The sequence below is a fragment of the Nonomuraea sp. NPDC050680 genome, assembly GCF_040654555.1.
Lineage (GTDB): Bacteria > Actinomycetota > Actinomycetes > Streptosporangiales > Streptosporangiaceae > Nonomuraea.
The window spans coordinates 283,500-337,539 of record NZ_JBFAIF010000003.1; the positions used below are offsets into that span (position 1 = coordinate 283,500).

General features: G+C 68.6%; 54 protein-coding genes (2 of these 54 only partly in view). 28 read left to right on the forward strand and 26 right to left on the reverse strand.

All coding sequences use genetic code 11. The features are described 5' to 3' along the window. The 4 genes from ilvN to AB0H88_RS12465 form a co-directional block, all read left to right on the forward strand. On the forward strand, nucleotides 1–203 hold the final stretch of the coding sequence (gene ilvN, locus AB0H88_RS12450; protein WP_357643596.1) for an acetolactate synthase small subunit. 322 nt of this gene lie to the left of the window's left edge; only the last 203 of its 525 coding nucleotides appear in the window; its start codon lies off the left edge, out of view; the stop codon is at nucleotides 201–203. 22 nt (nucleotides 204–225) lie between these two features. Next, nucleotides 226–1,209 carry a ketol-acid reductoisomerase gene (gene ilvC, locus AB0H88_RS12455; protein ID WP_225292253.1) on the forward strand — a complete coding sequence of 328 codons (984 nt, stop codon included), beginning with the start codon at nucleotides 226–228 and terminating at the stop codon, nucleotides 1,207–1,209. A gap of 146 nt (nucleotides 1,210–1,355) precedes the next feature. Next, complete coding sequence (locus AB0H88_RS12460; protein WP_357643598.1) at nucleotides 1,356–1,577, forward strand: hypothetical protein; 222 nt, start codon at nucleotides 1,356–1,358, stop codon at nucleotides 1,575–1,577. Nucleotides 1,578–1,758: 181 nt separating this feature from the next. Continuing rightward, nucleotides 1,759–1,971 (forward strand): hypothetical protein, encoded by a 213-nt coding sequence (locus tag AB0H88_RS12465; protein ID WP_357643600.1) that lies wholly within the window; start codon nucleotides 1,759–1,761, stop codon nucleotides 1,969–1,971. A gap of 159 nt (nucleotides 1,972–2,130) precedes the next feature. Here AB0H88_RS12465 and rbsD read toward each other — a convergent pair whose 3' ends face one another. Next, nucleotides 2,131–2,535 carry a D-ribose pyranase gene (rbsD, locus tag AB0H88_RS12470; protein WP_357643602.1) on the reverse strand — a complete coding sequence of 135 codons (405 nt, stop codon included), beginning with the start codon at nucleotides 2,533–2,535 and terminating at the stop codon, nucleotides 2,131–2,133. 129 nt (nucleotides 2,536–2,664) lie between these two features. Between rbsD and AB0H88_RS12475 the strand changes: the two genes are divergently transcribed. Continuing rightward, complete coding sequence (locus AB0H88_RS12475; RefSeq protein WP_357643604.1) at nucleotides 2,665–3,852, forward strand: low temperature requirement protein A; 1,188 nt, start codon at nucleotides 2,665–2,667, stop codon at nucleotides 3,850–3,852. Nucleotides 3,853–3,920: 68 nt separating this feature from the next. On the opposite strand, the gene AB0H88_RS12480 is transcribed toward AB0H88_RS12475, so the two are convergent. After that, complete coding sequence (locus tag AB0H88_RS12480) at nucleotides 3,921–4,541, reverse strand: TetR/AcrR family transcriptional regulator C-terminal domain-containing protein (protein ID WP_357643606.1); 621 nt, start codon at nucleotides 4,539–4,541, stop codon at nucleotides 3,921–3,923. Between the two features lie 68 nt (nucleotides 4,542–4,609). On the opposite strand from AB0H88_RS12480, the gene AB0H88_RS12485 reads away from it, so the two are divergent. Beyond that, entirely contained in the window at nucleotides 4,610–5,167 is a 558-nt protein-coding gene (locus AB0H88_RS12485; RefSeq protein ID WP_357643608.1) for a peroxiredoxin-like family protein, read from the forward strand. A 5-nt stretch (nucleotides 5,168–5,172) separates the two neighbouring features. Here AB0H88_RS12485 and AB0H88_RS12490 read toward each other — a convergent pair whose 3' ends face one another. Together AB0H88_RS12490 and AB0H88_RS12495 are read right to left on the reverse strand one after the other, a co-directional pair. After that, nucleotides 5,173–5,766, reverse strand: a complete 594-nt coding sequence (locus AB0H88_RS12490; protein ID WP_357643610.1) for a class I SAM-dependent methyltransferase — start codon at nucleotides 5,764–5,766, stop codon at nucleotides 5,173–5,175. Nucleotides 5,767–5,815: 49 nt separating this feature from the next. Next, nucleotides 5,816–6,754, reverse strand: a complete 939-nt coding sequence (locus AB0H88_RS12495) for an adenosine deaminase (RefSeq protein ID WP_357643612.1) — start codon at nucleotides 6,752–6,754, stop codon at nucleotides 5,816–5,818. Nucleotides 6,755–6,842: 88 nt separating this feature from the next. Between AB0H88_RS12495 and AB0H88_RS12500 the strand changes: the two genes are divergently transcribed. Then, nucleotides 6,843–7,985: a helix-turn-helix domain-containing protein gene (locus tag AB0H88_RS12500; RefSeq protein WP_357643614.1), complete on the forward strand. Its 1,143-nt coding sequence runs from the start codon at nucleotides 6,843–6,845 to the stop codon at nucleotides 7,983–7,985. A gap of 65 nt (nucleotides 7,986–8,050) precedes the next feature. Here the strand turns inward: AB0H88_RS12500 and AB0H88_RS12505 are convergent, their stop codons facing one another. After that, nucleotides 8,051–9,232: an amidohydrolase family protein gene (locus AB0H88_RS12505; protein WP_357643616.1), complete on the reverse strand. Its 1,182-nt coding sequence runs from the start codon at nucleotides 9,230–9,232 to the stop codon at nucleotides 8,051–8,053. Between the two features lie 229 nt (nucleotides 9,233–9,461). Here AB0H88_RS12505 and AB0H88_RS12510 point away from each other — a divergent pair, with 229 nt between their 5' ends. Genes AB0H88_RS12510 through AB0H88_RS12525 form a run of 4 tightly spaced genes read left to right on the forward strand, consistent with a single transcriptional unit; the run spans nucleotide 9,462 to nucleotide 12,785 of the window. Beyond that, a complete protein-coding gene (locus AB0H88_RS12510) occupies nucleotides 9,462–10,505 on the forward strand; it encodes an ABC transporter substrate-binding protein (RefSeq protein ID WP_357643618.1) in 1,044 nt (347 codons plus the stop codon). Then, complete coding sequence (locus AB0H88_RS12515; RefSeq protein ID WP_357643620.1) at nucleotides 10,502–11,254, forward strand: ABC transporter ATP-binding protein; 753 nt, start codon at nucleotides 10,502–10,504, stop codon at nucleotides 11,252–11,254. Before AB0H88_RS12510 ends, AB0H88_RS12515 begins: the two co-directional genes overlap by 4 nt. Continuing rightward, entirely contained in the window at nucleotides 11,251–12,006 is a 756-nt protein-coding gene (locus AB0H88_RS12520) for an ABC transporter permease subunit (RefSeq protein ID WP_357643622.1), read from the forward strand. The genes AB0H88_RS12515 and AB0H88_RS12520 overlap by 4 nt, the downstream gene beginning before the upstream one ends. After that, on the forward strand, nucleotides 12,006–12,785 hold the full coding sequence (locus AB0H88_RS12525) for an ABC transporter permease subunit (RefSeq protein WP_357643624.1): 780 nt from the start codon (nucleotides 12,006–12,008) through the stop codon (nucleotides 12,783–12,785). Before AB0H88_RS12520 ends, AB0H88_RS12525 begins: the two co-directional genes overlap by 1 nt. A gap of 459 nt (nucleotides 12,786–13,244) precedes the next feature. Here the strand turns inward: AB0H88_RS12525 and dacB are convergent, their stop codons facing one another. Beyond that, nucleotides 13,245–14,789, reverse strand: coding sequence for a D-alanyl-D-alanine carboxypeptidase/D-alanyl-D-alanine-endopeptidase (gene dacB, locus AB0H88_RS12530; RefSeq protein ID WP_357643626.1), 1,545 nt, complete (start codon nucleotides 14,787–14,789; stop codon nucleotides 13,245–13,247). Nucleotides 14,790–14,931: 142 nt separating this feature from the next. Further along, nucleotides 14,932–15,480 (reverse strand): DUF1707 and FHA domain-containing protein, encoded by a 549-nt coding sequence (locus tag AB0H88_RS12535; protein ID WP_357643628.1) that lies wholly within the window; start codon nucleotides 15,478–15,480, stop codon nucleotides 14,932–14,934. A gap of 88 nt (nucleotides 15,481–15,568) precedes the next feature. On the opposite strand from AB0H88_RS12535, the gene AB0H88_RS12540 reads away from it, so the two are divergent. The 3 genes from AB0H88_RS12540 to AB0H88_RS12550 are packed head-to-tail and all read left to right on the forward strand — an operon-like array spanning nucleotide 15,569 to nucleotide 19,313. Continuing rightward, nucleotides 15,569–16,081 carry a PadR family transcriptional regulator gene (locus AB0H88_RS12540; protein WP_225292036.1) on the forward strand — a complete coding sequence of 171 codons (513 nt, stop codon included), beginning with the start codon at nucleotides 15,569–15,571 and terminating at the stop codon, nucleotides 16,079–16,081. After that, entirely contained in the window at nucleotides 16,078–16,758 is a 681-nt protein-coding gene (locus AB0H88_RS12545; protein WP_357643630.1) for an ABC transporter ATP-binding protein, read from the forward strand. Before AB0H88_RS12540 ends, AB0H88_RS12545 begins: the two co-directional genes overlap by 4 nt. Continuing rightward, nucleotides 16,755–19,313: an FtsX-like permease family protein gene (locus AB0H88_RS12550; protein WP_357643632.1), complete on the forward strand. Its 2,559-nt coding sequence runs from the start codon at nucleotides 16,755–16,757 to the stop codon at nucleotides 19,311–19,313. Before AB0H88_RS12545 ends, AB0H88_RS12550 begins: the two co-directional genes overlap by 4 nt. A 60-nt stretch (nucleotides 19,314–19,373) precedes the next feature. On the opposite strand, the gene AB0H88_RS12555 is transcribed toward AB0H88_RS12550, so the two are convergent. After that, nucleotides 19,374–20,228, reverse strand: coding sequence for a hypothetical protein (locus AB0H88_RS12555; RefSeq protein WP_357643634.1), 855 nt, complete (start codon nucleotides 20,226–20,228; stop codon nucleotides 19,374–19,376). 240 nt (nucleotides 20,229–20,468) lie between these two features. On the opposite strand from AB0H88_RS12555, the gene serA reads away from it, so the two are divergent. After that, nucleotides 20,469–22,058, forward strand: coding sequence for a phosphoglycerate dehydrogenase (gene serA / locus AB0H88_RS12560; protein WP_357643636.1), 1,590 nt, complete (start codon nucleotides 20,469–20,471; stop codon nucleotides 22,056–22,058). A gap of 500 nt (nucleotides 22,059–22,558) precedes the next feature. Here serA and AB0H88_RS12565 read toward each other — a convergent pair whose 3' ends face one another. Genes AB0H88_RS12565 through AB0H88_RS12585 form a run of 5 tightly spaced genes read right to left on the reverse strand, consistent with a single transcriptional unit; the run spans nucleotide 22,559 to nucleotide 27,243 of the window. Next, nucleotides 22,559–23,341 (reverse strand): class I SAM-dependent methyltransferase, encoded by a 783-nt coding sequence (locus AB0H88_RS12565; protein WP_357643638.1) that lies wholly within the window; start codon nucleotides 23,339–23,341, stop codon nucleotides 22,559–22,561. Nucleotides 23,342–23,370: 29 nt separating this feature from the next. Then, on the reverse strand, nucleotides 23,371–24,246 hold the full coding sequence (locus tag AB0H88_RS12570; RefSeq protein WP_357643640.1) for an ROK family protein: 876 nt from the start codon (nucleotides 24,244–24,246) through the stop codon (nucleotides 23,371–23,373). Beyond that, complete coding sequence (locus tag AB0H88_RS12575) at nucleotides 24,243–25,427, reverse strand: sugar ABC transporter permease (protein ID WP_357643642.1); 1,185 nt, start codon at nucleotides 25,425–25,427, stop codon at nucleotides 24,243–24,245. Before AB0H88_RS12575 ends, AB0H88_RS12570 begins: the two co-directional genes overlap by 4 nt. Next, the gene (locus tag AB0H88_RS12580; RefSeq protein ID WP_357643644.1) at nucleotides 25,424–26,143 is read right to left on the reverse strand and encodes an ATP-binding cassette domain-containing protein; all 720 of its coding nucleotides are present in this window, start codon (nucleotides 26,141–26,143) and stop codon (nucleotides 25,424–25,426) included. The genes AB0H88_RS12575 and AB0H88_RS12580 overlap by 4 nt, the downstream gene beginning before the upstream one ends. Continuing rightward, entirely contained in the window at nucleotides 26,143–27,243 is a 1,101-nt protein-coding gene (locus AB0H88_RS12585) for a sugar ABC transporter substrate-binding protein (protein ID WP_357643646.1), read from the reverse strand. The genes AB0H88_RS12580 and AB0H88_RS12585 overlap by 1 nt, the downstream gene beginning before the upstream one ends. Before the next feature lie 99 nt (nucleotides 27,244–27,342). Between AB0H88_RS12585 and AB0H88_RS12590 the strand changes: the two genes are divergently transcribed. From AB0H88_RS12590 to AB0H88_RS12615, 6 genes are all read left to right on the forward strand, one after another. Next, the gene (locus tag AB0H88_RS12590) at nucleotides 27,343–28,527 is read left to right on the forward strand and encodes an ROK family transcriptional regulator (protein ID WP_357643648.1); all 1,185 of its coding nucleotides are present in this window, start codon (nucleotides 27,343–27,345) and stop codon (nucleotides 28,525–28,527) included. 82 nt (nucleotides 28,528–28,609) lie between these two features. After that, nucleotides 28,610–29,656, forward strand: a complete 1,047-nt coding sequence (locus AB0H88_RS12595) for a 3-isopropylmalate dehydrogenase (protein ID WP_357643650.1) — start codon at nucleotides 28,610–28,612, stop codon at nucleotides 29,654–29,656. A gap of 196 nt (nucleotides 29,657–29,852) precedes the next feature. After that, nucleotides 29,853–30,950, forward strand: coding sequence for a branched-chain amino acid aminotransferase (locus AB0H88_RS12600; RefSeq protein WP_357643652.1), 1,098 nt, complete (start codon nucleotides 29,853–29,855; stop codon nucleotides 30,948–30,950). Nucleotides 30,951–31,358: 408 nt separating this feature from the next. After that, nucleotides 31,359–32,060 carry a 2-phosphosulfolactate phosphatase gene (locus AB0H88_RS12605; RefSeq protein ID WP_357643654.1) on the forward strand — a complete coding sequence of 234 codons (702 nt, stop codon included), beginning with the start codon at nucleotides 31,359–31,361 and terminating at the stop codon, nucleotides 32,058–32,060. Nucleotides 32,061–32,509: 449 nt separating this feature from the next. After that, nucleotides 32,510–33,268 carry a GNAT family N-acetyltransferase gene (locus AB0H88_RS12610; RefSeq protein WP_357643656.1) on the forward strand — a complete coding sequence of 253 codons (759 nt, stop codon included), beginning with the start codon at nucleotides 32,510–32,512 and terminating at the stop codon, nucleotides 33,266–33,268. Nucleotides 33,269–33,419: 151 nt separating this feature from the next. Beyond that, nucleotides 33,420–34,046, forward strand: a complete 627-nt coding sequence (locus AB0H88_RS12615) for a Uma2 family endonuclease (RefSeq protein ID WP_357643658.1) — start codon at nucleotides 33,420–33,422, stop codon at nucleotides 34,044–34,046. 442 nt (nucleotides 34,047–34,488) lie between these two features. Here AB0H88_RS12615 and AB0H88_RS12620 read toward each other — a convergent pair whose 3' ends face one another. From AB0H88_RS12620 to AB0H88_RS12635, 4 genes are all read right to left on the reverse strand, one after another. Next, a complete protein-coding gene (locus tag AB0H88_RS12620; RefSeq protein ID WP_357643660.1) occupies nucleotides 34,489–35,658 on the reverse strand; it encodes a helix-turn-helix domain-containing protein in 1,170 nt (389 codons plus the stop codon). Between the two features lie 293 nt (nucleotides 35,659–35,951). Next, nucleotides 35,952–36,857 carry a S41 family peptidase gene (locus tag AB0H88_RS12625; protein WP_357643662.1) on the reverse strand — a complete coding sequence of 302 codons (906 nt, stop codon included), beginning with the start codon at nucleotides 36,855–36,857 and terminating at the stop codon, nucleotides 35,952–35,954. A 149-nt stretch (nucleotides 36,858–37,006) separates the two neighbouring features. Further along, the gene (locus AB0H88_RS12630; RefSeq protein WP_357643664.1) at nucleotides 37,007–38,041 is read right to left on the reverse strand and encodes a TerC family protein; all 1,035 of its coding nucleotides are present in this window, start codon (nucleotides 38,039–38,041) and stop codon (nucleotides 37,007–37,009) included. Nucleotides 38,042–38,359: 318 nt separating this feature from the next. After that, nucleotides 38,360–38,827: a cupin domain-containing protein gene (locus tag AB0H88_RS12635; protein WP_357643666.1), complete on the reverse strand. Its 468-nt coding sequence runs from the start codon at nucleotides 38,825–38,827 to the stop codon at nucleotides 38,360–38,362. 105 nt (nucleotides 38,828–38,932) lie between these two features. On the opposite strand from AB0H88_RS12635, the gene AB0H88_RS12640 reads away from it, so the two are divergent. Beyond that, nucleotides 38,933–39,277 carry a VOC family protein gene (locus AB0H88_RS12640; RefSeq protein WP_357643667.1) on the forward strand — a complete coding sequence of 115 codons (345 nt, stop codon included), beginning with the start codon at nucleotides 38,933–38,935 and terminating at the stop codon, nucleotides 39,275–39,277. A gap of 180 nt (nucleotides 39,278–39,457) precedes the next feature. Here the strand turns inward: AB0H88_RS12640 and AB0H88_RS12645 are convergent, their stop codons facing one another. Beyond that, nucleotides 39,458–39,883: a ClpX C4-type zinc finger protein gene (locus AB0H88_RS12645; protein ID WP_357644756.1), complete on the reverse strand. Its 426-nt coding sequence runs from the start codon at nucleotides 39,881–39,883 to the stop codon at nucleotides 39,458–39,460. Nucleotides 39,884–39,990: 107 nt separating this feature from the next. Here AB0H88_RS12645 and AB0H88_RS12650 point away from each other — a divergent pair, with 107 nt between their 5' ends. After that, nucleotides 39,991–41,289: an alpha/beta hydrolase domain-containing protein gene (locus AB0H88_RS12650; RefSeq protein WP_357643669.1), complete on the forward strand. Its 1,299-nt coding sequence runs from the start codon at nucleotides 39,991–39,993 to the stop codon at nucleotides 41,287–41,289. Nucleotides 41,290–41,443: 154 nt separating this feature from the next. On the opposite strand, the gene AB0H88_RS12655 is transcribed toward AB0H88_RS12650, so the two are convergent. The 6 genes from AB0H88_RS12655 to soxR form a co-directional block, all read right to left on the reverse strand. Beyond that, nucleotides 41,444–42,259 (reverse strand): urease accessory protein UreD, encoded by an 816-nt coding sequence (locus tag AB0H88_RS12655; protein ID WP_357643671.1) that lies wholly within the window; start codon nucleotides 42,257–42,259, stop codon nucleotides 41,444–41,446. Next, nucleotides 42,256–42,924 carry an urease accessory protein UreG gene (gene ureG, locus AB0H88_RS12660; protein ID WP_357643673.1) on the reverse strand — a complete coding sequence of 223 codons (669 nt, stop codon included), beginning with the start codon at nucleotides 42,922–42,924 and terminating at the stop codon, nucleotides 42,256–42,258. The genes AB0H88_RS12655 and ureG overlap by 4 nt, the downstream gene beginning before the upstream one ends. 33 nt (nucleotides 42,925–42,957) lie before the next feature. Continuing rightward, nucleotides 42,958–43,632 (reverse strand): urease accessory UreF family protein, encoded by a 675-nt coding sequence (locus AB0H88_RS12665; RefSeq protein WP_357643675.1) that lies wholly within the window; start codon nucleotides 43,630–43,632, stop codon nucleotides 42,958–42,960. An 89-nt stretch (nucleotides 43,633–43,721) separates the two neighbouring features. Beyond that, the gene (locus AB0H88_RS12670) at nucleotides 43,722–45,518 is read right to left on the reverse strand and encodes an urease subunit alpha (protein ID WP_357643677.1); all 1,797 of its coding nucleotides are present in this window, start codon (nucleotides 45,516–45,518) and stop codon (nucleotides 43,722–43,724) included. Beyond that, entirely contained in the window at nucleotides 45,511–46,149 is a 639-nt protein-coding gene (locus AB0H88_RS12675) for an urease subunit gamma (protein WP_357643678.1), read from the reverse strand. The genes AB0H88_RS12670 and AB0H88_RS12675 overlap by 8 nt, the downstream gene beginning before the upstream one ends. Before the next feature lie 415 nt (nucleotides 46,150–46,564). After that, nucleotides 46,565–47,014 carry a redox-sensitive transcriptional activator SoxR gene (gene soxR, locus AB0H88_RS12680; protein WP_357643680.1) on the reverse strand — a complete coding sequence of 150 codons (450 nt, stop codon included), beginning with the start codon at nucleotides 47,012–47,014 and terminating at the stop codon, nucleotides 46,565–46,567. Nucleotides 47,015–47,089: 75 nt separating this feature from the next. Between soxR and AB0H88_RS12685 the strand changes: the two genes are divergently transcribed. Beyond that, nucleotides 47,090–48,133: an erythromycin esterase family protein gene (locus AB0H88_RS12685; protein ID WP_357643682.1), complete on the forward strand. Its 1,044-nt coding sequence runs from the start codon at nucleotides 47,090–47,092 to the stop codon at nucleotides 48,131–48,133. A 1-nt stretch (nucleotide 48,134) separates the two neighbouring features. Here the strand turns inward: AB0H88_RS12685 and AB0H88_RS12690 are convergent, their stop codons facing one another. Continuing rightward, nucleotides 48,135–48,779: an O-methyltransferase gene (locus AB0H88_RS12690; RefSeq protein ID WP_357643683.1), complete on the reverse strand. Its 645-nt coding sequence runs from the start codon at nucleotides 48,777–48,779 to the stop codon at nucleotides 48,135–48,137. A gap of 211 nt (nucleotides 48,780–48,990) precedes the next feature. Between AB0H88_RS12690 and AB0H88_RS12695 the strand changes: the two genes are divergently transcribed. The 3 genes from AB0H88_RS12695 (at nucleotide 48,991) to cimA (ending at nucleotide 52,165) form a co-directional block, all read left to right on the forward strand. After that, complete coding sequence (locus tag AB0H88_RS12695; protein ID WP_357643685.1) at nucleotides 48,991–49,662, forward strand: TetR/AcrR family transcriptional regulator; 672 nt, start codon at nucleotides 48,991–48,993, stop codon at nucleotides 49,660–49,662. A 62-nt stretch (nucleotides 49,663–49,724) separates the two neighbouring features. Continuing rightward, the gene (locus AB0H88_RS12700) at nucleotides 49,725–50,375 is read left to right on the forward strand and encodes a thioredoxin domain-containing protein (RefSeq protein ID WP_357643687.1); all 651 of its coding nucleotides are present in this window, start codon (nucleotides 49,725–49,727) and stop codon (nucleotides 50,373–50,375) included. A gap of 212 nt (nucleotides 50,376–50,587) precedes the next feature. Continuing rightward, entirely contained in the window at nucleotides 50,588–52,165 is a 1,578-nt protein-coding gene (gene cimA / locus AB0H88_RS12705) for a citramalate synthase (RefSeq protein WP_357643689.1), read from the forward strand. 87 nt (nucleotides 52,166–52,252) lie between these two features. Here the strand turns inward: cimA and AB0H88_RS12710 are convergent, their stop codons facing one another. Then, the gene (locus AB0H88_RS12710) at nucleotides 52,253–53,884 is read right to left on the reverse strand and encodes a heparinase II/III family protein (RefSeq protein WP_357643691.1); all 1,632 of its coding nucleotides are present in this window, start codon (nucleotides 53,882–53,884) and stop codon (nucleotides 52,253–52,255) included. 139 nt (nucleotides 53,885–54,023) lie between these two features. On the opposite strand from AB0H88_RS12710, the gene AB0H88_RS12715 reads away from it, so the two are divergent. Then, nucleotides 54,024–54,040 carry the start of an HD domain-containing protein gene (locus tag AB0H88_RS12715; RefSeq protein ID WP_357643693.1) on the forward strand. It continues 580 nt past the right edge of the window, so only the first 17 of its 597 coding nucleotides appear in the window; the start codon lies at nucleotides 54,024–54,026; the stop codon falls past the right edge of the window.

Consider the following 54,040-nt stretch of genomic DNA (forward strand, 5'->3'; position numbering starts at 1 on the left):
TCTTCCGTGCCCGCTGCATCGACGTGGCGGCCGACGCCGTGACCATCGAGGTCACCGGCACTCCGGACAAGCTCGAGGCCTTCGTCAAGGTGCTCGAACCGTTCGGGATCAAGGAGCTCGTCCAATCGGGCATGGTGGCCATCGGCCGCGGCGCCCGTTCCATCACCGACCGGTCCCTCAGGGCACTGGACCGTACCGCCTGAAAGGTTTATGCAAGTGACCGAGATTTACTACGACGACCAGGCCGACCTCTCGATCATCCAGGGGCGTCACGTGGCCGTGCTGGGGTACGGCAGCCAGGGCCACGCCCACGCGCTCTCCCTGCGTGACTCGGGTGTCGACGTGCGCGTCGGCCTGCCTGAGGGCTCCAAGAGCCGGGAGAAGGCCGAGAACGACGGCCTGCGCGTCCTGACGCCTTCGGAGGCGGTGGAGGAGGCGAACCTGACGATGATCCTGGCGCCGGACCACATCCAGCGCCACCTGTACGCCGACCACGTCGCGCCGAACCTGGTCGAGGGCGACGCGCTGTTCTTCGGCCACGGCCTGAACATCCGCTACGGCCTCATCGAGGCTCCCGAGGGCGTCGATGTGTGCATGGTGGCGCCGAAGGGTCCGGGTCACCTGGTGCGGCGTCAGTTCGAGGCCGGGCGCGGCGTGCCGGTGCTCGTGGCGGTGGAGAAGGACGCCTCGGGCAAGGCGCTGGACCTGGCGCTGTCGTACGCCAAGGGCATCGGTGGCACCCGGGCCGGGGCGCTGCGCACCACGTTCACCGAGGAGACCGAGACCGACCTGTTCGGTGAGCAGGCCGTGCTGTGCGGCGGCGTGTCGGAGCTGATCAAGGCCGGGTTCGAGACGCTGATCGAGGCCGGCTACCAGCCCGAGGTCGCCTACTTCGAGTGCCTGCACGAGATGAAGCTCATCGTCGACCTCATGTACGAGGGCGGCATCTCGAAGATGTACTGGTCGGTGTCGGACACGGCGGAGTACGGCGGCTACACCCGTGGCCCGCGCGTCATCACCGACGAGACCCGCGCGGAGATGCGCCGGATCCTGGGCGAGATCCAGGACGGGACGTTCGCCCGGCAGCTGGTGGAGGAGTTCGACGGCGGCCAGAAGGAGTTCACGCGGCACCGCGAGGAGCTGGCCGAGAACCCGATCGAGAAGACCGGCGCCAAGCTGCGCCCGATGATGAGCTGGCTCAAGGCCTGACAAGCTCGCTTTCCGAGCCCGTGGCGCTTCGCGCCACGGGCTCGGCCTGCTTCGCCGGAAGTGACAGAGAAGAATTACGGAAGCCGTCGCTGCGACGCTTTTCGCGTAACCGAGCGAAGGCAGGTTCTTCAATGCGGAGAAAGATCATGAGTGTCGTGGTCCCAGCGGCCGCTCTGGCGATGGTGGCGACACTCGGCACCAGCGTGTCCGCGAGCGCGGATGCGGCCACGACCAAGAAGGCCCACATCATGAGCACCCACAAGACCCTCAAGGAGTGCGAGAAGGCGGGCCGCAAATACTCCGGGGACGGCGAATACTGGGACTGCATTTGGGACAGCCCGTTCTGGGCGCTCTGGGCCACGATCTAACGCAACCGCCGGTCCACCTCTCTGGGCCGGACCTTCCTTTCTGTCATGAGCGAGAGGCTTTCCGCAAGGGCGAGATATGCCGAGAGTGACTAGATCACTTGATATGTCTTGCCGCTCACCCGGCCCGCTCACCCCTGGGATGATCTTCGTGCATTGCCCCAGTGGTGAAAGGGAGTCAAGAATGCGTGTACGGACAGCGGTAGCGGGCGCGGGAATCGCGGTCCTGGCAGTCCTCGGACTCGGCCTGCCCGCTCAGGCGGCCGACTGGGTGTCCTACGGGCAGTTCCCCACCAAGAAGAAGTGTGTCGACGCAGGCCAGCAGTATGTGCGTGAGAACTTCAACGCGTACAAGTGCACCGAAATACCCGGCGCCTGGGTCCTCTGGCTCAAGTAGCCCCGCTGCTGGTCCCCGGCTCGCCGGGGGCCGGCGGTCGTCGGCGTGGCATGCTTGCGGCGGGATCGCATGGCCCTCTTGGCGGTGCGATCCCGCCGTGTGTGCCGGGAGGCCCCAGGCTCAGAGAACGGCTGCGGGCTCACTCCGCGACCACCCGCGTCAGAACACGACGCCCGCAGTGAGCAGGATGTTGGCGTACGGGGTGAACTCGCCGGAGCGGACGACCGCGCGCGCCGAGGCGGTGGCCTGCTTGAACTCGGTGTGCGGGACGAACCGCAGGGGGATGTTCAGCCGCGCGAGCCGCTCCTGGATCTCCTCCAGCAGCGCGGGACTGTGCTGCCTGATCTCCTCGGCCAGCAGGACGCCCTCCACCTGCACCTCGTCCAGGACGGCGTCGAGGACGTCCAGAAAGCGCGGCAGGTTCTCTCTGATGGCGAGGTCGACCCGCTCCACCCCCGGTGGGATGGGCAGGCCCGCGTCGGTGACGACGAGCCGGTCGGTGTGGCCGATCTCGGAGATCACCCGAGCGAGCTGGGCGTTGAGCGTTCCGCTGTTGCGTCTCATAGGGAAACTCCTTCAGGGATGAGCCTTCCTGGGGCCGTGTTGCCGGTCGGGGCTCTTTTGAAACCGTTGTCAGCTCGGTGGTGAGGGCGAGTGTCCAGGTCGGGCCCTATGCGCCCATAGGGTAGGCACATGTCGCCGCTCCGGACCCGCATGGCCGCTCGCGATCTGGGAGAGCCGCATCGGGTCTCGAGCCCGCTCGAACTGCTCTTCGATCTCACCTTCGTCGCGGCGGTGTCCCAGATCGTGGGCCGGCTCGCCCACGCCACCGAGCAGGGGCACGGCCTCGAAGCCGTCGGGCCCTTCCTCATGGTCTTCTTCGCCATCTGGTGGGCGTGGATGAACTTCACCTGGTTCGCCTCCGCGTACGACACCGACGACGTGCCGTACCGCGTCATGACGCTCCTGCAGATGGCCGGCGTGCTGGTGCTCGCGGCCGGTGTGCCCGCGGCGGTCGAGGGTGACTTCACCATCGTGACGATCGGCTACCTCGTCATGCGCGTCGGGCTCGTCAGCCTGTGGCTGCGCGCGGCGGTCGCGCACCCCGAGGGGCGGGCGACGGCTCTGCGCTACGCGATCGGCATCTCGTTCGTTCAGGTGCTCTGGGTGTCCAAGCTCGCGCTGCCGGGGGGCGGGCCGGTCTGGTTGTTCATCGCGTGCGCGCTCCTCGACCTCTCGGTGCCGCCGATCGCGGAGCGTACGGGCTCGACGAGCTGGCACCCGCACCACATCGCCGAGCGCTACGGGCTGTTCACCATCATCCTGCTCGGCGAGAGCGTCCTCGCGGCGACGAACGCGGTGCAGGGAGCGGTCGCCCACGGGCTGAGCGTCAGCCTCGTCGTCATCGCGATGGCCGGTCTGGTCATCCTTTTCGCGCTGTGGTGGATCTACTTCTCCGAGCCCGCCGGTGACGGGCTTGAGGAGCGACGGGAACAGTCCTTCATCTGGGGATATGGGCACTATTTGATATTCGCGGCGCTTGCCGCGCTCGGTGCGGGTCTCGAGGTCGCGGTGGCGTCGGCGGGGGAGGGGGAGCACCACATCGCGGCGGGTGCGCAGGCCGTGGTGGCCTCGGTCGTCATTCCGGTCGTTGTCATGCTCGTCCTGCTGTGGGTGCTGCATGCCCCTCTGGTGGGCAGGACCGTCGTGCGGCCGCAGGCGATCGGCGTGGCGGCGGTGCTCATGGTGCTCACCGTGTTCGCCGCGCCCGCCGTGGGGGTGGCCGCGGGGCTCACCGTCATCGCCGCGGTGCTCGTGCTCCTGCTCGTGACGACACTCGCGCGCGAGGGACGCCGGTCGCTTCCCGCGCCCCCGCCTTGACGCATGTCCGTGCCCCCGCCTCAGCGGATGTCCGTGCCGCAGTCTTGGCGCGTGTCCGCGCCCCAGCTTTAGCGCATGTCCCCGCCGCCTATGCCGCGCAGCAGGAGGGCGAGCCCGCCGCGGAACTCCTCGTCCGTGGTGACGTCGTGGGCGTGCCTGGCGGTCTCGGACAGGTAGGGGAGCTCGGCCCGGTCCGCGATGACCTGGGTGCCGGCTCCGGCCAGCGGTCCGAGCTGTTCGAGCTGGATCGCCCCCACCACGTACGCGAGCAGGGAGCGCAGTGCGATCACCCGCTCGCCTCCGTCCAGCCCGGCCTCGGCGAGGATGGCGGCCAACGGCTCTGACCAGCGCAATATGGCCACCGACCGGTGCCGATGGGCGATGATCAGCGGCACGAGCCACGGGTGGGAGCCCACGACGCCGCGCAGCCGCTCGACCATGATCTCGATCCGCTCGTGCCAGGGCCGGTCCTGGTCGGGCGGCACGGGGTCGACGGTGTCGAGGACGCGGTCGATGACGAGTTGTTCGAGCTCGCCGCGGTCGTCGACGTAGCGGTAGAGGCCCATGGTGCTCATGCCGATCTCCTGCGCGACCGCGCGCATCGACAGCCCGGCGAGTCCGTCGCGGTCGATGACGGCGAGCGCGGCCGTGGCCAGCTGCTCAGGAGTGAGTGAACGGGGTCGCGGCATGACAGTTGACAGCGTACGGCATACGCCTATCATCGTAAGCGTATGCCGTACGCCTATAGGGGGTTCACATGCGTGTCGTCGATGCCAGAGAGCTGAGCGCGGTGTCCGGTCAGGTGGTCGCCATCCCTGACCCGGAGCGTCTGGTGCACCTGCAGTTCCGGCGGTTCGCCGGGTGCCCGGTCTGCAACCTGCACCTGCGGTCCATCACACGCAGGCACGACGAGATCGAGGCGGCGGGCGTCCGCGAGGTCGTGGTCTTCCACTCAACCGCGGAAGAGCTGGCCGAGCACACGCCCGGACTGCCGTTCCCGGTGATCGCCGACCCGGACAAGCTGCTGTACGTCGAATTCGGCGTGGAGTCGGCGGCCCGCTCGCTGCTCGACCCGCGCGTGTGGGGGACGCTCCTGCGCGTGGTCGCCGTGACCACGTGGGGGGTCCTGCGGGGTCGCGAACGCGCCCCTGCGGCCAAGCCGCACGGCGGCCGGTTGGGCCTGCCCGCCGATTTCCTGATCGGGCGGGACGGCCAGGTGCTCGCCGCCAAGTACGGTGAGCACGCCTACGACCAGTGGTCCGTCGACGAGATCCTCGACCTGGCGGCCCATGCGCCGAGACCGGCCCAGAAGTAGCGCGGTCAAGACTGCTGCAGCCGCACCACCGTGAGCACCCCGTCGCCGACCTCATGCAGCTGTACGGCGAATCGCCCGTCCGCTGTCACCAGGTCACGAAAGGCCGCCACCTGCTCCTGATGGCTGAGCGCGTTGTCCACCGCGACGACACCCCGAGGACTGAGCACCCGCTGCAACTGCGGCCAGTAACCCACGTACGCGGGCCGTTCCGCGTCGAGCACCACCAGGTCGACCGACCCGTCCGGGCTGGCCGCCAGCACCTCCCCGCCATCAGCGTGGATCACGGTCACGTGGTCGGCCACCTCGGCCGCCGCGATGTTGGCCCGCGCCTGGGCGACCCGTGAGGCGTCGATCTCCACCGTCTCCAGGTGTCCGCCGGTGTCCCGTACGGCGTCGCCGAACCAGATCGCCGAATAGCCGTTGGACGTACCGATCTCCAGCACCCGCCGGCTCCCCTGGACACGGATCAGCAGCGCGACGAGCCCCGCCGCGCCCGGGGTCATGTTGCGCAGCCGCAGCAGGCGGTCGGCCAGGGGCGCGTCATGGTCGCGGCCCAGCTGGTAGAGGCTGTCGAGGTAGCTGGCCAAGGATGTGTTCACCTGATCTCCTTCCGTCTGACGCGAGGCCCTCGTGGATCACCAGCTTGCCTTAGTGACCGGCTGACGGAACCTCGATGAACGACGCCTCGAAGGAGTTGCGGGCGATCTGGTCCAGCTGCGTCTCCGTCATGCCCAGCTCGTCCCGCAGCGCCCGGTAGTTGTCCTCGACATAACCGCCGAAGTACGCCGGATCATCGGAGTTGACCGTCACCATCAGGCCCTCGTCCAGCATCGCGGGCAGGATGTGGTCTCGCAGCGACGTTACCGTGCGCAGCCGGACGTTCGACAGCGGGCACACCGTCAGGGGGATCCGCTCCTCCCGCAGGCGGGCGACCAGCGAGGGGTCCTCCATGGCGCGGATGCCGTGGTCCACCCGCTCCACCTTGAGCACGTCCAGGGCCTCCCAGACGTAGTCGGGGCCGCCCTCCTCGCCGGCGTGCGCGACCCGGCGCAGGCCCTCCGCGGCCGCCATGTCGAACACCCGGCGAAACAGCGCGGGCGGATGACCGACCTCCGCCGAGTCCAGCCCGACGCCGATGAAGTGGTCCCGGTACGGCAACGCGGCCCGCAAGACCTGCTCGGCCTCCTCGGCCCCCCGGTCACGCAGGAAGCACATGATCAGGGCCGCTGAGACGTCGCTGTCCTTGAGGGCGGCCGACAGCCCGCCGAACACCGCCTCCAGCGACACGCCCCTGATCAGATGCGCCTGCGGGTCGAAGAAGATCTCGGCATGCCGTACGCCCTGCGCCTGGGCCCGCCCCAGGTAGGCGGTGGCGAGGTCGTAGAAGTCCCGGTCGGTGCGGAGGACCGCCATATTCTCGTAGTAGATGTCCAGGAACGACTGGAGATCGGCGAAGTCGTAGCGCGCCCTGATGGCCTCCGCGTCGAAGGTCGGCAGGTCGATCCCGTTGCGCCTGGCCAGCTCGACGACGAGCTCGGGTTCGAGGGTGCCTTCGATGTGCAGGTGGAGTTCCGCTTTGGGACGCATGTGATCGAGTAAACCTGACAGGACACCGGCCACGGTATCGTGCGAACCTCCGAACTCTCGCCCAATGACCTGGCATAACATCAGATTCATGAGGCTGGCGGATCTGGTGGCGCGCGATGACCTGAGCCTCGTGCCGGTCACCGGACATGACGGGCTCGGCAGGGAGGTGGGGCGAGCCTATCCGACGGATCTGCCCGACCCGCGGCGCTACCTGCGCCCCGGTGACCTCGTCCTGACCAGCGGTGTCTGGTACACCCAGCCGTCCGACTGCGAGACGTTCGCCGACGCGCTGTGGACGAGCGACGCCGCCGGGTTGATCGTCGGGCTGGTCGTGCTGGGGGAGCTGCCGGAAGCGCTGGTCAAGGCGTGCGAACGCCGCCGGTTGCCGCTGCTCCTGGCCGCGCCCGACCAGTCGTTCGGCGCGATCACCGAGGTGGTGATCGAGGAGGCGTTCGCGGCCGAGCGGCGCCGGGACGAGCGGGCCCGGGCGCAGACGCTGCTCGACCTCCTGGGCACGCAGCGGATCGCGCCCGGTGAGGTGTCGGCCCACCTGCGGTTGCTCGGGGCCGATCCGGGGCTGCCGACCACGGCCATGGTGGTGGCCAGGACGGGCGGGTCGAACGACGACGACGTGCCCGCGATCATGTACGCGCTGGCCAGGAGAGGGCGCCAGCTGGTCGTCGGCGGGCGGTCCGACGAGGGGATCGTGCTGGTCAACGGCAAGGTGTCGCGCCAGGCGCTGACCGAGGAGTTGCGCGCGCTGGTGACCAACCGGCCGGGGATGCGCGTGGCGGCCGGGATCAGCGACGCGACCGCCAGCGTGTCGCAGCTCGGCGAGGCGCTGGAGACGGCGCGGCGGGGCATGGAGTCGGCCCGCTACGGCGAGGGGCCGGTGTCGGTCATGTCGGTCGCCGACGTGGACAGCCACGAACTCCTGCTGGCCCAGCTGCCCGTGAGCGTGCGGCGCTCGTTCAGGGAGCACCTGCTCGGGCCGATCATCGACTACGACGCGCGGCACGGCTCCGAGCTGCTGCGCACGCTCGACGTCTTCCTGGAGACGTGCGGCTCCTGGCAGCGGACGGCCGACGAGCTGTATGTGCACGTCAACACGTTGCGCTACCGCATGCAGCGGATCGAGGAGCTGACCGGGCGGCGGATGTCGTCGATGCGCGACCGTACGGACCTGTATCTGGCCCTCAGGTCAGCTCAGCCGTCCGAAGGGTCAGGGTAGCTCGCCCGCTGCTCAGCCATCCGAAGGGTCAGGGTAGCTCGCCCGCTGCTCAGCCATCCGAAGGGTCAGGGCAGCTCGCCCGCGACGAGACGTCCTCGTGAGACCACGGCGACGATGTTCGCCACGGCCAGGTCCGTGATCCGCTCCCATGGGCGCCCGCGCAGCACGATGAAGTCGGCCCCGAGGCCGGGCTCGATCCGGCCCACCGGCAGGCCGATCGAGTCGGCGGCGTCCGAGGTGGCCGCGCGCAGTGCCTCCGAAGCGGACATGCCCAGGATCTCGGTCATGTGGACCACCTCGGCGAGCTGGTCGCCGAACTGGACGTGGTGCCCGTTGGCATCGGTGCCCAGGACGAAGCGGACACCCAGCCGCGCCGCCTCGGCGAGCAGCACGTTGCGCGTGGCCACGAGCTCGGCGGCCTTGGCCATCGACTCCGCGGTGACCGGGACCCGGCCTTCGGCGATGGCCTCGTTGATCAGCAGGGTCGGTGCGACGGGCGTGCGGCGGGCCGCGAGCACCTCGGCGAGGTCTCTACTCAGCAGCGTGCCGTGCTCGATCGAGTCGACGCGCTCCTCGACGGCGACGCGGATGCCCTCCTCGGAGTGGGCGTGGGAGGCCACCAGCATGCCGAGCGCGTGCGCCTCGTCGACGACGGCGCTGATCTCCTCGCGCGTGTAGTTGCGCCAGCCGTTCTTGTCGCCGATCGACAGCACGCCGCCGCTGGTGGTGAGCTTGATGCCGTCCATTCCGGCGCGGGCCCAGGTGCGTACCAGCTTGCGGCATTCGTCGGGCCCGTCGGCGGTGGGCTTGCGCTGCGGGATCGCGGGCGGCACGAACAGGTCGTTGTGCCCGGCGGTCATGCCGACCACGCCGTGGACCTGGACGCGCGGGCCGGGCAGCACGCCCGCGTCGAAGGCCCGGCGCAGCGCGATCTGCGCCTCGTCGCCGGCCAGGTCGCGCAGGGTCGTCACGCCGTGGCGCATGGCCCGCTGGGCGTGGGCGACACCGTGCAGCACCTGCTCGTCGCGGGTCGTGACGAGCGGCCAGGTGGCGAAGTCGGGCATCGGGCCTGCACCGGCGTAGCCGATCAGGTGCACGTGTGTGTCGACCAGGCCGGGGAGCACGCACAGGTCGTCATACCGCTGGGTGGCGGGCCGCACGTCGCCGATCCGGTCCGGTTCCCAGCTCAGCTCGACCGGTCCGCGGAATTCGGTGCCGTCCCAAAGGGGGATTCCGTCCAGTTTCATGTCAGCGAAGACGCTACCTGACGCCCTCCGCCGCTGGAGGGATCTACGGACCTCACCGAGCGCTCTCGTAGGGACCTACAGGGCCAGAAGCGCCGGTACTGGGCTTTTCCCCATCCGGGCACTGGAGCCCATGCGAGCCCATACGATGTCCCGATTTTTCGTCACACGATGGTAATAATCGGTGTATAGCTTCCTGACCTGCAGGTTCACCGCTCTTCCAAGGAGAATTATGGCTACCCTCGACCGTCGCGCGTTCCTGCGGACGACGGGAATGGCCGGACTGGCGCTCGGCCTGGCCGCATGTGGCGACAGCGGGACGTCCGGCGCGAGCGGAAGCGGGTTCGGCGCGGTCAAGATCCAGCTCTCCTGGAAGAAGAACGTCGAGTTCGCCGGCGAGTACTTCGCCGACAGCAAGGGCTACTACAAGGCCGCCGGGTTCTCGCAGGTGGAGCTGCTGTCGGGCGGCGGCTCCGGCACCTCGGTCGAGTCGGGCCTGACCACCGGCCGCTGCTGGATCGGCCTGTCGACGCCGACGATCACCGCGCCCGCCGTGCTCCAGGGCGCGCCGCTCAAGATCGTGGGCGCGACCTTCCAGAAGAACCCCTTCGCCATCGTCTCCCTCGGCAAGAACCCGATCAAGGACCCCAAGGACCTGGCCGGTAAGAAGATCGGCGTCCAGGACTCCAACGAGCTGGTCTGGAACGCGCTGCTCAAGTCCAACGGCATCGACCCGTCGAGCGTGACGCGGGTGCCGTTCCAGTCCGACCCGTCGATGCTGACCTCCGGCCAGCTCGATGGCTATGTCGGCTTCGTCACCAGCGGCCCGGTGCGGCTGAAGATGCAGGGCGTGGACGCGGCGCACATGCTGTTCGCCGACCACGGGCTGCCGCTGGTCGCCGAGACGTTCACGGTGACGCAGGAGACGATCGACAAGGAACGCGACAAGCTCAAGGCGTTCCTCACGGCCGAGATCAAGGGCTGGAGGGACGCCGTCGCGGACCCGGCCAAGGCGGCCGAGCTGGCCGCGAAGACGTACGGCAAGGACCAGAACCTCGACGTCGCCGAGCAGACCGAGGAGGCCAAGATGCAGAACGAACTCGTCGTCACCCCCGACGCCAAGGCCAACGGCCTGTTCACGATGACCTCCGAGCTGATCGAGCAGAACATCGCCTCCCTCGCCAAGGCCGGGCTGACCGTCAAGGCCGAGAACCTCTTCGACCTGTCGATCCTGGAGGAGATCTACAAGGCCGACGCGAGCCTCAAGCTCTCATGACCGGGATCGGCATCAAGGGGCTGAGCAAGACGTTCGGCAGCGGGCTGACCGCGGTCGAGCACGTCGACCTGGAGACGCCGAAGGGCTCCTTCCTGTCCCTGCTCGGCCCCTCGGGCTGCGGCAAGTCCACCGTGCTGCGCATCCTGGCCGGGCTCGAAAAACCCACCACCGGCGAGATCCGGGTGAACGGCGAGACCCCCGAGGAGCTCCGCAGGAGCCACCACCTCGGCATCGCCTTCCAGGACTCGGCGCTGCTGGCCTGGCGCAGCGTCGCGGCCAACATCCGGCTGCCGCTGGAGGTGGCGGGGATCAAGCCGGAGCCCGGCGTGATCGACGACCTGATCAAGCTGGTCGGCCTGCAGGGCTTCGAGAAGGCGCGGCCCGCCGAACTGTCGGGCGGCATGCGGCAGCGCGTGTCGATCGCCCGCGCGCTGGTGGTCAAGCCCAGCGTGCTGCTGCTCGACGAGCCGTTCGGCGCGCTGGACGACATGACCCGCCAGCGGCTCAACCTGGAACTTCTGCGCATCTGGACTGAGAAGCCCGCCACCACGCTGATGGTCACCCACGGCATCGGCGAGGCGATCTTCCTGTCGGACGTGGTGGCCGTCATGAGCCCGCGTCCCGGCCGGATCGAAGAGGTGGTCCCGATCGACCTGCCGCGCCCCCGGGTGCCCGAGATGATGCGTACACCGGAGTTCCACGCCATCCACGACCACCTCAGCGACCTGCTCTTCGGGCACGGCTCGTGAAGCGGATCCACGGCCTGCTCGGCGTCGTCGTCCTGATCGCCCTGTGGTGGCTGCTCGCCGTGACGGTCTTCGCGGACGGCGGCGCGGTCCCGACGCCGTGGGCGGTCCTGGCCGGGATGGTCCACGACGGCTGGGGCTTCTACGGCCCCAACACGACGGCCACCGTCAGCGCCGCGCTCCAGGGCTTCCTCTGGGGCAACGGCCTGGCCATCGGGGTGGCGCTGCTCGTCCTGCTCGTCCCGCGCCTGGAGGCGGTGGCCACCCAGCTCGCGGTGATCAGCTACTGCATCCCGCTGCTGGCCATCGGCCCGATCGTCCTGGTCGTCTTCGGCGGTGAGGCCGCCGTGGTGTTCCTGGCGGCCGTCTCCGTCTTCTTCACCACGCTCATCGGCGCGCTGCTCGGCCTGCGCTCCGCCGACCGGACCAGCCTCGACCTCATCGCGGTGTACGGCGGCGGCCGCCTGGCCAAGCTGCGACACGTCCAGGTCATCGCGGCGCTGCCGAGCACGTTCGCCGGGCTGAAGATCTCGGCCCCCGGCGCACTGCTCGGCGCGATCATCGGCGAGTACCTCGGCAGCAACGACCAGGGCCTCGGCGTCTCCCTGATGATCTCCCAGCAGCAGTTCCAGGTCCCCCGCACGTGGGGGCTGGCGCTGGTGGCCGGCCTGGTCGCGGGCCTCGGCTACGCGATCGTCGCGCTGGTCGCCCGCGTGGTGACACCCTGGTCGTACGGCAGAGTGAGGTCCTCCTGATGATCGGCCGCATCGTGTTGCGCGTCGTCGGCCCGCTGCTGCCCTCCGTGGTCATCGTGGTGGCGCTCTGGTGGCTGTCCCTGGAGGCGTTCGGCATCAGCCCGCTGGTGGGCAAGCGTCCTCCCCAGGTCTGGGAGTACCTGTTCGGCTCGTCCCCGGCCCATCGCGAGGCGGTCTTCGCCGCTCTGGGCATCACGATCAGGGACGCGGCCATCGGCTTCGTCACCGGGATGGTCGCGGCGGTCGTCGTGGCCATGGCGTTCGTGCTGTTCAGGACCGTCGAGCAGACGTTCATGCCGGTCGCGATGCTGCTGCGCTCGGTGCCGCTCGTGGTGATGACGCCGCTGATCACGCTCGTCTTCGGCCGCGAGCTCGTCGGCGTCGCGGTCATCGTCGGCATCGTGGTGTTCTTCCCCGCCCTGGTCAACGTCGCCTTCGGGCTGCGCTCCGCCTCACCGCAGGCCACCGACCTGATCATGGCGTACGGGGGCGGGCGGCTGACCGTGCTGCGCAAGGTGGCCGTGCCGACGGCGATGCCCTCGGTGTTCGCCTCCGCGCGGATCTCCGTGCCCGCCTCGATCATCGGCGCGCTCATCGCCGAGTGGCTGGCGACTGGGCAGGGGATCGGCGCCGGGATCCTGCGGGCCATCGGCGGGTTCCGGTATGACGAGGTGTGGGCGGACATCGTGGTGGTCACCGCCGTGTCGATCCTGGCGTACGCGGTCGTGGGCGTCGTCGAGTCCCTGGTCCTGGCCCGCTTCTCGGACAACCGCGACTGACTGCTCCCGCGAGTCAGGGGCGGCGGATAAGGGTGCGGGCCCGGTCGCGGTCCGCTGTGCGGGGGGAGGCGCGACCGGGCCCGCCGGATGGGAGCGCCGTGGCGTTGCGGTGGGAACCGGCGCGGTGGCGCGCCTGGTGGAGGCCCGACGCTCCCTGGCTGGGTGGGGTTCTGCGGTCTAGTGCTGCTAAATACTGCGTCGTTCCCGCATTCTGGTGTGCCCGCAATGGCTATGTCATGAAAAACCCAGCTATATCTGGAGTACCAGGTGGCCCAATCGTAACCATTGCCTCATCGACCTCGGTAAACCTTCTCTGCCCCTTGCGCGTCTTGTGCGAAAAAATAGGGCCGTGCGGCGAAAAGCCGCACGGCCAGGGGTGGGAGTCGAGACGGATGGGTGGGAGCTGCCAGCCGCAGCGAAAGGCGTCAGCGCGCGGCGGGCATCAGCACGCGGGGGGCATCAGCACGCGGCGGGCTTGAGCCAGGAGCACTCGAGGTCGCCGGTCGCACTGTCATCCGGCGCGCGGAGCCGCGAAACGGCATCCACCGGCGCGGTCCGCGAGAACTGGGCCAGCCGGATGGCGATCTTGTCCTCGATGTCCTTCGGCGAGCCCGACAGGAACTGGTTGAGCATGATGGAGAACACCAGCGGCTCGCCCTCGGCGCTGTTCACGTAGCCCGACAGCGACGTGACGCCGGTCAGCGACCCGGTCTTGGCGTGCACGTTGTTGGCAGCGGCGGTGTTGCGCATCCGGCTGCGCAGCGTGCCACCGGTGAACCGGTCGGCGTTGCCCGCGATGGGCAGCGCGTCGTACCAGGTCTTGAACCACGGCTTGGCGCGTACGGCGGTCAGCAGCTGGACGATCGAGCCCGGGGCGAAGCCGTCGCGGCGCGAGAGACCGGAGCCGTCCCGCATGTTGAGCACCTGTACGCCGTTGGCCTTGGCGAAGTCGGTGCTCACCTTGAGCCCGGCCGCCCAGGTGCCCTGGCCGGAGACCTTGCGGCCCATCGCCTTGGTCAGGATCTCGGCGTGGATGTTGTTGCTGAGCTTGAGGAAGGGCACCAGCAGCTCGCTCAGCGGCATCGACTGGTGCTCGGCCAGCGTGGTGGCGCCGGACGGGGCCGCGCCGGTGACGGTCGGGCCCGCCACGCGGACGCCGTGCTTGGCCAGGGACTTGCGGAACAGCGACGCCACATAGCGGGTGGGGTCGTCCACGGCCACCCACTCCTGGTACGGGTCGGCCACGGTGCCGGTGATGACCACGGTGTTCGTGGAGTGCTGCCGTTCGATGAGCACGTCGGTCGTGGCGCCCACGGTGGCCTTGTTGACGATCTTCAGGTAGTCGGTCTCGGGCGTGGTCGACACCTTGACCTCGTTGCCGGCGGCCGCCACGGAGACGATCACCGAACCGGCGTCGTAGTCCCGGTCCGGAGAGGCGGTCAGCGCGGAGATCTGCGCCGCGTAGTAGGCCGTCTCGTCGTCCCAGGTCCAGTCGTTGCCGAGCCGTACGGAGTCGAACCACGTGTCGTCGGCGACCAGCTTGCCCGCGACCAGCTTGACGCCCGAGGCGGCGACCTTGGCGGCCAGCGTGTCGTAGTCCTCGGCCAGCATCGTCGGGTCGCCGGTGCCGCGCAGGACCAGGTCGCCGCTCAGCACGGAGCCGAGCTTGCGCCCGCCGCTCAGCACGGTGGTGGGGAAGCGGTAGTCCAGGCCGAGCGTGTCGACGGCGGCGGCGGAGGTGAACAGCTTGGTGTTGGAGGCCGGGATCATCAGCTTGCCGGCGTCGGTGGCGTACAGCTCGTCGCCGTTGGCCACGCTCTTGACGACCACGCCGGCCCGCCCGACCGTGAGCCGCGAGTCGGCGAGTATCTGGTTGATGTCCTGGGTCAGGTCGGCGACGCCCGCCGAGGGTTCGAGCGCGACGGCGGGGGAGGAGGGGCTGGACGCCCACGCGAGGGCCGCGACGAGCGCGCCCGCGACGAGGGATGCTGAGGTACGCCGCATGGGGTCTCCAATGAGGACTGGGGTCTCGCCTGGGATCATGCGGCAGCGCACGCAGCCTGTAATCCGCAAATATCCGTATTTTTCGGGTCAGTCGTACGGCGGGTACGCCGTCACGAGGGCGGCCCCGTACTCAGGAAAGCACTCAGGAGAGCTGGCCGGCGCTCACCATGAAGCCGCAGTCGCCGAAGGAGACCTCGTCGCCCGACTTGATCTTGGCGGGTCCGACCAGCCGCCAGCCGTTCAGCCGCGTGCCGTTGAGCGAGCCCAGGTCGACCAGCATCCATCCGCCGTCGTCCTCGCGCCGCAGCTCGGCGTGCACCCGCGAGACCGTCAGATCGGCCAGCACCAGGTCGCAGGCCGATCCGCGACCGACCACGTAGCGCACGCGGTGATCGTCGGGCAGGGCCAGCCTGGGCAGGCGCGGCCGGCGCCAGGCCGCCTGGAGGCGGGTGGTGAAGTCGGAGACGTTCGACACCGCGTCGGTCACCCGCTGGCGGAACGTCCGGCGGCGGGGCAGGTCGGCGACCAGGTCGTCGAGCTCGTGGCGGTTGCGCGCCCGCAGCGCCTGATCCACCCGGCCGACGAAGGTGTCGTGGGAGATCCGGCCTTCGACGGCGCGGTCGCGGAGCTCGTCGATCGCGCGATCGCGTTCCCCGTCGGACGCGCGGAACGGTGGATGCGTCGAGCTCATGCCCTGAGTATCGGCCTGAACGGCGTTCCCTGTCCAGAATATGCGAATCAGTTGCCTTGAACATACTCAGTATGCATACTCAGTATCCATGTCGATCAGACACGGACTGCTCGCGTTACTGAGCAGGGGGCCGCGTTACGGCTACCAGCTCCGGGTGGAATTCGAGGCGTCGACGGGGGCGACCTGGCCGCTCAACATCGGCCAGGTCTACACGACGCTCGCCCGGATGGAACGTGACGGCCTCGTCGAGCCCGGAGGGGCCGACGAACAGGGGAGGGCCGTCTACACGGTCACCGAGGCCGGTCGGGCCGAACTGGAGCGATGGTTCAGCACCCCCGTCGACCAGACCGACCGGCCCCGGGACGAACTGGTCATCAAGCTCGCCATGGCCGTCGCCGCCGGGGACGTCGACGTGTCAGCGGTGATCCTGGCCCAGCGCACCGCCACCATGCGGGCGCTGCTGGAGCTGACCAAGGCGAAACGGGCGAACACGGATGGGCTCGCGCAGCGGCTCGTCCTCGATTCATTGATCTTTCAGGCCGAGGCGGAACAGCGCTGGCTGGACCACTGCGAGGCCGTACTCAAGGAGAAGAACACATGAGTGTGCTGAGACTGGACGAGGTGACGCGCGTGCACGGTCAGGTGCACGCGCTCAAAGGGGTGAGCCTCGAGGTCTCCGGCGGCGAACTGGTCGCCGTCATGGGCCCGTCGGGCTCCGGCAAGTCGACCCTGCTCAACTTAGCGGGCGGCCTCGACCGGCCGACCTCGGGCAGCGTGACGATCGAGGGCACGGACCTGGCCGGCGTGAAGGACCTGGCGGCGCTGCGGCGCGGCAGCGTCGGGTACGTCTTCCAGGATCTGAACCTGATCCCGTCCCTCACGGCCGCCGAGAACGTGATGCTGCCGAGGGAACTCGACGGCGTCCGCTCCCGGCAGGCCCGTGAGGAGGCGCTGGCCGTACTGGCGTCGGTGGGGGTGGACCAGGTCGCCGACCGCTTTCCCGGGGAGCTGTCCGGCGGGCAGCGGCAGCGCGTGTCGATCGCCAGGGCGCTGGTCGGCGAGCGGCGCCTGGTGCTGGCCGACGAGCCCACGGGGGCGCTCGACACGGCGAGCGGCGACGAGATCCTGCGGCTGCTGCGCGAGCGCTGCGACGCGGGCGCGGCGGTGCTGCTGGTCACCCACGAGCCCCGCTACGCCGGGTGGGCCGACCGCGTGGTGTTCCTGCGTGACGGGGAGATCGCCGACTCGACGGCCGTACCTCTGGAGAGCGCCCGATGAGCGCCTTCACCGCCGCCCTGCGCATCTCCCGCAGGGACGCGCTGCGGTTCAAGGGACGTACGGCGCTGATCATGGTGATGATCGGCCTGCCGGTGCTGCTCATCACCGGCGTGCTCACGGCATACGCCACGATCAACGTGGACATGCGGGAGGGACTGACCGCCGAGCTGGGCAGCGCGGACGCGCGGATCTCCACGACGGGCCAGAGCTGGATCAAGCAGGAAGTCTCGGGCAGGGGCTGGTCTGGCGCGAGTGAGCCGTCCAAGGCTCCGCCGTGGACGACCGCAAGGGTGGCCGAGCTGGTCGAGGGCAGGCTCATCCCGTCTGACAAGGGCACTGTGCTGTTCGCGGGCACGGACGGCTACCAGACGGCGAACGCCAGTGAGGTGGACCTGCGGGACCCGATGACGCGGGGAATGCGGCGCCTGACGGAGGGCAGGCTCCCGGCCGCTCCTGGCGAGGCCGTGGTGACACCCGCGGTCTTGGAGCAGGGAGTCAAGGTCGGCGACACAGTCGCGGTGATCCGGACGAACAAGCGGGTGCGTGTGGTCGGCGTGGTCGAGTTTCCGTACCGGCCGGGTGTGCCGGAGTTCGTCGGACTCCAAGGTGCGCTTTTGGCGGACAAGAACGACGGCAACGGCACCGGCTGGCTCGCCGACACCGCCGCGCCGTTCGGCTGGTCGGGGGTGGAGGCGCTGAACGCCCACGGGCTGCAGGTCCAGTCGAGAATCGTTGTCGAGAATCCGCCCGCCGGGGTCTCCCAAGTCGCCCCGAACGGAGACGAGCTGATCGCGACCGCGCTCGCCGTCGTCTTCATCGTCATGGAAACGGTGCTGTTGGCCGGGCCCGCGTTCGCCGTGGGACTGCGGCGGCGGCGCCGGGAGCTGGCCGTGATCGCGGCGCAGGGCGGCTCGGGAGCGCATCTGCGGGCCATCGTGCTCGCCGACGGGCTGGTGCTCGGCGGCGCGGCGGCGTTGGCCGGGACGGTTCTCGGCATCGGCGGCGCTTTTGCGGCGGTGCCGTTGGCCGGACGGCTGTTCGGGTCGCTCGGCCCGTTCGAGGTGCCATGGGCGAATGTCGCGGGCGTTGCCGTGCTCGGCGTGGTCAGCGGGCTGATCGCCGCCCTGGTGCCCGCCGTGCAGGCCGCGCGGCAGAGCCCTGCCCAGGTGCTGGCGGGCCGTGAAGGCGAGCTCCGCGACCGTGCGGGTCGTCCGGTGCTCGGTCTGCTGCTGGTGGTGGCCGGACTGGCCCTCGTCTGGCTGGCTCTGGTCAAGCTGAGCACGCGCGGCCAGGAGTTGTCGATCGTCGCGGCCTTTGGGCTGGTCGTGCTGGGGCTGGTCGCGTTGATGCCGTGGCTGGTGCGCCGGACGAGCCGGTTCGCCGCCCGGCTGCCGCTCCCGCTGCGCCTGTCGGTCCGCGACGCCTCGCGACACCGATCCCGTACGGCCTCCGCGACGGCCGCCGTCATGGCGGCCACCACGGCGGCGGTCGCGTTCGGCGTCGGGCTCGCCAGCTCCGACGCGGCCTACAACGCGGCCTACCATCCCTACGCCCCGACGGGCAGCCTCAAGATCGAAGCCCAGGAGATGGACGATAGCGGCTGGGTCAAGCTGCGGGCGGTGGCCGAGCGCGAGCTGCCGAAGACCCAGCTGCTTCCGGCTTCGAGTCCGGTGGATTCCAAGGGCCATAAGGCGTGGATCGACCTCGCCCGCAACTGTGGTGGGCGGTGCGGGAACTCCGTTTACGGAGGTGAGCTTCCGGTTGGCGACGCGCGGTTGCTCGCGTTCATCCAGGGACGTCAGGATCCGCAGGCCGCCGCGGCCCTGGCCGCGGGCAAGATCGTGGTGTTCGACCCGGTGCTGATCAAGGACGGCCTGGCCACCCTGAAGGTCAACACCATGGACGACGGGGGTGCGATCGACGACAAGAGGGTTCCCGCCGTGCTGGCGAGCGCCGCCGATCCGCGGGTCGGCGGCGGGGTCGTTCCACCGGCCGTGCTGCGGTCCGTCGGACTGCAGGTGAAGGAGCGGCGGCTGTACGCCATGCACCAGCCGGCGGATCAGAACCGCCTGAGGCAGCACCTCGCGGCGGTCGGGGACCAGGTCGACCTCTATGTCGAGAACCCCAGGGAAGGCGCGTTCACGCAGATGTTCTGGATCCTGCTGGGCGCGGCCATGGTGCTGGTGCTCGGCGGCACGTTCGCGGCCACCGGGCTCGCCGCGGCCGACATGCGCCACGACCTGAACACCATGTCGGCGGTCGGCGCGCCACCGCGCGTCCGGCGGCTGGTGGTGGCCGGTCAGGCGGGTTACATCGCCGGGCTGGGCGGGCTGGTCGGCGTCGTGGCCGGGATCGTGGGCGGGATCGCGCTGTCGTGGCCGATGAGCCGCCATAACGGGATCCAGGGGGCGAGCTGGTTCACTCCCGGGCCGACGACGATCTCCATCCCCTGGCTGTTCCTCGCCGCGTTCGCGGTGGGCCTGCCGCTGCTGGCGGGGCTGGTGGCCTGGGCGTTCACCAGGACGCGGCTGGAGCTGACCCGCCGCCTGGCGTAAGCCGTACCCGCGTGCTCGTGACCGCGGTCCGCTCGATGCGGGCCGCGGTCATGCGCGTGGCTAGTCGATCACGTCGGCGCAGACCACGTGGGCACCGATCTCGATCATCCGTTGCTCGCTGCGCGAGTCCGCCACCCGGGCCATCAGGATGGGTGCCCCGCTCGCCGCGAACTGCGGCAGCCGGGCGCGGGCCCCGCGGTGCAGGTCGCGGACCACGTCCTCGGCGGCCGACATGTGCACCTTCACGTGCAGCATGATCCCCGGCGCCCCCGAGGCGGTGCGTGCCTCGGAGATCCAGACGTGGTGCACGAGCGGGTAGTCCATGAGCAGGTTCCCGATCGCCAGCCGCAGGGCGGGCAGGATCGGGTGCGTGCACCGCCGGTAGCCGGGATCGACCTGCTGCATGGGCCCTGACAGGTGCGGTCGCGGCGCCGGGATCCACGGCATCGAGGGGGCGTCCGCCGAGCGCGGCGCCACCTGCGCGAGCGCGGCCCCCCGCGACACGGTGGCCATCGCGCCCGTCGCGTACGCGGCGGGGACGGCTCCCGACAGCACCGGATGAGGCCCCGAACGCGTCGAAGCGAGGAAGCGCTGCAGGTCCTCGATGGGCACGGCCGCCGCCGCGGGTCCCGCCGCGTCGATCACGATCTCCCGCACACCCGTGACGCGCTGGATGTCGAGGATCGTGTCCGGATCGCAGGCGGAGAGGGAGTGACTGCCGCGGTGCCGGGCGTACGTAGCCGCGCCCGTGTATCCGAGCAGCACTCTGTCGCCGGCCTGGGTCGTGCCCAGGACGACTGAACGGTCTGGTCGCACTGCCACCAGAACCCCACCATCAGCGAGCGCCGCCAGCAGGCGATGTGGATTGCCATGCTGGGCGAGCACGTCGGCAAGCGCAGGATTCCCGATGCTCATATGACGAACCATAGGTAGTCGGTCACGGCTTATCAGGCTAATAGCCAAGAAATCCCCCGATCAAGACAAAGATGGGAGCAGTCTGGATGAGTTTGCGGGACGCGGGGTATGGCGGCAGCCGTCTCAGATCCTGGGTCACTCGTGAACACATTCACAAGCGCGGATAGACTCGGAGCGATCCGAGGGTCCCGGAGACGTGTCCCTCAATGCCCGCCCAGCTGCCCCTAAGGATCCACTTCCATGAGCAAGCCCGTCGTACTGGTCGCAGAGGAGCTGTCCGAGGCAGGCCTCGCCGTACTCGCCAACGATTTCGAGGTCCGCCACACCGACGGCGCCGACCGCTCGCAGCTGCTGCCCGCGCTCGCTGACGTGGACGCGCTCATCGTCCGCTCCGCCACGCAGGTCGACGCCGAGGCCATCGCCGCGGCGCCCAAGCTGCGCGTGGTCGCACGGGCCGGCGTCGGGCTCGACAACGTCGACGTCGAGGCGGCCACCAAGGCCGGTGTGATGGTGGTCAACGCCCCGACCTCCAACATCACCAGCGCCGCCGAGCAGACCATCGCGCTCATCCTGGCCAGCGCCCGCAACACGGCCCAGGCGCACGCCGCGCTGAAGAACGGCGAGTGGAAGCGGTCCAAGTACACCGGTGTCGAGCTCGACGAGAAGGTCGTCGGCATCCTCGGCCTGGGCAAGATCGGTCAGCTCGTGGCGCAGCGCCTGCAGCCGTTCGGCGTCGAGCTGATCGCCTACGACCCCTACCTGCCGCCGGCCCGTGCCGACCAGATGGGCGTCAAGCTGGTCAGCCTCGAAGAGGTCATCAAGCAGGCCGACTTCATCACCGTGCACCTGCCCAAGTCCAAGGAGACGCTCGGGCTGATCGGTGACAAGGAGCTGCACGAGGTCAAGCCGTCGGTGCGGATCGTCAACGTGGCCCGCGGCGGCATCGTGGACGAGGCCGCGCTCTACTCGGCGATCAAGGAGGGCCGCGTCGCCGGGGCGGGCATCGACGTGTTCTCCAAGGAGCCCTGCACCGACAGCCCGCTGTTCGAGCTGGACGAGGTCGTCGTCACGCCGCACCTGGGCGCCTCCACGCACGAGGCCCAGGAGAAGGCCGGCACCCAGGTCGCGCGGAGCGTCAAGCTTGCCCTCGCCGGTGAGTTCGTGCCCGACGCGGTCAACGTCCAGGGCGGAGCGGTCGCCGAGGACGTCAAGCCGGGCCTGCCGCTGGCCGAGAAGCTGGGCCGCGTCTTCACCGCGCTGGCGGGCGAGGTCGCCACGAAGCTCGACGTCGAGGTGCGCGGCGAGATCGCCTCGCAGGATGTGCGAGTGATCGAGCTGGCCGCGCTCAAGGGCATCTTCGCCGACGTGGTCGAGGACTCGGTCACGTACGTGAACGCGCCGCTCCTGGCCAAGGACCGCGGGATCTCCGTCAATCTGGTGACCAGCTCCGACAGCCCCGACTGGCGCAACGTGGTCACCGTGCGCGGCGTGCTCGCCGACGGCCGCCGTGTCTCGGTCTCGGGCACGCTGTCGGGCCCGCGCCAGATCACGAAGATCGTCGAGGTCAACGGCTACGAGATGGAGATCGAGCCGACCGCGCACCTGTCGTTCTTCACCTACACCGACCGGCCCGGCATCGTCGGCGTCGTCGGCCGCCTGCTCGGCGAGCACGGCGTCAACATCGCCTCGATGCAGGTGGCCCGTGACGCCAAGGGCGGCAAGGCGCTGATCGCGCTGACCGTCGACTCGGCCATCCCGGCCGACGTGGTCGAGCAGATCGGCACCGAGATCGGCGCCGAGAGCGGCCGCTCGGTCGACCTGGAGGACTGACCTCTCCCGTTTGGGCATTCCAGGACTAACGGCTGTCGCGTCCGCGGCAGCCGTTTTTCTGTCTCAGGATGCGAGATAGTAGGACGTCCAACGAGACAGCCAAACTACCGCCAGGTATTCTTTCGGAAGATGCGCCAGGTTCTCGTACTTATTACCTGCCGCGGCGGGGCCTGTTAGGGCAGGTCGACGACCCGCCGTGGTGTGCGGCGTTGCGTCGACCGGTAAGTCCCATCGTCCGGTCCGCGATCCGGACCCACGAGCACAGGCCCGGTCGGATTCGTGACCGGAGTCCGACCGCACAGCACACGACGCCCCGCGAAATGAGATGAGACGCATGTACGACATGTATGCCTGGAACTCCACCGACGAGACCGCTGACGAGGCGGCCGAGGCCCTGCAGACCGCCCTGGACCGCAGGGACAACGGCGGCGCCCCGCAAAACACCAGCCGCTAGCCCTCCAACTCCGGCCGGAAACCCTCAAAACTCCGGCCGGTTGTCCTCAGAACTCCAGCCGGTAGAAGGCGGCCATCCTCCTGAACCCGGGCACGACCTTGGCGAGCCCGACCGAGATCCGGTGCGACGCCGACAGGCGGCCGTAGCCGGGCAGGTCGAAGGCGCTCATCGCGGTGACCAGGCGTAGCTTCGGACTGATCGACAGCAGATCGGCCGGGCCGTCCATGCCCCAGTACATTGTGGCCTCGGCCTTCTTGACTGGTTTGTTGAGCTTCTGCAGGCGCAGGCCGAAAGGGCTGAGCGCGTCGAAGACGAACTGGCCACCGGGGAACCGGTCGACGATCGCCCTGACCAGCGCGCGGCCCTCCGCCGGGTCGAGGTAGTAGAACAGGCCCTCGGCGATGACCAGCACCGGCTTGTCCGCGGGCACCTGGTCCAGCCAGCCGAGGTGGGTGACCGAGGTGCCGATCGTCCGGTGCTCCTGCGGATACAGCCGCCGCCGTAGGTCGATGACGTCCGGATAGTCCACGTCATACCAGTCGACGCTCGGCGGCGGGTCCAGGCGGTAGGCCCGCGTGTCGAGGCCGCAGCCCAGGTGCAGCACGGTCGCCTCGGCGTGCCGGGAGAGGAACTCCCTGGCCCAGCCATCCAGGTGGCGGGCCCTGAGCGCGACCGAGGCGGCGGAGCGGTGGTCGATGCGCTCGACGGTCGCGGCCGCCATGCGGTCGTCGAGTATGGGATGTGGTGAGCGGGCGTCCAGCGCTCTGCCGTACAGGGTGGCGAGGAGCGTGGCCTTCTCGGCGGCCAGCCGCACCTTTTCGGGAGCCATGCCGTCGAAGCTACACCCGTTTCACGAACTTATGAAGACTGTGAAGCGGCATGGGCGAGAGCCAGCGCGCCGAGCAATGGGGCGTCGTCGGTGAACCGCGCCGGGCGTACCTCGGGCGGGAAGGGTACGGCCCGGCGCAGCTCGGCGGTCAGGCGGGGCATGATCAGGTCGGCCGCGCCCATCATGCCGCCGCCGACCACCAGGCACTCGGGGTCGAACGTCGCGCACAGGTTCGCCGCGTTCATGGCCAGCAGCCCGAGCGCCTCGTCCACCAGCTCCGCGACCGCCGAGGCGGGGGCTGAGGTGGACAGGGCGAACAGGTCGGCCGCCGTGGTCTCGCGGCCCAGCAGGGCGGTGCCCCGGGCCGCGAGCGCGCCCCCCGAGACCCGCTCCTCCAGGGGAACGTGCCCGTCGGCGAAGGCGGGCTCGCCCGGAACGGCCTGCAGGTAGCCGATCTCGCCGGCCGCGCCGTGCGCCCCGGACACCACCTGACCGCCCACCACCAGCGCCGCCGCCAGCCCGGTGCCCAGGTTCAGATAGACGCCCGCCGACACGCCGCGCAGCGCTCCCCAGCGCAGCTCGGCCGCCGCGGCCGCCTTCACGTCGTTGTCGATCGCCACCGGGATCGCGCCGTACTCCTCCCGCAGCAGCCGGGGCAGCTCCAGCCCCTCCCAGCCGGGCACGTTGGGGGCCAGCCGGATCCGGCCGTCGCGGATGACGCCGCAGGTCGAGAAGCCCACGGCGGCCGGCGCGCCGTCCAGGTCCCGGGCCGCCGCCAGGGCCCGTTCCAGGGTGCCGGCGCCGGTGTCGAGCCGGATCCGTTCGACGATCTCCGGTCCGTCGGAGCTGGACACGCCGACGGCGACCTTCGTGCCGCCCACATCGATGCCCAGCACGCGGCTCACTGGGCGGCTCCCCGCCGGGCCAGCGAGTCGATCGCCACGGCCAGGGCCAGCACCGCGGCCGTCACCATGAACCGTACGGAGGAGTCGACGCTGAGCAGGTACATGCCGCTGGTGATCGACTGGATCACCAGCACCCCGAGCAGCGCGTCATAGGCCCGCCCCCGGCCGCCGAACAGCGAGGTGCCCCCGATGACCGCCGCGGCGATCGCCATGAGCAGGATGTCGCTGCCGCCCGACTGCTGGTTGACCGCCGACAGCCGGCTGGCCGCCAGGATGCCCCCGGCCGCCGCCAGCGTGGAGGCCAGCATGAACGCCAGGATCCTGATGCGCGTCACGTTGATCCCGGCCCGCCTGGCCGCCTCCGCGTTGCCCCCGACGGCGTACACATGCCTGCCGAACGCGGTATGCCTGAGCACGAGATCGAACACCACCACCAGTGCGCCGAAGATGATCAGCAGCAGCGGCACGCCCCGGTCGGCCGACATGATGATCACGCCTGCCGCGAGCAGGACGGTCAGACCGCCCGTTCTGACCAGCAGCCACCAGAGCGGAGTGACGGGCAGCCCGGCGGCCAGCCTGAGACGCCGCGTGAGCAGCGCGGCGCCGCCCGAGACGAGCACCAGGGCCGCCACCAGCAGCCACGACAGCCAGGACGGCAGCCAGGTGTCGCTCAGCTTGGAGATGAACCCGGTGAACGGCAGGTTGATCGTGCCGCCCTGCCGCAGCAGGAAGAGCAGCAGCCCGAGCCAGCCCATCAGCCCGGCCAGCGTGACCACGAACGACGGCATCCGCAGCTTGGTGAACATCAGCCCGTGGATCAACCCGATCCCCGCCCCCGCGGCGAGGGCGACCAGGATGGCCGCCAGCGGGTTCCAGCCCTGCTTGACGTGCATGATGGTCATGATCGTCGCGCACAGGCCGCTGACCGAGCCGGCCGACAGGTCGATCTCGCCGAGCAGCAGCACCATGATGATGCCCAGCGAGATGGTGCCGGTCGCGGCCATCTGCAGGGCCAGGTTCGTGAGGTTCTCCGGCGCGAGGAAGCGGTCGTTGAGCGCGCTGAAGACGATCGCGATCGCCACCAGTCCGCCGACGACCGGCCACGCGCCGACGTCCCCCTGCCTCAGCCGCTCGACGGCGACCTTCGGCGTGTATGGCTTGCGCGCCAGCGTGTCGGTCATCGCCCTGCCCCCGTGATCGCGGCCACGATCTCCTCCTGCGTGGTGTCTGCCGTACCGAAGTCGCCGGCGTTGCGTCCCAGACGCAGCACCACCACGCGGTCGCTGACCGCCCGGACGTCGGCCAGGTTGTGCGAGATGACCAGGACCGCGAGCCCGCGCTCGCGCAGCCGCCCGATCAGCGCGAGCACCTGGGCCGTCTGCTCCACGCCCAGTGCGGCGGTGGGCTCGTCCAGGATGACCAGGCGCGGCTCGCCGATCAGCGCCCTGGCGATCGCCACGGACTGGCGCTGGCCGCCCGACAGCATGGCGACGGGCACCCTGATGTCCCTGATGCGCACGTCGAGCTGTTGGAGCAGGTCGCGGGTGGCGCGTTCCATCGCGATGTGGCGCAGCAGCGACCAGCGGCGGCGTTCCGTACCGAGGAACAGGTTGGCCACCACGTCCAGGTTCTCGCAGAGCGCGAGGTCCTGGTAGACGGTCGAGACGCCGAGCGCCTGCGCGTCGTGCGGGTTGGTGATCCTGACCGGCGTGCCGTCGAGCGTGATCGTGCCCTCATCCGGGACGACCACCCCCGAGATGGCCTTGACCAGCGTGGACTTGCCCGCGCCGTTGTCGCCCATGAGGGCGGTGACCTCGCCGGGGCGCAGGTGGAGGCTGGCGCCGTCGAGCGCCTGGACCGCGCCGTAGCGCTTGGAGATTCCTGTCGCGGAGAGCACTACTGGATGCCCGCCTTCGCGCAGGCGGCCTTGACCTCGGCGGTGCAGATCTGGTCGGCGGTGTAGAACTTGTCCTTCACGATCGTGTCCTTGACCTTGTCCGCGGTGACGGCGATGGGGTCGAGGAGGAAGGCGGGGATGTCCACGGTGCCGTTGTTGACCTTGCTGGTCGCGGCGGGCTGCTCGCCCTTGGCCACGGCCACGGCCAGCTCGGCGGACTTCTCCGCCTCAGCCCTGATGTCCAGATATATGGTCATGTACTGCTCGCCGGTGAGGATGCGTTGCACGGCAGCCAGCTCGGCGTCCTGCCCGGTGATCGGCGGCAGCTGCTTGTAGCCCGCGCGCTTCATGGCCGCGATCGCGCCGCCCGCCATGCCGTCGTTGGCCGACAGCACGCCGACGATGTTGTCCCGGCCGATGGCGGTGATCGCCTGCTCCATCTGCTGCTGGGCCTTGTCGGGGCTCCAGTCGGGCGTGTCGAACTCCCTGCCGACCTTCACCTTGCCGTCCAGGACGCTCTTGGCGCCCTTCTTGTAGTCGGCCGAGCTGGGGTCGGTCGGCGCGCCGTGGATCTCCACGATCTGCCCCTTGGCCGTCGTGCCCTTGGCGTTCATCGCGTCGAGCAGGGCCTGGCCCTGCATCTCGCCGACACGGACGTTGTTGAACGAGACGTAGTACGCGTAGTCGATGCCGGAGATCAGCCGGTCATAGGCGATCACCGGGATCTTCTTCTGCTTGGCCTGGTTGACCAGCGGCGCCACCGCGTTGGCGTCGACGGCGTCCAGCACCAGGACGTTCGCGCCCTGGGTGAGGGCCGCCTCGACCTGTTGCTGCTGCTTGGCCGCGTCCTGCTCGGCGTTGCTGTAGAGGATCTTGCAGTCGGCGCAGAGCGACTTCACCTTCGCCTCGAACAGCGGGCGGTCGAACGCCTCATACCGCGTGGTCTTGGACTCGGGCAGGAAGAGGGCGATCGTCTTGGCCGTGGCTCCGGCGCTCGCGCTGGCGCTCGCGGTGCTGCCGCTCGTACCGGTGGAGTTTCCGCAGGCGGCGGCAGTCAGCAAGAGCGCCGCGGCCGGGATCAGTCGCCATGCTCGGTCCATCGCACATCGTCCTCTCGGTGGGCCCGCCCCGCTGTTTGGTAAGAAAGGTAGTTTACTACCAGGGCCGTTGGCTAGAGTTTGGCGCGAGGAGGGCTGAAGATGCGAGGTGGGCTGGGTAATCCGCGGCTGCTGCGGGTGCTGAACGAGCGTCGGCTGCTCGACCAGCTCCACGCGAACGGCCCGGCGTCACGGGCCGATCTGGCCAAGATCACCGGGCTGTCGAAGCCGACGGTCTCGGCGGCGCTCGCCGGGCTGGAGGAAGACGGGCTGGTGCACCTGGTCGGCGAGGTGTCGGGCCGGCCGGGCCCGGTGACCTCGCTCTACGACATGAACGCGGCCTCCACCCACGTGGCGGGCATCGACATCGGCCGCGACTGGATCCGCGTCGCCGTGGCCGACCTGAGGGGTACGTTCGCGGGCCGGACCGACGGGCGCAACACCGCCCGCGACTCGGCCGAGCTCGCGGTCCTCGTGGGCGACCTCTGCCGCGCCGCGGCCAGGGAAGCCGAGCTCGACTGGTCGGTGATCGCCTGCGCGGTGGTCGGCTCGCCCGGCGTCTACGACCCGGCCCAGGGCCGCCTGGACTTCGCGCCCAACCTGCCGGGCCCGCCCGACCTGGCGGGGCGCCTCCGGTCGGCGCTCGACGTAGAGCTGATCATCGAGAACGACATCAACCTGGCGGCGGTCGGCGAGCACACGTACGGGGAGGGACGCGGCAAGGCCAACTTCGCCCTGGTCTCCATCGGTACGGGCGTCGGGATGGGCATCGTCATCAACGGCGAGCTCTATGTGGGGGCCAGGGGAGCGGCGGGAGAGGTCTCCTACGTCCCCACGGACTCACCCCCTTACGTCCCCACGGACCTACCCCCAACAGACGACGCCCTGGCGCACGGTGCCACGGAGACGGTGGCCTCGGCCCCCGGCGTGGTCCGCGCGGCCAGGGCGGCCGGGCTGGACCTCGAGACGGCCAAGGACGTCTTCGCGGTGGCGGCGGCCGGTGACCCCGCGGCCCGCTCGGTGGTGGAGGCCGAAGGGCGCCGCATCGGCGGTCTCCTGGTGGCGGTGGCGGCGGTCCTGGATCCGGAGGTCATCGTCCTGAGCGGCGGGGTGGGCCGCAACCTGGAGCTGCTGGGCGCGGCGATAGAGGATCGGATCGCGGAGCTGGGCCCCCTGCGGCCGGTGGTGGTCGCCAGCGCGTTGGGGGACAGTGGAGTACTGCTGGGCGCGGTCGCCCATGCCCGGACCAGGGCCTGGGACCTGATCTTCGACGCCAGACAGGGCTGACCCCTGGTCTTCGTATGAAAGGTCTTGTCCAAGAGGTGAGATGTCGCGCTCGGCAGTCGAGACAAGCGGGTAAGGTACGCACATGGAGTCGCGGAATATTCGCCTGGCCGTCATCCCCGGAGACGGCATCGGCGCCGAGGTCGTCGCCGAAGGGCTGAAGGTCCTGGAGGCCGTCGGGACCAAGATCGAGGCCACCCACTACGACCTGGGTGCCGCTCGCTATCACCGTACCGGTGAGACGCTGCCCGACGCCGTGCTCGAAGAGCTGCGCGGCTATGACGCGATCCTGCTCGGCGCCGTGGGCGATCCCAGCGTGCCGCCCGGCATCCTGGAGCGCGACCTGCTGCTCCGCCTCCGCTTCGTCTTCGACCACTACGTCAACCTGCGCCCGGTCAAGCTGTTCCCCGGCGTCGAGACCCGGCTGGCCGACACGCCCACCGAGAACATCGACATGGTCGTCGTCCGCGAGGGCACCGAGGGCCTCTACGCGGGCACCGGCGGCGTTATGCGCCGTGGCACGCCGCATGAGATCGCCACCCAGGAGTCGCTCAACACCGCCTACGGCGTGGAGCGGGTCGTCCGCTACGCGTTCGAGAAGGCCAAGTCCCGCCCGCGCAAGAAGCTGACGCTCGTCCACAAGACCAACGTCCTGACCTACGCCGGCGACCTCTGGCAGCGCACGGTCAACCGCGTGGCGGAGGAATACCCCGAGGTCACCACCGACTACTGCCACATCGACGCGGCCTCGATGTTCTTCGTGAGCCAGCCCGAGCGGTTCGACGTGATCGTCACCGACAACCTCTTCGGCGACATCATCACCGACCTCGGCGCGGCGATCGCCGGCGGCATCGGCCTGGCGGCCAGCGGCAACATCAACCCGGAGCGCACCGCGCCCAGCATGTTCGAGCCAGTGCACGGCAGCGCCCCCGACATCGCCGGGCAGGGCAAGGCCGACCCGACCGCCACGATCCTGTCGGTCGCCATGCTCCTGGAGCACCTCGGCCTGTCCGCCGAGGCGGCCAGGGTCGAGCAGGCCGTCGCCGATGACATCGTCGAGCGTCTGGCCGGCTGGGCCGGTCGGAGTACACACGAGATCGGTGACGACATCACCGCGCGAGTATCGAGCTAGGGCCGCCCAGCTCCCCAAGCGCCTGGCGGTCCGCACAAGGACCGCCAGGCGCTTTTTCGCGTCTAAATGGCCAAAGCACCCCATTGGCCGCTTGCAATCCCAAATAGCGAGACAATAGGAAGTACAGGCCGCTCTAAGCAGTGACTGCCCCGAACCGTAGAGTCTGTCCAGAACCGTAGAGAGAAGGACCACCGTCATGACCATCGCTCAGAAGCTCAGCTTCGACGTGCAGCTATCCGACCACGCTCGCACTGCGGCAGAGCGGGAGCAGGTACTGGCGAACCCCGGGTTCGGGCAGACCTTCACCGACCACATGGTCTCGATCGACTACACCGAGGGCGAGGGCTGGCACGACGCCCGGCTTGAGCCGTACGGACCGTTGTCGCTCGACCCGGCCACCTCGGTGTTCCACTACGCGCAGGAGCTGTTCGAGGGGCTCAAGGCATACCGCCAGGCCAACGGCTCGATCGCGGCCTTCCGCCCGTACGCCAACGCCGTCCGCTTCAACACCTCGGCCGAGCGCATGGCGATGCCCTCGCTTCCGGAAGAGGTGTTCGTCGAGTCGCTCGAACTCCTCGTCCAGACCGACAAGGACTGGGTCCCCACGACCGAGGGCCACAGCCTCTACCTGCGCCCGTTCATCATCGCGACCCAGGTCGGCCTCGGCGTCAACTACCCGTCCCGCACCTACCGGTACATGGTCATCGCCTCCCCGGCGGCCTCCTACTTCAGCGGCGGCGTCAAGCCCGTCTCCGTCTGGCTCTCCACCGAGTACACCCGCGCCGCCCCCGGCGGCACCGGCTTCGCCAAGTGCGGCGGCAACTACGCGGCCGCCTTCGTCGCCCAGCGGCAGGCCGTCGAGCAGGGCTGCGACCAGGTGGTGTGGCTGGACGCGCACGAGCACCGGTACGTGGAGGAGATGGGCGGGATGAACCTGTTCTTCGTCTTCGGCGACAAACTGGTCACCCCCGCACTGACCGGCACCCTGCTGCCCGGCATCACCCGCGACTCCATCCTGTCCCTGGCCGCCGACCTGGGCCTGGAGGCTTCGGAACGCCTCATCTCGACGGAGGAGTGGCAGGCGGGCTGCGAGTCGGGCGAGCTCACGGAGGTGTTCGCCTGCGGGACGGCGGCAGTGGTGACGCCGGTGGGCTCGGTCAAGGGCACGGACCGTGCTTGGACCGTGGGAGACGGCACCCCTGGGGAAGTGACGATGCGCATCCGGGAGGAACTGGTGGGCATCCAGTACGGCTCCCGCCCCGACACCCACAGCTGGGTCCACAAGATCAGCTAACGATCCGTAGACGTCCCTTCCAGCGGGTGGCCGGCCGTTCGCCCCCTGAAGGGCCTCCGCTCCGCTCCGGGCGTCTTTCGCCACCCACCCGTTACCCGATTCGGTGGTTGGCCGTCTGATGCCCACCCGCCCACAAAGGGCCTCCGCTACGCTCCGGACGTTCTCCCACGCGGGCTACCGCCCGCCCCCCGGAGGACCTCGCTCCGCTCGGACAGCCTTCCCGGCGCTTCGCCGGGTTGGCCGGTTGGACTACGCGAGATGCCTGGCCGGAGGCCCATGGCGGGTATCCAGCACCACTGTGTCGGGCACCGTTGTCGGCGGCAATCAGGTTGCCGCGAGGGAAATCGCCGTGCACGAGCACTCGACCTGTCTGGATGCTTCGGTTCGGGCATGCGCGATCATAACCGGATGGACGCTCGTTTCCTTGGGATCACTGATCTGGTCGAGGCCCCGTCCGTGGCGGTCGTGGTCGACGTCATGCGTGCTTTCACCGTGGCCGCCTGGGCCTTTGCCCAGGGGGCGGAAAAGATCGTTCTTGCTGAGTCGCTGGACGAAGCCCTGGCGCTCAAGGCTCGCCATCGAGATTGGGTGGCGCTCAAGGACGGTCCGCCCGCGCCTGGGTTCGACGCCGTCAACTCACCGGGCCTGCTGCGGTCTGTTGACCTTGGCGGACGGACTGTTGTGCAGAAAACCACGGCAGGGACGGTCGGCGCCCTTGCGGTCAAGGAGGCGGCGCTGGTGCTGTGCGCCGGCTTCGTGGTGGCGGAGGCAACGGCTCGGCTCTTGCGGACGCGCAAGAGTGACAGTGTCACGTTCGTGGTCACCGGCGAGGACGGGCAGGCGGATGAAGATCTGGCATGTGCTCAATACATCGCTCGGAGGGCCACCGAGGCTGGGACGGATGCTACTGAGTTCCTCCGCCGCGCTGCCGAGTCGCGCGCCGCCGCCGAACTGGCAGAGGGGGTGCGTCAAGGAGTCCATCCTGATGACGTCGCACTCTGTCTTGAGCTCGACCGGTTCCCCTTCGCCATGGTGGCGACCTTGGAAGGCTCGCTCATGGTCCTGCGTCCACACCCGATGCCTTCGCTGGCTGACGAGGACCCGATCTGATCGCTGGTGAGGTCTGCTTTCAGCATGCGAGAGCGAGCGCCCCGTCGGGTATGAGATATCACTGCCTGTCCCGGTGGCGGTGGTTCGGGGCGGCGGCAGGCGGCTGACCCGAGTTGTTGCGGCGGCGGCTACGCGATGCCGAGACGTTCGGCCGCATGACCGAAGTGGAGTTCGTCGGCCAGCACGACGAAGGCATGCAGTCGTGGCAGGGGAAGTTCGAGACGGTCCATACGTCTACAGATATCAGCTCATCTCCCAGCGCATATTGGACGTATCATCCCTGGTCCTCCTAGCGTTCGTCGGGTGACGGAGCGACGTGCGATCCTCAGCGGATCGACCTTCGGGGAACAGACCTTCGAGGAACAGATCGGGTACGCCAGGGCCGTGAGCGACGGCGATCGGATGGTCGGGGCGGCGGGTTCGACCACTCGACAAGGACGATCTCGGCCATGATCAGGGAACTCCATGCGAACGAGGAGTTCGAGCAGGTCGAGGAGTTGTTCGAGCGGATCTGGAGGTTCGAGCCGGACACCCGGCCGCCGCTCACCGCCGGGCTGATGCGGGCGCTGACCCACGTGGGCAACTACGTCTCCGGTGCCTTCGACCGCGACCGGATGGTCGGGGCGGCGGTGGGCTTCTTCGGGCAGGACTCGACCCTGCACTCGAATACCACGGGCGCGGCACCGGGACAGGGCATCGGTTTCGAGCTGAAGCTGCACCAGCGGCTGTGGGCGCTGGACCGCGGGATCTCCCGGATCACCTGGACCTACGACCCGCTGGTCCGCCGCAACGCGCACTTCAACCTGGCCAAGCTGGGCGCGCGGCCGGCGGAGTACCTGCCGAACTTCTACGGCGTGATGGCCGACGCCATCAACCAGGATGACGAGTCCGACCGGATCCTGGCCGTGTGGCCGCTGACCGATCCGCTGGTCGAGGCAGCGGTCCGGCGGGTGCCGTACGTGCCGGCGGTGCCGGAGGACGCCGTGGTCGGGCTGGGCGACGATGGCGACCGCCCGGTCGAGGGCCGTACCGATGGGCGCGTGGTGCTCGTCGCCGTCCCCGAGGATATCGAGCGGCTGCGCGCGGTGGACGCCGGCGCCGCCAAGGCGTGGCGGCACGCCGTGCGCGACGTGCTGGGCGGCCTCATGGAGGAGGGCGCCCAGATGACCGGCTTCCATCGCAAAACCTACTACGTGGTAGAGAGGTAGACGTGAAGATCACTGGGGTGGAGCTGCGGCAGATCGCGACGCCGCTCCTGCAGCACGGGACGGCTCAAGTGGTTGCGCTCCCGTGTGCTCCCCACCAGATGAGGGATAGACCGTAGGCTTGGCTCGGCGGACAGTGACGAGGAGATGCCGAATGACAGCTCTACCGGATGACAGTTGGCTTCTCAACATCCGTCCTCAGCCCGCGCTGGTCACCGCCGAGGAGTATGAGGCGCTTCCGGAAGAGATTGCCAAAGCCATCGAGATCGTCGACGGTTACGTGGTCTACTGCGCAGCACCTACGCCAGATCATCAGACCGCCGGTCGGCGGCTGGCCAATGTGCTCGAACGCCATGCCCGCGAGGCGATGGGCAAGGGCCACGAGTGTGTCACCGTGAACAATGATGTGGATCTGCGTCTCAGAGATCTGCCGCTGCTCAACCGGCGACCCGATGTCGCCCTCTATCGGTGCCTGGACCGCGAGCGGGGCGAACGGCTCCGCGCCGAGCACGCGCTGCTCGTCGTGGAGATCGTTTCTCCGGGATCCGAGACACAGGACACGACCGACAAGCTCGGAGAGTACGCCAAGGCCGGCATTCCTCACTACTGGATCGTCCGGCTTGACCGCTCTGGTGTGTCGATCATCGAACGCTATCGGCTGGACCGGGCGGCCATGCTTTACAAGCACATCGGCACGTTCATGAAGGACGAATCGGGTGGCGCTCCCAGTGTCAGCAACCCGATCCCCATGGTGATCGACTGGTCAGAACTGCAGTTCTGAGCAAAGCCGCCAACCTGATCCTTGCCGGGGTCCAGCCTTCCCGATGCATCGAAGAGCGCCTCGACGAGCAGCGGTTACCGGGTCGTCGACCGGCGTCAGCGCGTAGACCCATCGCCCACTGCGCGCAGATATCCGACCAGACCACCAGCGGTAGCACCAGCCGTCGGTCCAGACCACCAGTTCGACCCATACGGACACCAGAGCAAGCCCGTGTCCTTCCTGGATATCGGTTCTGATTCCCAGTGCTGCCAATTCATCGCTCAATCGCTTGGCGGCGCGCGACGGTGTGACCGGTGATTTCCCGTGTGCGTTGATGGGACCGGAACCCATGGAGGCCGGATGCATACTGCAACGCTATGAGCAGGCCAAATAGGCTCGGAAGTGCGATTTTGTGTCACTTCCTGATGGCCTGCAGCGGAAGTGACACGAGCGGTGCCATAACTCAGTATTCAAGTCGCACAAAGTCTGCGAGATCACACATTTCATCGGTGAGAGAGCGCCGCCTGCCGATGATTCCCTTCAGGATGTCTCTGGCATAGCTCTGGCTCGCCATCCACTCCGGGGCATCGTGCCGAACACTCTGCAAGATTTCAAAGGCCTCACTCTGTCGATGCATGCGGCGGTGCGCCTCGGCCACGTCGAGGAGGTGCCGGTTCCGGTTGTTCGAGGTGGGACGCAGGTCGGTGAGGGGGATTGTCTGGGAGAGCTGGAGGACCTTGTCCGGCCGGTCCTCGACCATGGCGTTCTCCACCCGCTTCATCGCTACGGTCACCGGCCCGAAGGTGCGAAGGAAATCATCGCCCGGCGTCAGTTCACGGCCCATGGCCACGGCGGCGGTGCGCGCGAGACGGATTGTGTCGGTCGCCTCCCCTGGCCGGTTGTCACGGATGGCGGCGGCAGAGGCGCGCAGCAGCAGCCAGCCCCAGGCGGACAGCTGGTGCGGTGTCGCGCGGGAGATACGGGGTTCCACGTCCTCGGCCCAGCGCGTCGCCATCTGGCGGGCTTCGTCGAGGCGGCCCTGACGCAGGAGAAGCCAGCATTGTGTGCTGATCGTCGCCGCCGCGTCCAGGGAGTCGTTCATGTCGTCCATGGCCCGGGACAGTGCGAACTCGGCCTCGTCGAACTGGCGTGTCTGAGTCATCAGCCAGCCGACGAGGTGCAGCAGTCTGCCTCGTACGTGACGCTGTGACAGGTCCCCCTCTACCAGCGCGTCCGCGTCCCTGAGCAGCACGGGCAGCACTGCGGCGATCTGTGTGTAGCGATCCTGTTTCCACAGCGGCATCGAGGCTTCCAAGGCATCGCCCAGGCCCTCTCGTGTCGGCGCCTCTGTGGGCTGACCATCGAGTCCGTAGAGCGCCCGCCGTACCGGCGCCCACAGGTCGAGTGTCTCTTCGTCCGCTGACTCAGCGTCCAGCCGGGCCATGAGTGACGTCGTCGGCACCTTGAGGGCCACCGCGACCTTGCGCAGCGTCTCCAGCCGTACGTCTTTTCGCGCGTCCTGTTCCAGCTTGCGGATAAGCGAAGCGGATACGCCGGCGAGATCGGCCAGGCCCTGCTGAGTCAAGCCCCGGCGCTTCCGGACGCTGCGAATGCGTTCGCCTATCGTGGCCATGAATCCATGCTAAAGACGGCACGTTGGGCCGTGCCATGATCGCGAACTTTGGGCCTCCCTGCGCTGTCAAGGGCCGTATTCTAGGCAGCCAAGCGAAGGGCTCTGGTAGACCGCGCAAATGAAGCAGCCGGGTGAAGCGGATTCATGTCCGGTGTGGCCCCACCCCGGGGATGCCTGGTTGAAGCATGAGTTTTGGTACCAACCTCAGCGCGGTCTGGTACCAGGCTCGGAGCTCCAGTCGCCTTGATCACGAACGACGTTTTGGTACCACACTCTCGATGAGCTGGACTGCGTCAGCCTGCCAGTCGGGCGAGGGCCAGTGCGTGTGCCTGGTCGAGGGATTCCGCGGCAGCGCAAGGGACGTCCGGCTGCACACCGGTGCCCTCCCAGTTCGCGCCGGAGACGGGGTTGATGGCACGGCCAGTGGGGACGGTGGCTTCCAGGTGGGGGTGCACGGTCCAGCCCTTGCACGGGTGTGCGCCGCCGCGGGTGGGCTCGCCGACGACAACGGCGCGGCCGAGCTGCTGCAGGTCGTAGGCCAGTTCCTCAGCGGCGGAGAAGGTGCTGTCACTGGACAACACGTACAACGGTTTGCTGCCGCCGAAACACGCGCCAGGAACGTGCGGCAGGCTCCAGGACTGCTCGCTGCGCTCGCCGCTGCGCCAGTACATGGTGTTGAGGTGGGTGCGCTCGTCCAGGAGGTAGCTGCAGACGAAGGCGACGGTGTCCGGGTCGCCGCCCCGGTTGTTGCGAAGGTCCACGATCAGCGCCTGGGCGCGGGAGGCCAGGGTGAGCGCTGCGCTCAGCGGTTCGGCGGCCCACTCCAGCGGAAACAGCATCGGCGCCAGCTCCACCACGGCGACCCCTCTGTCGAGCAACTCCACCCGGGGCGCACCGCCCAGCGAGGTGTCGAAGTCCGGGCGGATGGAGTCCAGGGTTGCCGCGCCCTGTTCGGGGGACACCGGGTCGGCGTGGTGCTTCAGTCTCAGGTGTTTGTCGTCGTTGACGGACTGCAGGTCCGCGGTGACCAGACGGGAGAGTTCCTCGGCACCGTCGACGTCATAGGCGCCCTCGGCGAGGCGTCGTTGTAACAGGTCGGCGAGTTGCTTGGCTATCTCATGGAAAACGTAGTGCTCGGTCAGCAGTCGGGTTGTCTCGTCGATGACAGGGGCGGGCTGAAGGTTCGTCGCAGTCGTCATGGCAGGGAGTAGAGCACTGCCCTCACGAAAACGTCAAAGACGTTCAGACACCTTCGGTATGCGTGATCAGCCTTCCCCACTACTCGTTATATGTCCGGGGTCGTGGCAACGAGTCAGGTTCGCCGCCGGGCGGCGAACCTGCCCCTGGGTCAGTTGCGCGCCTGGTCGGCGGGCTCGGACACGGACGGCTCGGCGACCTGGCGTGTGCCACGCCTGGACTTGAGCAGGCTGGCCACCGTCGTGACGGCGAGCACGGTGACGATGACGGCCAGCGAGATCCAGTTGTTGATCTCAAGGACCCAGGTGACGTGCTCGCCACCGTTGATGAACGGCAGCTCGTTCTCGTGCAGGGCGTGCAGGACGAGTTTCACGCCGATGAAGCCGAGGATGACCGCCAGGCCGTAGGTGAGGTAGACGAGTTTCTCCACCAGCCCGCCGAGCAGGAAATACAACTGTCTCAGCCCCATCAGCGCGAACGCGTTGGCAACGAAGACCAGGTAGGCGTCCTGGGTGATACCGAAGATCGCGGGGATCGAGTCGACCGCGAAGACCAGATCCGCGCCGCCGATGGCGATGATGACGATGAACATCGGGGTCAGCAGGCGGCGGCCGTCCTGTTTGCTGGTCAGCCGTGAGCCGTGGTACTCGTCAGTGACGGGGTACAGCCTGCGCACCAGCCGTACGATGCCGCCGTTGGGGTCGTACTCCTCGTCGTCCTTGCTGTTGAAGGCGAATTTCCACGCGGTGTAGATGAGGATGCCACCGAAGAGCCAGAACACCCAGCTGAAGTGCTGAACGACCTGCGCGCCCACGCCGATGAAGATTCCGCGCATGACGAGCGCCATCATGATCCCGATGAGCAGCACGCGGTGCTGGTGGATCGCGGGCACGGCGAAGTTCGCCATGATGAGCATGAAGATGAACAGGTTGTCGACGCTCAGTGTGTACTCGGTGATGTAGCCGGTGATGTAGGAGGCCGCGTGGTCATCGCCGCCGAAGATCCACACGCCTGCGCCGAAAGCGACGGCACAGCCGATGTAGAAGGCGATCCACCGGGCCGACTCGGCGATCGTGACCTTGTGGGGTCTCCTGTTGACGATGACCAGGTCTAGGAGGATGAGCCCGAGCAGAGCCGCGATGGTGGCCGCCCAAAGCCAGGCGGGCACGGACATAGGTGGGGGCATGAGCGCTCCTCCGACTTGGCGTTGACACGTCCGTCGGAGGTCTTCTCCGCCCGCGGCGTCGCGGACCGACCACGCCGGGCCCCGAGGCGGGTCCGTGATGACGACATGGCCGCGAAGGAGTACTCCCCTCCACTTCGCCTGCGATCATACATACCGAACGCAGTAGCACGGGTTCGTCTTCTACACAGGAGTGAGGTCGCTCTCTTTCGGAGACCGGCTGACGGCGTTGCCCCTCAGCGCCCTCTGGGACAGGTAGCCGTGGCCCGTGCGGGGCGCTCAACGTCCCACCGCGGGCTCGGCCGATCGTCACGGCAGCAGCTAGAACGAGGTTGTGTGGTGGCGGGCGCGGAACTCCGACAAGAGTTCGTCGGTCACCTCAGCGCCGGCCGCCACGGCCGCATGCACCTCGCGGAAGTAGCCCTCGTACCCGGCCGGCGTGTAAAGGCACAAGGCCTGGACCGGCTCGGTGCCGGCGTTGCGGAAGCCGTGCGGGGTGCCGCGCGGCGCGGCGAGCAGGTGCCCGGGGCCGACCGTCACCTCCCCGTCGCCGTGGTGCAGGGTCAGGTCGCCCCGCAGGACGTAGAAATATTCGTCGTGCTCTTGATGTACGTGCGGGCGGGCCCCCATCGCGCCTCCCGCCAGGGTGAACTCCTCGAACGCGAAGCGGCCGCCGGTGTGCTCGCCCGTCAACCGGAAGAAGTGCGCCACCCCAGCCACGTCGATCAGCTCGCCGTCCTCGGGGCGGCGCAGTATGGGGCGCGGCCCCGGCATCTGCTTATCGATCATCTCCGTATTATCGGCTCACGGCGTCAGAGCGGCCCGCACGCGCCGATGAGTTTCGGGCGGGGGAGTGGTCTCCTTCTCGAGACGACGACGAGAAGGGCGGCTTTGGTGGACTTGTACAGCGTTGTGTGCGTACGTGACCTGGCGACATCGCAGAAGTGGTTCGAGGCGTTCTTCGGGCGGCCGGCGGACGAGATCATCGGCGAGGAGCTCCTGTGGCAGGTTGGTGAGAACGCGTGGGTTGTCATCGATGACCGGCACATGCGGGCCGCTCGGGTGGGCGGCACCATGATCACGCTCGGCGTGACCGACCTCGACGACATCCTGGCCCGGCTGGCCGCGTACGGCATCGAGCACGAGCCCGTGGAGACCTACGGCAACGGCGTGCGCCACGTGGAAGTCCTCGACCCGGACGGCAACAGCCTGTCGCTCGCGCAGGCCCCCGCCCAGTAAGGGTCGTCCGGGCCAGGAATGCATCGGCCCGCGCACCCACCGCGACCTCGGACAGGATCAGAGTAGATATCCCCCAGTCCAGTGCGGGTGGGCCTTCTTTGGCGTCGGCCCAGTCGATCACCACCGGCCCCTGGGGCAAGCCGGAGCATAGGCGCGCCGACGAGGCGAGCTGAGCGGTGGTCAGCGGTCCCCGACGTCGGCGGCAAAGCGGTCCCAGGCGGCCTGGCGGGAGATGCCCAGGGCCTGGCCGATCCTGGCCCAGGCCACCCCGCGGTCGCGCAGGATGCGGACCCAGCCCCGCAGGTCGCGCTCGGCCTGCTCGATGGTGAGCGCGTGACGCGGCAGTGAGGCCAGCAGGTCATCGTCCGACATGCCCGGAAGCCACTCGGCCTCCGGATCGGGCCCGCAGTGCACCCGCTGGGGCTCGCTACCCTGCGGCGGGTCGGAGAGCAGCCGGTGAGCCAGCTCAATGCAGGCGTCGCAGATGTAGACACCCGGCCCCGCCACGACCCTCTTGGCCTCCGCGTGGGACTTGCCGCAGAACGAACACCTGGTGGCGACCTCCTCCACCGGCGTCACCCGGCGACGGCCCTTGCTTCGCGTCATCACGACGTCAGCCTGTCCTTGACACCGCGCCGCGTCAAGTACAGGCTGACGGGGCCTAGGGACGTCAAGGACGGGCTGACAAGCCTGAGACGAGAGGAGACGCACCGATGAATCTCGAACGATGCCCGGACGGGCAGGCCATCGAGGCCGCCCGCGGCCTGGCCACGGGCTACACCGAGGAGGAGTACCTGATGCGCGGCACGGCCGCCTCATACGCCGACGAATTGGCCTCGTACGTGACCCGGATCCTGGTACGCAGGCCCGAACACTTCAGCGGCACCGTGGTGGTGGAGTGGTTCAACGTCTCGTCGTACATGGATGCCGGCGTGGAATGGCAGTACATCCACAGCGAGCTGTTGCGGAGTGGCATGGTCTGGGTCGGGGTGTCGGCCCAGTGCTTAGGGGTCACCGGCAGCGTGCATCCCGTGGACGGGCCGGCCCCTGGCGGGCTCAAGGCGTCGAACCCCGAACGGTACGGGATGCTCGACCACCCCGGCGACGACTTCTCCTACGACATCTTCTCCCAGGCCGGGAGGGCCATCCGCGAGCTGTTCCCCGGCGCGCGGCTCATCGCGGCCGGGATGTCGCTGGGTGCCTACATGCTGACCACCTACATCAACGAGGTCGACCCGATCGCCCAGGTGTACGACGGGTTCCTGCCGCACTGCCGCATCGGCATCGCCCCGGCCCTCGTGCCGTCGCGGTGGCCGGCGACGCCAGGTCTCGATGGGACGCCGGTGCCCTTCCGCGCCGACCCGCGGGTGCCGGTGCTCGCCCTGGTGACGGAGACCGATGTGATCACGGCCGGGTACGCGGGGGCCAGGCGGCCCGACGGGCCGAACCTGCGCGTGTGGGAGCTCGCCGGGGCCTCGCACGCCGACACCTACCTCAACACCACCGGCCGCCTCGACCTCACCCACGCCACCCCCGCGGAGCTGGCCGCCGCGCTGACCCCGACCACCCGCGTGATCGGCATGGACCTGCGGCACCTGGCCAACTCCGGCCCCCAGCACCACTACGTCGCCAAGGCCGCAGTCCGACGGCTCGACCAGTGGGTGCGCGAGGACGTTCCGCCGCCGCAAGCTCCCCCGCTGGCCACCGTGCCCGGCCCCGCGCTGGAGCGGGACGACCACGGCAACGCGCTCGGCGGAGTCCGCACGCCCTGGATGGAGGTGCCCACCGCCGTACTGACCGGGGTCAGCCCGGACGACGGCGTCCTGGGCAGGCTCTTCGGCCTGACCGTCCCGTTCTCCCCGGCCATCCTGGACAGCCTGTACGGCGGCAGCCACCTGCCCGCCTTCGAGTCCGCCACCGACGACGCCGTCGCCAAGGGGTTCCTCCTCGCGGACGACGCGCCCGAGATCAAGGCCCTGGCCGCCGCGTCCATGGAGGCCAGGGTGCCCTGAGTCCGGCCGGCCGTCCTCGCCCAGGTGGGTCAGCCGGGAGTGGCGCAGCTGGTGGAGGGTGTAGCCGAGTCCGGACGGGTCGACGCTCGCAGCGGCCTGCTTGAACAGGTACTCGGCAGCTCACAGGACAGGCGAGCGCGGGCGCTTACGGTGTTCACCGCGACGCGTTCTGCGCGATGAGATGAGCCGTGTCGAGGAGACGGCGCAGTCGCATCGGGTCCGGGGCGAGGGCCGTCACCAGGACGGCGGGGCCGACGAGCGGGGTCAGCACAGCGTGTCCTTGTGCCGGGTCGCCGCCGAGCAGGCGGACCTTGGGCGGCTCTTTCTCGAAGGCTGGGTCGACGATGAGGATGTGGCCGACCGCGCGATGACCGGCAATGCCGGCGGGGCCATCCCAGCCGGGTGCGCCTGGGCCGAACACGGTCTGCTGGTCCAGAAGTGGGTGTCCGTCGTGTCGGACAGTGAGGCGAGTGGTCAGTCGGCCCGGCGGCTCGTTGACGCGTCCAAGGACTTGTTCTTCGCGTAGGACGAGTCGCGCGGTGGCGGCGAGGTCGATGCTGCAGGTCTGCCGTAGGTTGCTGCGTGCGGTGGAGATCAGCGGCTTGGGGAGCCAGTGCAGCCGCGCCTGCTCCGCCACCGTCAACCGCACGTCGTAAGTGGCATGCTCGAGTGTGGGGCCACGTAGGGCGACGGTTGCGGCGGCTGAGGTGATGTGCAGGTGGGCGCCTTGCTCGGCGGTGGCTTCGATGCGCAGTCGGTCGCCGCCGAGGGGGGCGCTCATGGCTCCGAGGATGCACACCCGTCCCTCGTCCCCGTGCGAGCGGTTACGGCGCAGTTCGAAGGGGCCGTCACCATCGAGGACGGGGAGTGTGGTGGTGCTTCCCACGCGGGTAGCCCTGATGCGTGCGGTGGCCTGTACGCCCTGGGGCGGGCGCTTGGCTTGTGTCGTTCGAGGTGCCACGGTGGTCATTCGAGGCCTGCGGTCCAGTCGGTGAGGCGTTCGCGGATCCAGTCCGATACGGGTTTGATGCCGCCTTCGGTCTTCAGGGCAGTGAAGACGACGGGGAGGTCGCCGCGCTGGGCTTTGGCGTCGCGGGCCATGCCCTCAAGGTCGACGCCGACGTATGGGGCGAGGTCGGTCTTGTTGATGACGAGAAGGTCGGCGGTGGTGACGCCGGGGCCGCCCTTGCGTGGGATGTCATCGCCGCCCGCGACGTCGATGATGAAGATCTGGGCGTCGACGAGGCCCTTGGAGAAGGTTGCGGTGAGGTTGTCGCCGCCCGATTCGACGAAGATCAGGTTGAGCGGGCCGACCAGATCCTCCAGGTCCTCGACGGCTTCGAGGTTGGCGGAGATGTCGTCGCGGATGGCGGTGTGCGGGCAGGCTCCGGTCTCGACGGCCCTGATGCGCTCGGCAGGCAGTACGGCCTCGCGGAGCAGGAATTCGGCGTCCTCACGGGTGTAGATGTCGTTGGTGACGACGGCGATGGACAACTCATCACGCAACGCGCGGCACAGGGCGGCGACGGTCGCGGTCTTGCCAGTGCCGACCGGCCCGCCCAAGCCGATACGCAGGGCGCGGTGGCCAGCGGAACTGTGGCGCTCGGGAAAGGCGTCGCTGTGGTGGAGGTGCATGGTTGCTCCGGTGGTTGAACGACTGGTGCTGGGTCAGGAGGCGAAGAGGCGTACCGGGCGGGCGGCATGCTGTTCGGCGGTGATGTCGAGCAGCGGGGCTGACACGGCGGGCAACGCGTCGACGCCCTCGGTGAGGACGCATAGTGCGGATTCGACCCCCTGCGCCGCCACGTGATCGATGTCGGCGGCGAGGCGGGCGAGGATGCCGATGGCGTCGAAGGGGTCCAGGCTCAGCAGGCGGACGGTAGCGGTGGCCGGGCCGCTGACGGTCTCGTACGCCGCCGCGCACGCGGCATCCAGCGGGGTCAGACCTGCGGACCGGGCGGTGAGGCCGAGGACGACAGGCTGGTGGGCGCCCCGCGGCCGCGCTGCGGCGAGTGCGTCAAGCTCGGCCGAGGGCCAGGCGGCGCGGGCGGCCCGCATCAGCTGCCGCCCCAGCCTGCGTGCGGTCTGCCGCAGGGCAGGGGCGGGCGTGCGGGCGTCGGCGGCCTCGTCCAGCAGGAGCGGATCGTATCCAGCGGCGGCCGTGGCGGCGAGACCCGCCGCGACCAGACCGCTGGTGTGCAGCCGGCCGCGACAGAACTCCTCCAGGCTCGCCATGTCATGAATGCGACCCGTCGTGACGGCCGGTTCGGCCCCGCCGGAGTGGGCGTGCCCTCCGGCGGGGAATCGACCGTCGGTCAGGACGAGCAGTGCGGCACGGTTCATCTTGCGCGGCTCACCTTTCGTGCACCTTGCAGCGATTTGCAGCCATCAGAAGGCCATCAGAAAGCGATCAGAGGGCGATCAGAAGGCGATCAGAAAAGGAAGTACCGCTGAGCCATCGGCAGTTCGGTGGCATAGTTCCGCTCGACGAGCCGGTCGTCGATCTCCGTCTTCACGTCCTTGGCCGTCGCTCCACCGATTTCCACCTCGAACGTTTCTGGATCGATATGGACCTCAGGGGTGGCGCTGTTCTCCCGCATATCCGCTTTGCGGACACGACGTGTGCTGCGGATGGGCTTGAACTCCTTGCCCAGCTTGAGCCGTTCGGGCAGGCCGCCGTCGATGGCTCGTTCGGTCACGAAGTTGACGGAGTTGGCACGAGGCGCTCGGCCGGTCGCGCCGAACATGGGGCGGGGCAGGACAGGCTGCGGGGTGGGGATGGAGGCGTTGGCATCACCCACCTGCGCATAGGCGATTTGGCCACCCTTGATGACCCGGTGCGCCTTGACGCCGAAGAACTTCGGCTCCCACAGGACCAGGTCGGCGAGCTTGCCAGGCTCGACCGATCCGACCTCGTGGTCGATGCCCTGCGCGATCGCCGGGTTGATGGTGTATTTGGCGACATAGCGGCGGACGCGATGGTTGTCGGCTCCGTCGTCCCCTTCCAGGGCGCCGCGCCGCGCCTTCATGACGTGCGCGGTCTGCCACGTCCGCATGATCATCTCGCCGATGCGCCCCATGGCCTGGGCATCCGACGACATGATCGAGATGGCGCCGAGATCGTGCAGGATGTCCTCGGCGGCCATCGTGGAAGGCCGGATACGCGCCTCCGCGAAGGCCCGGTCCTCCTCCACCTCCGGGTTCAGGTGATGGCAGACCATCACCATGTCAATGTGCTCCTTGACCGTGTTGACGGTGAACGGCCGGGTGGGGTTGGTGGAGGCGGGCAGCACGTTCGGCCGGCTCACCATGGTGATCATGTCCGGGGCGTGGCCGCCGCCGGCGCCCTCGACGTGGAAGACATGGATGGAGTGGTCGCCGATGGCCTCGATGGTGTCGGCGACCACGCCCGCCTCGTTCAACGAGTCGGCATGGAGGGCGAGTTGGACGCCGGTCTCATGGCACACCTCCAGGCAGGTGCGAAGGACGGCGGGGGTGGCTCCCCAGTCTTCGTGGATCTTGAAGCCAAGGACGCCCGCGTCCACCTGGTTATAGAGGGCCTCCCTGGACATGGTGCTGCCCTTGCCGAGCAGTCCGACGTTGACCGGGAAGGAGTCCAGCGCCTCGAATGCCCTGGCGATGTGCCAGGAGCCGGGTGTGACGGTGGTGGCGGTGCTGCCCTCCGCGGGACCCGTGCCCCCACCGATGAGGGTGGTGACGCCGGCCGCGAGCGCCTCGTGGATCTGTTCGGGGCAGATGAAGTGGATGTGGGTGTCGATTCCTCCAGCGGTGAGGATCTTGCCGTTGCCCGCGATGATCTCGGTCTCGGGACCGATGAGGAAGTCCGTGGCCGTCTGGTGGCCGTCGTGGAGAGGGTCCATGGTCTCGTCGTTGTACGCCTTGCCGAGCGCGATGATCCGGCCGTCGCGGATGGCGACGTCGGCCTTGACGACACCCCAGTGGTCCAGAATGACGGCGCCGGTGATGACGGTGTCAGGGGGCTCGGGAGCACCGGACTCTTCGGAGTCGCGCGGCGCGCAGGACTGGCCCATCGATTCACGGATCACCTTGCCGCCGCCGAAGACGACTTCGTTGCCACTACGTCCGGGACCGCCCGACCAGTCCTCGGTGATCTCGATCCGCAGATTGGTGTCCGCCAGGCGGATGCGGTCACCGGCCGTCGGGCCGAACCGATCCGCGTATTCGACCCGAGACAGTGGCTCAGCCATCAAGCTGCCCTCCGACCTCGCCGCGCAGACCTGCGACGATTCGCTTGCCCTCGATAGGCACGAGCTCCGTCTCCTGCGGGATGCCGGGTTCGAAACGCACGGAGCCGCCGGCGGCGATGTGCAGACGCTTGCCGTAGGCGTTGGCGCGGTCGAATTCCAGGCCGGGGTTGACTTCAAAGAAGTGGTAGTGGGAGCCCACCTGGATGGAACGGTCGGCATTGTTGACGACGGTCACGATCGTGACCTCACGGCCCATGTTGAAGTCCACGGAATCGGCGCCTTCCGGATGCTCCACCCTTCCTGGACATACCAGCACCTCCTCACTCGCCTCCGGAAAGGGGTTGTGAATGGTGACCAGCTTGGTGCCGTCGGGGAAGGTGGCCTCAACTTGTACGTTGGGGATCATCTCCGGAACGCCTTCCATGACCTGATCGCGGTTGAGCACATGGCGTCCGGAGGACATGAGCTCGGCGACGGTACGGCCGTCCCGGGCTCCTTCGAGAACGTGCACGGTCAACAGCGCGACCGTCTCCGGGTAGTTGAGTAGAACTCCTCGCGCTCGACGCTTCTCGGCCACGTCCGCAGCCACATGAATCATCAAACGTTCCTGTTCATGCGGAGTCAGATGCATACCTGCCACCTCGCCTTCGCCCTGCCCCGGGCGCTCTCCCCGGGCCACCAATAGTGCGGATACCGATACAACCGGCCTTCAGCTATGGGGCGGCGGCCCTCCAGCAGGAGCCGACGAAACTCACCATCCTGAGCGCCCGCCCCGGCTTGGGTCGCTACCAAGATCCGCGATCAGGCTCCCCGGGCCTCACTCCAGCTAAACGATCTCTTTCGTCAACGCTTGCCCGGCCAGGGTCGCGTACACGGGATGACGAGTTCGGTCTGGCGACAGGGCGCCGAGCGCGGTCCAGGTCAATGAGCTGCCGGCCCATCTGGAGAGGTTCGGCTTTCGCGGGTCGGCATCCGCCCGGCGTAAAGGGTGATCTGCTCTGCCACGCGGATCGGTTTCTGGAGAATGCGGTCGATCAGATGCTTGATCAGGGCTCCAGCAGGCGGCGCGGGCCCGGGCCCTGCTGGGCGAGTGTGTCGCCCGGATTGACCAGCGCGCACTGCTCGAACGACAGGCACCCGCACCCGATGCACTCCGTGAACCGGTCCCGCATCCGTTCCATCCGCTCGATCCGAGCGTTGATCTCCTCGCTCCAGCACTCCGACGCCCTGAGCCAGAACTCCCGCGTCGGCGGGACCCCCTCCGGCAGGAACGCCAGCACGCTCCCGATCACCGACAGCGGTATCCCGACGCTCTGGGACGCGCGGATGAACGCCACCCGCCGCAGCGTGGTGCGGTGATAGCGACGCTGGTTGCCGGTGGTCCGGCGGCTGTCGATGAGCCCCTGCCGCTCGTAGAAGCGCAGCGCGGACGCGGGTACGCCGCTGCGCTCGGACAGCTCACCGATGGTCAGTTCCTTGGCGATCGCTTCGGGCATGCCCCGAGCCTAGCTTGACTTAAACATTGGTTTAAGTACGAGCCTGTCCTCGAACGCCACTGCAGAGGAGACCTCATGACCGATACGACGGCGGCCTGGATCAACCGTCATGCCCACCCGCTCACCACGCTCGATCCAGGGGGCCCGCTCCCCGATCTACGGCCCTTGCGGGACATCGTGCGCGATGCCTCGATCGTCGCTCTCGGCGCCTCGACCCGTCAGGCCCATGAGCTGTCGGTCTCCGCGCATCGGATGGCGCGGTTCCTGGTCGAGGAGTTGGGGTTCCGTTCGCTCGCGCTGGAGGGTGACGACCCGGCCCGCGTCGGGCTCGATGACTACGTCCGTACGGGGAAAGGCGACCCGCGCGCGTCGCTGGCCGACGCGCGGGCCTTCTGGCGGACCGGGGAGATCCTCGACCTGGTCCACTGGATGCGGGCCTACAACGAGGACCATCCTGACGATCCGGTACGGTTCGCCGGCGTGCGGCCCCAGGCCGAGCCGGCCGTCGGCATGACGGCCATCGAGCGGCGGATGGCCGAGGACACGATCTGGTGGCACGAGCGCACCGGAGACAAGATCGTCTATTGGGGTGGCCTCGCGCACACCAGCATCAGCACCGGCCTCCAACGACTCGGCCAGCCCTCGTCTCCCCAGGTCTCCCAAGGATCCGGCCAGCCCTCGTCTCCCCAGATCTCCCAAGGATCCGGCGCGCCCTCATCTCCCCAGGTCTCTCAGGGGTCCGGCTCGCCGTCGTCCCCGGAGGCCGCCGCGTACCGCAACGTGGGCGGGTATCTGCGCGAGCGCTTCGGAACCGGCTACCTGTCGATCGGGCTGACCTTCGGACACGGCACGTTGCCGTTCGAGGTGCCCACCCCACCGGCGGACTTCGCCGAGACGGCCCTGAGCGCCGCCGGCCTGGACGCTTTCCTGCTGGACCTGCGCGTCGAAGGCCCGGCCGCCGTACGGGCCTGGCTCGACACGCCGGCCAGGACGCGGCTCATCGGGCCCCGCTACGACCCGGCGGACGACGCCGCCTACCACCTGTCCGGGGGCTCGTTCGGCGGCTGGTTCGACGCCGTCGTCCATCATGAGCGGGTGACGCCCGTCCGAGAGCCGTAGGCTAGCGTCGGCGCACCATGGTGAGCCCGTCGGCGATCGGCAGAATGACCACGGTGACCCGGGGGTCCTCCCGCACCAGGTCGTTGAACTCACGCATCTGCACGGTCCTCGCGTCCGTCTCGGCCGGGTCGGCCACCCGGCCGCTCCACAGCGTGTTGTCCACCATGAGCAGGCCGCCCGGACGCAGCCGGTCCATCAGCAGCTCGTAGTACGCCGGGTAATTGGGCTTGTCGGCGTCGAGAAAGGCCAGGTCGACGGGCTCCTGGAAGGCGGCAAGCGTCTCGCGTGCCGGGCCCAGGGTCAGGGTGACGCGGTCGGTCACGCCGGCCTTCTCCCAGTAGCGGCGGGCGATGGACGTCCACTCGTCGCTGACGTCGAAGCAGTGCAGCGTGCCGCCGGACAGGCCCCTGGCGATGCACAGGGACGAGTAGCCGGTGAACGTGCCCACCTCGACCGCCACCTCCGGCTGGGTGAGCTGAGTGATCATCGTGAGGAACGTGCCCTGATCGGGCGTGATCTGCATGCCCGCGCTGTCGCCGGTCGCCGCGATCGTCTCGGCGGCGAGCTCCTCCAGCAGGGAGTCGGGCGGGGTGGAACGGTCGAGGATGTACTGGGCCACGGCGGGGTCGAGAAACTCGGCTTTCATGATTTCTATTCTTCATGGGCATGGGACCAGCTCGGGCCACTTGCCGGGCACAATGGGGAAAGTCATAATCCCCCGTGTCTAAAGACATAAAACGTCCGATATGTCAAACAGGTACTCTTACGGGGTGGGTGAAACGGCGACCTCGGCGAGGGGCCTAGGGGCGACCGGAAAGGCTGCTCCGCGCGGGCGTATCGCCAAACGAGAAGCGATCTTGACCGCTGCAATGAGGGTGTTCGTCCGAGACGGTTACTCGGGTGCGAGCATCGAAACCATCGCCGCTGAAGCGGCGGTATCCAAACAGACCATCTACAACCATCTGGGCGACAAGCAGCGCTTGTTCGAGTCCCTGATCGACGAGAACTTCGATCGGGTCAATGCCCAGCAATTCGCCATGATCGAGACTTTTCCCGATCGACCGGCGAACCTCATGGCGGAGCTGACGGCGTTCGCCGGTGCTCTCATGCGTGACTGTCTCATGGACGAGCGGGCGCGCGCCTTGCGCACACTCGTCCAGGCAGAGGGATCTCGGCGTCCCGACATCGCCAGGCAGTGGCGGCAGCGTGGTCAGGGGCAGCTCGCGGGGTCCCTGGCCGCCAGGTTCGCCAGGCTGGCGCTGGCGGGGAAGCTCTCCCTGGCCGACCCCGATCAGGCGGCTCGCGACTTCCTGGCGTTGATCACGTATGACGCCCAGGTCGGCTGGACCATCGGTGACGCTTCGATGCGAGACGACGAGCTCGACGCCTCCATCGCCGCCGGGGTCCGGACGTTCATGCGCGCGTACGGCAACGGGAACGGCAACGCCAACGGGAACGGCAACGCCAACGGGAACGGTCATCACAACGGCAACCACAACGGAAACGGCAACGGCTCGGCTGGAGGCTGACAGACGCCCGCCCTTGCTCTTCGGGTAAGGTCTCGGCGATCAATGAGCTAAGGGCGGGCAAAATGAACAAAAGGGTGACGGCTGTGGTGGCCGTGGGCGTGGCGCTCGTCGTGCTGCTGACTGTCGTGGCGTTCTCCGAGCCCGGCACGACGGCGGCGCAGGGAGTGCGGCTCACCCGGCAGCCCGACGGTTCCATGGTGCTCGCGGACAGGGGCGGTGACGCCCCTGTCCTCGACCTCTACGAGGACTTCGACTGTCCGGTCTGCAAGGAGCTGCACACCAGGGTCAACGCGACGATCGAGCGGCTGGCCAAGGAGGGCAAGGTCAAGGTCGTCTTCCATCCGGTGACGGTCTTCGAGGACGAGCCCATGCGGTCCAACTCCGTCCGCGCCGCCGCCGCCGCCCGCTGCGTGCCCGAGGAGAGCTGGCTGGCGTTCAGGGAGGAGCTGTACGCGATGCAGCCCTCGCCGCACGGGCTGGCCTCGGGCTTCGACGTACAGGCGCTGGCCAAGGCGGCCAGGAAGGTCGGCGCGGACGTCGACCAGTGCGTGATCTCGCAGTCGTACGCCGACGCGCACCTGCAGGAGAGCGCGAAGGCGGGGATCGACGGGACGCCGACCCTGCTCCTCGACGGCGAGGTGCTGGGCAACGAGGCCTTCGACCCGGCCACCCTGGAGCGGGCCATCACCGGTGGATCAGGCGTCACTGTCTGAGGGCGTTCACTGTCTGAGGGCGTCACTGTCTGAAGCGTCCCAAGGGTTGAGATCGATGTGCCGACCAGTGGATAGATGTGGCAGACTCACAAGCACCATGTTCTACGGTCTGCTCATTATCAGCAGGCGCGCTGGCTGACAAAGGGACACCGCCAGCGCGCAGACCTCTCACGTCCGTGAGGGGTCTTTTTGTTTTCCAGGGAGACGACACCATGGCCGACGACCGCTTTCACGTCTATGACACGACGCTGCGTGATGGCGCCCAGCAGGAGGGTCTCACCCTCACCGTCGCCGACAAGCTCGCCGTCGCGCGGCATCTGGACGGCCTGGGTGTCGGCTTCATCGAAGGGGGCTGGCCTGGCGCCAACCCCAAGGACACAGAGTTCTTCAGGCGCGCTCAAACAGAGCTCGACCTGAAGCACACGCAGCTCGCCGCGTTCGGTGCGACCCGCCGAGCAGGTGTGAAGGCAGCCGACGACCCGTTGGTGGCCGCCTTGCGCGAATCCGGCGCGCCGGTCGTGACCCTTGTCGCCAAGAGCCACGACCGGCACGTGGAGCTGGCCCTCCGCACGACTCTCCAGGAGAACCTCGCGATGATCCGCGACACGGTCTCCCACCTCCGTGCGGGGGGACAGCGAGTCTTCCTCGACGCCGAGCACTTCTTCGACGGCTACAAGTCCAACCCAGCCTACGCGCTCGAGGTCCTGCGCACCGCGGCCGAGGCGGGCGCCGACGTCATCGCCCTGTGCGACACCAACGGCGGCATGCTCCCCGACGAGCTGGCCGACATCGTCCACGTCGCCGCCCAGACCAGCGCCCGCGTCGGCATCCACTGCCACGACGACACCGGCTGCGCGGTCGCCAACACGCTCGCCGCCGTCAAGGCCGGCGCCACGCACGTGCAGGGCTGCGCCAACGGGTACGGCGAGCGGTCCGGCAACGCCAACCTGTTCACCGTGGTCGCCAACCTCCAGCTCAAGCGGGGCTTCGATCTGGTGCCGCAGGAGTCGCTCGCCGACATGACGCGCATCGCCCACGCGATCACCGAGGTCACCAACGTCACGCCCAACTCCCACGCGCCCTACGTCGGCATGTCGGCGTTCGCGCACAAGGCCGGGCTGCACGCCAGCGCCATCAAGGTCGACCCGAACCTCTACCAGCACATCGACCCCGCCCAGGTCGGAAACGACATGCGCATGCTGGTCTCCGACATGGCCGGCCGCGCCTCGGTCGAGCTCAAGGGCCGCGAGCTGGGCTACGAACTCACCCCCGCGGCCACCAAGACGCTGGTCGGGCGGGTCAAGGACCTGGAGTCGAAGGGCTTCACGTTCGAGGCCGCCGACGCCTCCTTCGAGCTGCTGCTGCGCGACACCGTCCACGGCCGGCGCAGGCGCCACTTCGAGGTCGAGTCGTGGCGGGTGATCGTCGAGCGCACCAAGGGCGGTGAGCTGGTCAGCGAGGCCACGGTCAAGCTGCACGCCAAGGGCGAGCGCATCGTCGCCACCGGCGAGGGCAACGGCCCGGTCAACGCGCTCGACCGGGCGGTACGCCTGGGACTGGAGAAGCTCTACCCCGAGCTGGCCAGGCTGGAGCTCATCGACTACAAGGTGCGCATACTCGAGGGCACCCATGGCACCGACGCCATAACCCGCGTGCTCATCACCTCCAGCGACGACACGGCCGAGTGGTCCACGGTCGGCGTCGCCGAGAACATCATCGACGCCTCCTGGCAGGCGTTGGAGCAGGCGGTGACGTACGGCCTGCTCCGGGCGGGCCGCGAAGCGGGCTAACCGCGCGACCCGGCCCGGCCGAGAAACCGGGCCCGAGCAGACCCGGCCGAGAAACCGAGCCCGAGCAGACCCGGCCGAGCGGCCCGGCTAGAGCAGCTTGGCGGGGAAGGTCAGGCCCTGGACCTTGAGCTTCCCTCCCGAGCAGGACACCTTCGGCGCGTCGGTGTCGGGCACGATGACGGTCAGCAGCGACTTGGCGGCGGGGGAGACGACGACGTTCGTCGGCACCTTGGACAGGTACGTCGGCGACACCCAGCCCAGCTTCCCGCCCCGCTGCACCTGCTGCCCGCCCACCGGCTTGCACCCCGCCAGCTGGACCATCGTGACCCGGTACTTCCCGTCGCCCAGCACGACCCGGCCGCCGCCGTTGGAGATCACCTTGAGCGACGGCGCGAACCGCCACAGGTTCTTGACCTTCTTGCCGCCGGACGCGGTGTCGAGCACCGCCATCACGTTCTGGTCGTGGTTCACCAGCACTGATCGGGTACGGGAGGTGCCATAGGCCGTGTCGGTCAGCCGGAAGGCTTGCCGGTCCTTGCCGTACGAGGACTTGATGAGCTTGCTGGCCGTGCGCGGCCGGAAGCGTCCGCCCACCACGGACGGCACGTTGTGGGCCTCGGGGGAGAGCGTCCAGTAGCGGTAGGAGCTCTTCTCGTAGGAGTTGAAGCCGCCGTCGACGAGGATGTCGCGGCCCTGGGCGTAGTAGGTCACGCTCAGGTGGTCCTCGTGGCCGTGGAACTTCAGGCCGGGGCCGAACCTGATCGAGTAGAAGGCGGATTCTGGCTTGCCCCAGTCGGTCCGGCCGTACACGTAACCGGCCTTGTAGACCTTGACCTTCTCCTTGGGCGTGCCGGTCTCGATCTTGGGCTCGACCTCGGCGCTGCCGTCGCCGATCGGCACCATGAAGCCGTTGGGCTGGGTGGAGTGGGCCACGAACGTCTTGAGCGCGTCGGCCCGCCTGGTGATCTCGCCGGGCACCTTGCGGCCGCAGTCCTTCATGTTGGTCATCGCGACCATGAGCCTGCTGTGCACGTAGACGGCGTAGCGCGGCGCCTGCTCCATGAGCGCGCCCTGGGAGTCGACGTCGAGCTTGACCGTGCCGGTCAGCCGCTTGACGGCCAGGCTCAGCCAGTCCTTGCGGTCGTAGCGGCAGGCGATGCCCATGAGCGCGATGTCCTGGTCGATCCCGTGGTTGTGGCCCTTCTTGTAGAGCCGCGAGTCGGTCAGGAGCTTGCCGTGCTCGGCCAGCGTCTGCTTGAGCCAGGCGTCCTTCACGTGCATGCTCAGGCAGACCAGTGCCTGGGAGCGGAGCGAGACGGGGTGGTCCTTCCAGGCGTACGACGGGGTGCCGCGGGCGCCGCGCCTGTTGCTCTCGGCCCAGTCCTTGGTGATCTCTACGGCCCGGTCGAGGTAACGCTCCTCGCCGCTGTTCTCGTACGCCACGACGAGCGTGCCCATCCACCGCAGCGACTGGAAGACGAACTCCCACGAACGGTTGTGGTACGGGCTCATGCTCCAGTTGATCTTCTTGCCGATCTTCACCGGAGGCTGCTCGACCAGGGGAAGCTCACCCCGCATGACCTCGTCCGCAGTCGGCGTGCCGGGCAGCCAGTCGCCCTGGCACTGCGAGGTGCGCTTCACCGACGTGTCGGCGTACGCGGTGCTCACCAGCCCGGCGGAAACGAGCATGAGAGCGAGGGGGATCGCAAGGCGGCGCACGCCGGTTCCTTCCGGGCAAAAAGATGGGGGCGGAACATGCTGACCGAATCACGATCAACTGGTCAAGTTGGGTGCCGGATCGTTAGCGGCTCGATGCGGCTCGGTTTCCGGACCGGTCATTTCACGACATGCTGAGGCCATGAGATACGACGACAT

Excerpts from the sequence above, each read along its gene's own strand:
- AB0H88_RS12630 (WP_357643664.1), bottom strand. The coding sequence starts at position 38,041 with ATGCCCCCACCTATGTCCGTGCCCGCCTGGCTTTGGGCGGCCACCATC.
- AB0H88_RS12645 (WP_357644756.1), bottom strand. The coding sequence starts at position 39,883 with ATGACGCGAAGCAAGGGCCGTCGCCGGGTGACGCCGGTGGAGGAGGTC.
- AB0H88_RS12675 (WP_357643678.1), bottom strand. The coding sequence starts at position 46,149 with ATGCATCTGACTCCGCATGAACAGGAACGTTTGATGATTCATGTGGCT.
- AB0H88_RS12605 (WP_357643654.1), top strand. The coding sequence starts at position 31,359 with ATGGACGCTCGTTTCCTTGGGATCACTGATCTGGTCGAGGCCCCGTCC.
- AB0H88_RS12575 (WP_357643642.1), bottom strand. The coding sequence starts at position 25,427 with ATGACCGACACGCTGGCGCGCAAGCCATACACGCCGAAGGTCGCCGTC.
- AB0H88_RS12555 (WP_357643634.1), bottom strand. The coding sequence starts at position 20,228 with ATGAGCATCGGGAATCCTGCGCTTGCCGACGTGCTCGCCCAGCATGGC.
- AB0H88_RS12540 (WP_225292036.1), top strand. The coding sequence starts at position 15,569 with ATGTCGATCAGACACGGACTGCTCGCGTTACTGAGCAGGGGGCCGCGT.
- AB0H88_RS12475 (WP_357643604.1), top strand. The coding sequence starts at position 2,665 with ATGTCGCCGCTCCGGACCCGCATGGCCGCTCGCGATCTGGGAGAGCCG.
- AB0H88_RS12500 (WP_357643614.1), top strand. The coding sequence starts at position 6,843 with ATGAGGCTGGCGGATCTGGTGGCGCGCGATGACCTGAGCCTCGTGCCG.
- cimA (WP_357643689.1), top strand. The coding sequence starts at position 50,588 with ATGGCCGACGACCGCTTTCACGTCTATGACACGACGCTGCGTGATGGC.
- ureG (WP_357643673.1), bottom strand. The coding sequence starts at position 42,924 with ATGCACCTCCACCACAGCGACGCCTTTCCCGAGCGCCACAGTTCCGCT.
- AB0H88_RS12465 (WP_357643600.1), top strand. The coding sequence starts at position 1,759 with ATGCGTGTACGGACAGCGGTAGCGGGCGCGGGAATCGCGGTCCTGGCA.
- AB0H88_RS12650 (WP_357643669.1), top strand. The coding sequence starts at position 39,991 with ATGAATCTCGAACGATGCCCGGACGGGCAGGCCATCGAGGCCGCCCGC.
- AB0H88_RS12665 (WP_357643675.1), bottom strand. The coding sequence starts at position 43,632 with ATGAACCGTGCCGCACTGCTCGTCCTGACCGACGGTCGATTCCCCGCC.
- AB0H88_RS12620 (WP_357643660.1), bottom strand. The coding sequence starts at position 35,658 with ATGGCCACGATAGGCGAACGCATTCGCAGCGTCCGGAAGCGCCGGGGC.
- AB0H88_RS12635 (WP_357643666.1), bottom strand. The coding sequence starts at position 38,827 with ATGATCGATAAGCAGATGCCGGGGCCGCGCCCCATACTGCGCCGCCCC.
- AB0H88_RS12700 (WP_357643687.1), top strand. The coding sequence starts at position 49,725 with ATGAACAAAAGGGTGACGGCTGTGGTGGCCGTGGGCGTGGCGCTCGTC.
- AB0H88_RS12615 (WP_357643658.1), top strand. The coding sequence starts at position 33,420 with ATGACAGCTCTACCGGATGACAGTTGGCTTCTCAACATCCGTCCTCAG.
- AB0H88_RS12690 (WP_357643683.1), bottom strand. The coding sequence starts at position 48,779 with ATGAAAGCCGAGTTTCTCGACCCCGCCGTGGCCCAGTACATCCTCGAC.
- AB0H88_RS12495 (WP_357643612.1), bottom strand. The coding sequence starts at position 6,754 with ATGCGTCCCAAAGCGGAACTCCACCTGCACATCGAAGGCACCCTCGAA.
- AB0H88_RS12600 (WP_357643652.1), top strand. The coding sequence starts at position 29,853 with ATGACCATCGCTCAGAAGCTCAGCTTCGACGTGCAGCTATCCGACCAC.
- AB0H88_RS12485 (WP_357643608.1), top strand. The coding sequence starts at position 4,610 with ATGCGTGTCGTCGATGCCAGAGAGCTGAGCGCGGTGTCCGGTCAGGTG.
- AB0H88_RS12655 (WP_357643671.1), bottom strand. The coding sequence starts at position 42,259 with ATGACCACCGTGGCACCTCGAACGACACAAGCCAAGCGCCCGCCCCAG.
- AB0H88_RS12585 (WP_357643646.1), bottom strand. The coding sequence starts at position 27,243 with ATGGACCGAGCATGGCGACTGATCCCGGCCGCGGCGCTCTTGCTGACT.
- AB0H88_RS12670 (WP_357643677.1), bottom strand. The coding sequence starts at position 45,518 with ATGGCTGAGCCACTGTCTCGGGTCGAATACGCGGATCGGTTCGGCCCG.
- AB0H88_RS12535 (WP_357643628.1), bottom strand. The coding sequence starts at position 15,480 with ATGAGCTCGACGCATCCACCGTTCCGCGCGTCCGACGGGGAACGCGAT.
- AB0H88_RS12480 (WP_357643606.1), bottom strand. The coding sequence starts at position 4,541 with ATGCCGCGACCCCGTTCACTCACTCCTGAGCAGCTGGCCACGGCCGCG.
- AB0H88_RS12505 (WP_357643616.1), bottom strand. The coding sequence starts at position 9,232 with ATGAAACTGGACGGAATCCCCCTTTGGGACGGCACCGAATTCCGCGGA.
- dacB (WP_357643626.1), bottom strand. The coding sequence starts at position 14,789 with ATGCGGCGTACCTCAGCATCCCTCGTCGCGGGCGCGCTCGTCGCGGCC.
- AB0H88_RS12510 (WP_357643618.1), top strand. The coding sequence starts at position 9,462 with ATGGCTACCCTCGACCGTCGCGCGTTCCTGCGGACGACGGGAATGGCC.
- AB0H88_RS12590 (WP_357643648.1), top strand. The coding sequence starts at position 27,343 with ATGCGAGGTGGGCTGGGTAATCCGCGGCTGCTGCGGGTGCTGAACGAG.
- AB0H88_RS12625 (WP_357643662.1), bottom strand. The coding sequence starts at position 36,857 with ATGACGACTGCGACGAACCTTCAGCCCGCCCCTGTCATCGACGAGACA.
- AB0H88_RS12595 (WP_357643650.1), top strand. The coding sequence starts at position 28,610 with ATGGAGTCGCGGAATATTCGCCTGGCCGTCATCCCCGGAGACGGCATC.
- soxR (WP_357643680.1), bottom strand. The coding sequence starts at position 47,014 with ATGCCCGAAGCGATCGCCAAGGAACTGACCATCGGTGAGCTGTCCGAG.
- AB0H88_RS12545 (WP_357643630.1), top strand. The coding sequence starts at position 16,078 with ATGAGTGTGCTGAGACTGGACGAGGTGACGCGCGTGCACGGTCAGGTG.
- AB0H88_RS12610 (WP_357643656.1), top strand. The coding sequence starts at position 32,510 with ATGATCAGGGAACTCCATGCGAACGAGGAGTTCGAGCAGGTCGAGGAG.
- AB0H88_RS12460 (WP_357643598.1), top strand. The coding sequence starts at position 1,356 with ATGAGTGTCGTGGTCCCAGCGGCCGCTCTGGCGATGGTGGCGACACTC.
- rbsD (WP_357643602.1), bottom strand. The coding sequence starts at position 2,535 with ATGAGACGCAACAGCGGAACGCTCAACGCCCAGCTCGCTCGGGTGATC.
- AB0H88_RS12525 (WP_357643624.1), top strand. The coding sequence starts at position 12,006 with ATGATCGGCCGCATCGTGTTGCGCGTCGTCGGCCCGCTGCTGCCCTCC.
- AB0H88_RS12685 (WP_357643682.1), top strand. The coding sequence starts at position 47,090 with ATGACCGATACGACGGCGGCCTGGATCAACCGTCATGCCCACCCGCTC.
- AB0H88_RS12550 (WP_357643632.1), top strand. The coding sequence starts at position 16,755 with ATGAGCGCCTTCACCGCCGCCCTGCGCATCTCCCGCAGGGACGCGCTG.
- AB0H88_RS12565 (WP_357643638.1), bottom strand. The coding sequence starts at position 23,341 with ATGGCTCCCGAAAAGGTGCGGCTGGCCGCCGAGAAGGCCACGCTCCTC.
- AB0H88_RS12515 (WP_357643620.1), top strand. The coding sequence starts at position 10,502 with ATGACCGGGATCGGCATCAAGGGGCTGAGCAAGACGTTCGGCAGCGGG.
- serA (WP_357643636.1), top strand. The coding sequence starts at position 20,469 with ATGAGCAAGCCCGTCGTACTGGTCGCAGAGGAGCTGTCCGAGGCAGGC.